We start from the raw sequence: 57,671 nt of genomic DNA on the forward strand, positions 1-57,671 counted from the left end.
AACCAGACCTCGGCCAAACTGGTTCAGGGCCTGTACCAGTCCGCGTACAGCGCGGCCAGCAATGCGGTGTTCGTCACCGCTGCCGTCGGTCGCCCGCCGGTCACCCAGTCGCAGCTGCTCAAGCTGGACCCGAAGACGCTGAAGGTCACGGCCAAGATCACCCCGGCTGAAGTGCCCGGCGGCAAGGGCGGCGCGGTATTCGCGGTCTATGGCGTGGGCGTGGATGATGCCAACGGCAACGTGTGGGTCACCAATACCCGCCAGGACACCGTGGCCGTGTATCGCCAGAAGGATCTGTCGCTGGTGCGCCAGTTCGATGTCGGTGCCGTACCGCATGCCCGCGACATCGTGGTCGATGGTCGTCATGGCAAGGTGTTCGCTTCGGCCGCCGGTGAGGATCATCTCTCGGTGTTCGATGCCCGCACCTTGCAGCCGCTGGAGCCGATCACCCTGGCCTCGGGCGTGGACGACAAGAAGTTCGTCCCGATGAGCCTGGTGCTGGATGAAGCGTCCGGCAAGCTGTTCACCGTCAGCATCGGCACACCGGAAGCGGCGGTGATCGACACCACCACCGGCAAGGTGGAGAAGGTGATCGATCTGGGCAACGCGATCAGCGCCTCCGGCGTCGCCTACGATGCCGCGGCGGGCCGGCTGTACGTGGCTTCGCAGGGCACCGACAACCTGCTGATCGTCGATGTCGCCAGCGGCAAGGTGCTGCATGACGTGCCGGTGGGCGCGGGTGCGCTGAACGTCGCCTTCGAGCCGGTGTCCAAGCTGGCCTATGTCACCAATCGCGGCGCTGGCACGGTGACCGTGGTCGACGGCAACGGCAAGGTGGTCGGCAACCTGGATGGCGGTACCTTCCCCAACCACGTGCGTGAAGATGGCAAGGGCAACGTGTTTGCCGTCAACAAGTCGCGTGATGCCCAGGATCCCAAGGGCGACCGCATCACCCGCATCAGCACCCGCGCGAACTGAGGTTCGCGCAGTGCGTTGCACTGGCGGCGGGGCGAACAGCCCCGCCGTTCTGATGGAAGAGGAACTGCCATGAAGTCGATTGTTGTCCGCCGCAGCCTGCTGGCGCTGTCCCTGGTCGCGGTGATTGCCGGCTGCTCGAAAGAGCCTGCTGCACCTTCCACCGATACCGCCGCCGCATCGGCCGCGCAGACCGCCGGAGCGTTGCCGGAGGGCTGGCAGCGTGTGGTGGGCGTGGACGTGCCCGACATCGAAGGCGCCACGCAGCAGTTGCCGGCACAGGTCACCTCCGATGACGGTGTGGCCACGACGGTGACTGATACCTCCAAGATCATTGCCGGTGGCGATGACATCATCGCGGTGCTCGAAGCGCTCGGCCTGGACGATCAGGTGTACGCCGCGCCGCTGCGCTCGGCTACCGCGTCCGGCCGCAAGGCCCCCCAACAATTTCTGTTCAACCGCACCACCGGTGTGGAAGGCGTGTTGAGCCTGCAGGGCACCCTGTTCCTGGGCAACAGCCTGCGCCGCCATTCCGATCTGGCCGCCAAGCTGCGCGGTGCAGGCGAAGCGGCGGTGATCGTCGACGATCTGCAGCCGGCCGCGGACAAGGTGCGCAAGGTCGCCGCCGCGGTCGGCATGGCCGAGCAGGGTGACGCGCTGGCCACGAAAGTGCAGTCGCAGTTGGATGCGGCCAAGGCCAGTGGTGCCGCATTGGCATGGCACCCGCGCGTGATCCACGTGTCCGCGACCGGTGCCGGCGGCGCGCCGACGGTGGCCGGCTCGGACAGCGCCTCGGGCAAGCTGATCACGCTGGCCGGTGGCATCAACATCGGCGACGAAGCCGGGGTCGCCAATTATTCCGCGCTGAGCAACGAGGGCGTGGTGGCTGCGGCGCCCGATGTCATCCTGGTGACCGAGAACGATCTGGCCCTGTTTGGTGGGCAGGCCGGGCTGTGGCGCGCCTATCCGACGCTCCGGCAGACGCCGGCCGGTGCGGCCAACCGCGTGTGGGTGATGCCGGATGTGGAGTTGAAGTCCGCCAGCGTCGCCTCGGGCAGTGGTGCGGTGGCGCTGGCCGCGGCATTTGCAACCGTTCCGCGCCCGTGAGTGCCTGAGGCATGGCGGTATTGAGTCCTGCGCGCCGGCGCGGCGCGACCGTATTGATCTGGGCGGCGGTGGGGTTGCTGATCGCCGTCATTGCCTCGTTCGCCGTGGGCCCGTTGCGGCTGCCGCCGATGGAGGTGCTGCAGGCGATCGGCGTGAAGCTGGGGCTGGCCGATCCAGCCAGCGTCAGTACCCGCGATCTGGCGGTGGTCTGGCAGCTGCGCATTCCGCGTGCCTTGCTGGGTGCGATGGTGGGCGCCGCACTGGCGATGGCCGGTGCGAGCCTGCAGGGGTTGTTCGGTAATCCGCTGGCCGACCCCGGCATTGTCGGCGTGACCCAGGGCGCTGCCTTGGGCGCGGTCTCGGCGATCGTGCTGGGTGCCGGCGCCTTCGGTGTGTGGACGCTGCCGCTGGCGGCGTTCGCCGGTGCCGGTGGCGCGATCACCTTGACGTATCTGCTGGCGCGGCCGGGGCAGGGCACCGGCACGGCGACATTGCTGCTGGTCGGCATTGCGATCGCGGCATTCTGCTCGGCGATGATCGGGTTCCTGACCTACATCGCCAGCGAGAGCGAGCTGCAATCGCTGGTGTTCTGGCAGATGGGCTCGTTGGCCCAGGCCGACTGGATGGATGTGGTCGCGGTGGCACCGGTGTTCGTGCTCGGCACGATCGCGCTGCTGCGGCTGGCCACCCCCTTGGACATGCTCGCGCTCGGTGAGCGCCAGGCCCAGCACCTGGGGCTGGATGTGAAGCGCACGCGGCTCAAGTTGATTGCCTTCAGCGCGCTGCTGGTCGGTGCCGCCGTCGCCTTTGCCGGCTCGATCGGCTTCGTGGGTCTGGTGGTGCCGCACGTTGTGCGTCTGCTGGTCGGCCCCGGCCATCGCTGGCTGCTGCCGGTCTCGGCCGTCGCCGGTGCGTTGCTGATCGTGGTGGCCGATACCGCCGCACGCACGCTGGATCCACCGTCGGAGATTCCGCTGGGCCTGTTCTCGGCCGCGCTGGGTGCGCCGTTCTTCCTATGGCTGGTGATGCGTCAGCGCCACCGGAGTGGCGCATGAGCGCGCTGCTGCAACTCCAGTCGGTGCAGTTGAGCCGCGGCGCGCGGCGCATTCTGGATGACATCACGCTGGATTTCGTCCCGGGCACGGTGACGGCGCTGGTCGGGCCGAACGGTGCGGGCAAGTCGACGTTGTTGGCGGTGGCCGCAGGCGATCTGGAGGCGGAGCAGGGCAAGGTGCTGCTGCGTGGGCAGGCGCTGACGGACTGGAAAGCCAAGCCGCTGGCACGCGAGCGCGCGGTCATGCCGCAGGAGCACGCCGTGCGGTTCGCCTTCCGTGTGCATGAAGTGGTGGCGATGGGGCGGCTGCCGCATCCGCCGGATCCGGTCAAAGATGCCGCCTGCATCGCCGACGCGCTGGCGCGGGCGGACCTGCATGCGTTGATCGAGCGGGAAGTGGAACACCTCTCCGGTGGCGAGGCGGCGCGCACGACCTTCGCTCGTGTGCTGACCCAGGACACCCCGTTGCTGCTGCTGGATGAGCCGACGGCTGCCCTGGATCTACGTCATCAGGAGCGCACGCTGCGCGCGGTCCGCGACCTGGCCGATGCCGGCGCCTGCGTGATCGTGGTGTTGCATGATCTGAATCTGGCCGCCGCGTATGCGGACCGGATCGTGTTGCTGGAACAGGGTCGCGTGGCGGCCGATGGCACGCCGACCGAGGTGCTGACGCGCGAGCACATCGAGCGTGTCTACCAGCAGCCGGTGCTGGTGCTGCGGCATCCGCAGCGCGATGTTCCGTTGGTGGTGGTGACCGACGCGTAGCGCCGGGAGTTACCCCGGCGCCATCGCGATGTCGCCGGTGCCCGCGAGCGGCCGACACGACCAACGACGCTGATGCTCAGCGCGTCATTGCCGGTAGTCATCGCGGCTGCGAATGACGCGTGCCTCTTCTCCCACGCGGGGGCGTTCGGACACACGGGGGCGTTCGGACACATTGGCGCGTTCGGGCGCACGGGCGCGTTCGGACGCCTGGCTGCCGTGGTGCCTGCCATCATCAAAATGCGAGCAGCCGGCAAGGCTCACCAGCGCCGCTGACATGGCAAGCGTGACAACAATCGATTTCATCGCAGGTTCCTTCGGTGGGTGGGGTGTAGCCCCCGGTTGCTCGAAGGTCTGTGTTTGGCAATGAACTCCCCATTAATACCCGCTGCTGCGTGGCACGCCGATATTTAGCGTCATGGCATTGAGAAATACCGATGTAGGCGCAGAATCGAAACAGGTATTACGGACGCCCAGAAAAATGAAAGTGCCGATACCGATCTTGCTGATATATGAGCAAGAGATGTCGTAAGCAGCCCGAAACCGCGAGGCGAACTCGCACTTTACTGGCCTCATGCCAGCTTGGTTCCGTTGGGGGTGGTGACCGGCGCGCTGACGGTGTGACGGGGCCGGCCAGTGGCCGGCCCCGTCGATGAAGGATTACCAGCCGAAGCGCGCGGTCGCCATCACGGTGCGGCCGCTGCCGTAGTAGCACGACGACACGCCGGTGCAGGTCGATACGAAACGCTTGTCAGCCAGGTTGCTGGCGTTGAGTGCCAGCTGCACCTGGGTGCTGCCGATCTGGCCCACGTCATAGCGGATCGCCGCATCGAACAGCGTGTAGGACGGGATCCGGTACAGGTTGGCGCTGTCGCCGTAGCTGACGCCGTTGTAGCGCGCGCCCGCGGCCAGGCTCAGGCCCTGCAGCGCACCGGCCTGGAAGGTGTAGTCCGCCCAGAACGAGGCGCTGTAGTCGGGCACCATCGCCAGTTCCTTGCCCTGGTAAGGCGCCGAACGGGTCATCTCCGAGTCCATTCGGGACGCGGCGCCGATCAGGCTGAAGCCCTCGATCGGCGTGATCCGGCCTTCCAGTTCAATGCCGCGCACGCGGCCCTCGTCGCCCTGGATCGAGCAGGTGGCGGTGCCGGTCGCGCCGCAGTTGCGATGCGACGCCACTGGATCATCCACGATCATGTTCTGCTGGCGCAGGTCGTACACCGACAGTGTCACCAGGCCATCCACCGAGGCGGGCTGATACTTCAGGCCGGCTTCCCACTGCGAGCCGGTCACTGGCTCGAATGCGGTCTGGGTGAAGCTGTCCAACGGCGATTTGGTCGACGGCTGGAACGATTCGGCGTAGCTCACATACGGGGTCAGACCGTTCTCGAATACATACAGCACGCCCGCGCGACCGGTGAAGGCCTCGCTCTTGATCACATTGCGCCCGCCCGGCGTGGAGATGCCGGTGGCGATATTGCGGTTGGCGCTGCTGCTGTCGTCCTTGGTCCAGTCGTAGCGGCCGCCGAACGTCATCCGCCAGTTGCCGAGCGCCAGCTGGTCCTGCAGATACACGCCGCTCTGCCGGTTGATGCCGGCGGTCGGGGTTTCCGTGCTCACCGTCGGGCGGTAGGTCGAATACACCGGGTTGAAGATGTCGATCGGGCGCGGGCTGCTCATGGCACTGCGCACGCCCTCCCAGTCCGCACGCTGCCAGTCCCAGCCGAGCAGCACGGTGTGATCCACCGCGCCGGTGCTGAAACGCGCCTGCAGGCGGGTATCGAAGGTATCGCCATCGGAGTCGCCGGTGCCCATGACGCCGCGACGGTTCTGGGTACGGCCATCGGCATTGAGTGCGCCGAAGGTGACCACGCTGCGGAACAGCGAATCGACATGCGTGCGGCGCGCGCTCTGGGTCAGCGTGAGGTGGTCGTTGAACTGGTGCTCGAACATCCAGCCGGCCGTCCACAGCGTGCGGTTGAAGGTGTTCCAGTCCGGCTCACCGATGAAGGTGCTGTTCTTCATGTAGCCCGACGCCGTCGGATGGAGCGTGCCGGCGGCCGGCAGGAACTGGTAGGTCGAGCCGCCATCGTCCTTCTGGTACAGGCCCAGCAGGGTCAGGCGGGTGCGCTCGGCGAGCTGCCAGGTGTAGCTGGGCGCGAGGAACCAGTGTTCCTGCTCAGTGCGCTTGATCTGAGTCTGGCCGTCGCGATAGAGGCCGACCAGGCGGAACAGGTGATCATCACCGGCCGTGCCGGCGCCCACGTCAAAGGCAGTGCTGTACTGGCCATTCGCATCCACGCCCAGGCGCAGTTGCTGCACCTGATCCGGCGTCGGCGTCTTGCTGACCTGGTTGACCATGCCCCCCGGGGCCACCTGGCCGTACATCACGGCAGATGGGCCCTTGAGCACTTCCACGCGCTCCAGGTTCCAGCTGTCGAACATGCTGCGGTTCCACTGACTGCCCTGCGGCGCGCGCATGCCATCCAGGGTCACATTGTTGGACCAGCTGCCGGCATCGAACCCGCGGATGCGGAAGTCGTCCACGCGGTTGTCGATGCCCGAGCTTTCCAGGCTGACGCCGGCGACATAGCGCATCGCATCGTTGAGCGACTGCACGCCACGGGCATCCAGTTCGGCGCGCTCGATCACCGAGACCGACTGCGAGGTTTCAGCCAGCGCGGTGCTGGTCTTGGTCGCGCCGCTGGTGCTGTTGGCCGCCCGGTAGGCATTGACGCGTACGGCGTCCAGATCGGTGGCGGTCTGGGCGTGGGCGGTGGGAACGATCGCAGCGGCCAGACAGGCCAGGGCCAGCAGGTTGGGGCGCAACCGGCGCGGATACAGGGTCAGGGAGCAGGGCATGGGCAACAACTCGACAACGCGGAGGAAGGGGGCGCGGGTGCTGGCTCGGCTTCCGGGGTCGGGTGGCGCCAGCCTCGCGGGCGTCGTCAAGGCGACGCATATGGCCTCATTTTAAGGATTGTCGCCGCATTCGCAATTGCGACACATTCGCACATGCGGGGTGGGCCGACCCAGCATCGCCGCCATGAATGGTGTAAATGTGTGTAAATGACGATCAGTGTTGCAATGGTGGTGCTAATTGGGGCTTGTGGCCGGCCATCAGAGGTCTACAATGCCGGCTACACCCCAGGTGACCCTCATGACTTCGATGCCGCTTCTGACGTTTTTTACCCTGACCCGCGATGTCGCGGCACGGGCGCGTCTGCCAATCGGAGTGCGAGGCTGCTGACCGGAACACCGGTCACCCTGGACCCCACGCAGAGCGCCCACCGGGCGCTCTTTTCGTTTCCACGCAGCAGAACTGTTTGAAGGAGAACGTGCCATGCACCAGATCGCCGAGCCCCAAACCTGGCCGCACGCCCGTTAGCCAACGGCGGCGTGCGGCTCCCCGATGTTGGCAGCGAGACCTATCCCATGAACACCCATACCCAGACCCTTACCCTCCGGCGCAACCTCGGCATCATTGCCCACATCGACGCCGGCAAGACCACGCTCACCGAGCGACTGCTGTGGAAAACCGGCGAGATCCATCGCGTCGGTGAGGTGCACGACGGCGCGGCGACCACCGATTTCTCGGCGATCGAGCGCGAGCGTGGCATCACCATCGGCGCGGCCGCCGTGCAGGCCCATTGGGCCCCGCGCGACCAGCCCATCCATCACCTGACCCTGATCGACACCCCCGGCCACATCGATTTCGCGATCGAAGTGGAGCGGTCCCTGCGCGTGCTGGATGGTGCGGTCGCCGTGTTCTCCGCGGTGGACGGCGTGCAGCCCCAGTCCGAATCGGTCTGGCGCCAGGCCCGTCGCCACGGGGTGCCGTTGATCGCATTCGCCAACAAGATGGACCGCACCGGGGCGTCCTTCGAACGTGTGCTCACTCAACTGCGCGAGAAACTGCGTGCGACGCCGTGGGCGCTCGGCGTGCCGATCGGGACCGAAAGCCAGTTCAATGGCTGGGTGGACCTGGTCGACCGCAGCACCGTGCATTGGGATGACAAGGGCACTGCCTTGCGGCATGCCTGGACGACCGATGAGGCGGCGCAGTGGCTGCCGCAGCGTGAGGCGCTGATCGAGGCCGTGGCCGATGCCGACGACGTGCTGGCACAGGCGTGGCTGGAAGGCACGGTGATCGACAACGCACAGCTGCGCGCGGCGATCCGTCGCGGCACCCTGGCCGGTGCGGGCGTCCCGGTGCTGGCCGGCTCCGCGTTCAAGAGCAAGGGCGTGGAGACGCTGCTGGATGCGGTGGTCGACTATCTGCCCTCGCCACTGGATCGGCCGGCGGTGGTCGCCGCCGAGAACGGCAGCGAGGTGCTGCTGCCACCGGACCCGGAGGGCCCGCTTGCGGCGTTGCTGTTCAAGATCACGCACCAGAACCACGGTGCGCTGAGCTTCGTGCGGGTGTATTCGGGCACGCTGAAGGTGGGCGACGCGCTGGCCAGTTCGCAGCATCCGCAGGGGCGACGGGTCAGTCGCCTGGTGCGGGTGCAGGCCGACCAGACCCACGACATCAAGCAGGCCGTGGCCGGTGACATCGTCGCGGTGCTGGGCTGGAAGGATGCGGTCAGCGGTGAAACGCTGAGTGCACCCTCGCGCCCGCTGCTGCTCGATACGATCCAGGCGCAGCGTGCGGTGCTGGCATGGCGGTTGACGGCGGAGAAGGCCTCGGACCTGATCCGCATCAGCCAAGGATTGGCCAGCTTGGCGCAGGAGGATCCGTCGTTCCGTGTCGAGACCGATGCGGACAGCGGTGAAACCCTGATCTGGGGCATGGGCGAGCTGCATCTGGAGGTGATGGTCGAGCGCCTGCGCACGGAGTGGGGCGTCACCATCCGCACCGGCGAGCCGCGTGTGGCCTATCAGGAAACGCCGAAGCGTGCGGTGCAGCGGGTGGAAGGCAAGGTCGCCAAGCAGACCGGCGGCCAGGGCCAGTTCGCCCAGGTGCTGATCGATGTGACGCCGCGCGAGGATGGTGAGGTGACCTTCGTCGACCGCACCGTCGGCGGTGCGATCCCGCGCGGGTTCGTCAACGCGGTGGAGAAGGGCGTTCGCGCTGCACTCGGCGAAGGCCCGCTGGGCCATCCGGTGGTCGGTATCGAGGTGACGCTGGTCGACGGTCAGACCCACGTCAAGGATTCCTCGGACATGGCCTTCCATCGCGCCGGCAGCGAGGCGGTGAAAGCGGCGCTGGCCCAGGCGGGCACGCAGCTGCTGGAGCCGGTGATGGAGATCGCCATCCACGCGCCGTCGGGCAATGTCGGCGATGTGGTGGGTGACCTCAACCGTCGCAGCGGACGGGTGGCCTCGATCGAGGACCAGGATGGGCAGGCGGACGTGCTCGGCTATGCACCGCTGGCGCGACTGGGTGGCTACACCACCTCGCTGCGTTCGCTGACCCAGGGGCGCGCGTCCAGTGACATGCGCTTGAACGGGTATGAGGCGGCGCAGACGGCCTGACCGTCGATGTGGAACGAGAAGAGGGCCGGGCAACCGGTCCTCTTTCTCCGTGTCAGCGTTGGTAGTCCGCACAGCGCCGGATGCCCGCCCGCAGCTAGAATGTCTGCCGCAATGTCGCACGCAGCCAACGGCCGCAGCGACCGGATTTCTCCTTGGAGTACGGCCATGAGCAACACGCATTTTTATCCGATCGGCACCCCCGGCCAGCCGTGGGGCGATGCCGAACGGGCCCAGTGGCGCGCCAATCAGCAGCGCCAGCGCAGCTACCACGACGATGTGGTGGCCGCGCTCGAGCGCCTGGGCGAGCGTTTCGATGTGGTGCAGTACGGCCAGCTGGACTACGCGCCGGATCATTACCCGCTGTTTGCGGTGGTCAGCCATGCGTGGGATCCGGCACTGCCGACCGCGCTGGTGACCGGCGGCGTGCATGGCTATGAAACCAGCGGCGTGCATGGCGCGCTGCAGTTCCTGGATCAGCATGCCGAGGCGTATGCGGGCCGTATCAATCTGATCGTCGCGCCCTGCGTCAGCCCGTGGGGCTATGAGCGCATCCAGCGCTGGAATCCCGATGCGATCGATCCCAACCGCAGCTTCCGCGGTGAGGGCCAGATCGAAGAAGCGGCCTCGTTGATGCGCTGGATGGCCGCGCGTGGCGATGATCTGCTGGTGCACCTGGACCTGCATGAAACGACCGACAGCGATCTGCATGAGTTCGATCCGGCGCGCTGCGCCCGCGATGGCATCGCCCTGGTGCCGGACATCATTCCCGATGGCTTCTACGTGATCGGCAACAGCGAAGATCCGCAGCCGGCGTTCCAGCAGGCGTTGATCGCCGCGGTGGAGAAGATCACGCACATCGCCCCCGCCGACGCCAATGGCGAGCTGATCGGCATGCCGCTGCAGTCACCGGGCGTGGTCTGGGGCGAATCGCGTTCGATCGGCGCCTGCGCCGGGTTCACCGACGCGCTGTACGCCACCACCACCGAGGTGTACCCGGACAGCCCGCGGACCTCGCCGCAGGAATGCAACGATGCACAGGTCGCGGCGGTATGCGCTGGCCTGGACTTCGCCCTGGCCCATCCGCGCGCCTGATCGCCCCCCGTTCCCGCCCCCCGCCGGCGCGCTGGTGCCAAGGCGCCCGTGCGCTATCATCGGCCATCAGGGACGGGGGCGTCTGGCCGGAGAGGCTGGCGTCTTGGGAGCGGGGATGATGAGTGGCGATGTCACGCAGTGGCTGCACCGGTGGCGGCGCGGGGATCCGCAGGCGCAGGCGCATCTGTTTGATCTGATCTATCCCGCGCTGCGCGAGATGGCAGCAGCCCGTATCGGCCAGCGCCATGCCGACGTGACCCTGCGGCCGACCGCGTTGATGCATGAAGCGCTGTTGCGGGTGATGGGCTCGGACGTGGAGTTCGTGGATCGCGCGCACTTCCTCGCGCTGGCGGCCTTGAAGATGCGCGCGGTGCTGGTGGATTTTGCGCGCAGTGGCGCGGCAGCCAAGCGCGGGGCCGGGGCGTGGAACCTGACCTTGTCGCATGCTGATCAGGACGTGCCCTATGCGCCGACCTGCGACTACGAGGTCCTGGCGCTGCACCAGGCGTTGATCCAGCTCGCCGGGCACGATGAGCGCGCCGCACGTGCGGTGGAATACATGTATTTCGGCGGGATGGACCGCCAGGAAATCGCGGTCGTGCTGGAGGTGTCGGTGCCGACGGTCGACCGCGATCTGCGCTTTGCGAAGGCTTGGCTCAATCAGCGCCTGGCCTAATCGGGGGCGTTATCGTGACAGGGGGATGGGGCAATGACGGATGACCGCTGGCAGCAGCTGCGCACGATGTTCGATGCGGCGTGCGAACTGCCGCCGACCGCGTGGCGCACCGAGCTGGGGCGGATGACCAACGATCCGGCCCTGCTGGATGAGGTGATCGAGCTGCTGGAAGCGCAGACCATGGCGCTGGACAGCGCGCAGCGCCCCCTGCGCGAGTTGATTGTCCAGCTTGCCGAGCCGGATGTGCAGGTGGGTGAACGGATCGGTCCTTGGCGGCTCACCCGGCGCGTGGCCAGTGGCGGCATGGGAGCGGTGTTCCTCGCCGAGCGCGCTGACGAGACCTACCAGCAACGGGTGGCGATCAAGTTGCTTCGCGGCTTGGCGACGACCGAGATCAGCCAGCGCCTGGCCGCCGAGCGGCAGATGCTGGCCGGGCTGGAGCACCCCAACATCGCCCGGTTGTACGACGGTGGCAGCACCCCTTCCGGCCAACCCTATCTGGTGATGGAGTACGTGGACGGCGAGCCACTGGACCGCGCCTGCTGTGACCGTCCGCTCGATCTTTCCCAGCGCCTGCAGCTGTTCGTTCGGATCTGCCGTACGGTGCAGGCCGCGCACGCACGCCTGGTCGTGCACTGCGATCTCAAGCCCAGCAATATCCTGGTGCGCGCGGACAACGAGCCGGTGCTGCTGGATTTCGGCATCGCACGCTGGCTGGACAGCGCAGCCGAGTCCCGCGCCGACCGTTTCTACACGCCGGTCTACGCCAGCCCTGAACTGATTGCGGGCGAGCCGGTGGGTGTCACCACCGACGTGTACAGCCTCGGTGTGATCCTGGTCGAGATGCTGGCCGATCGCCGGCTTGGCCATGATGGGCAGCCGGCGGGTGCCGCGGTTCCGTTGCCCAGCCGCTGGGCGCGGCCATCGTGCGCGTGGCGAAAGCACCTGGAGGGAGACCTCGATGCGATCGCGGCCAAGGCCAGCGCACGTGACCCCGCCCAGCGCTATGGCTCGGTGGAGGCGCTGGCGGATGACATCGAGCGCTGGCGGACGCATCACCCGGTGCGGGCGCGAGGCGGGCGAGCGGGCTACCGCACGCACCGGTGGCTGCGTCGGCACTGGCAGGCGGCCGGCGTGGCCGTCGCGGTGACGGCCATGGCGGGCGGCTTCGTCTGGCGATTGAGCGAATCCAGTGCGCGCGCTCAGGAAGAAGCGGCGATCGCCGAGCAGGTCAGCGAGTTCCTGGTCGCCGCCTTCGATGCCGCCGATCCGCGCGAGCGCGGTGCACGCGGCACCGAAGATGTCAGTGCACGCGCAGTGCTCGATGCCAGCGCGGCGCAGGTCGATGCGGAGCTGGCCGATTCGCCGGCGTTGCGGGCGCGCCTGCAGAGCGTGCTGGGGCGCGCGTACCAGAACATCGGCCTGCCCAAGCAGGCCGAGACGCTGCTGCGCAGCGCGGCTGAAGGCCTGGCATCGCCGTCGGTCGATCGCGCGCGCCTGGCGGCGCAGACCTACAGCGATCTGTCGGTGGAGATGAGCAACGGCAAGCGGGGCGAGGAGGGCCTGAAGTACGCCGAACGTGCGCTGCAGCTGCTTGATCGCGAAGACGATGCACGCACCCGCGCACATGTGCTGAACTCGCTGGGCCTGGCCTACAGCCAGCTGGAGCGCTATCCCGAGAGCGAGGCAGCCTTCCAGCAGTCGCTGGCAATGCGCAGCACTATTCGCGAGCCGGGCACGGAAGGCGGCACCGCGACGGTGATGCAGAACATGGGGCTGATGTACCGCAACCGTGGTGAGCTGGACAAGTCCGAGCAGCTGCTGCGCGACTCGCTGGAGATCAAATGGCGCCGCAGTGAGACCAGTGCCGATTACCAGCACGGCCTGCACGCACTGGCCATGACCCTGCAGGAAGGCGGCAAGCCGAACGAAGCTGCACCGCTGCTGCTGAAATCGCGCGACCTCAGCCTGCAGCTGTATGGACATGACAGCTCCCGGACGGCGCTGGCGTACTGCGAGTTGGCGTTGCTGCACATGGATCTGGGCCGTTACACGGAGAGTGCGGAGGGCTTTGATACCTGCCTGCGCATCAGTGCGCTCACCAGTGGCGAAGACAGCATCGACCACGCGATCAACCTCAACAACTACGCCAATCTGGAAGAAGCCCGCGGCGATATGGGCAAGGCGGAGCAGCTGTATCGGCGCTCGCTGGCGATCCGCCGCCAGGTGCTGGGGCCGGACAAGCCCTCCAGCCTGCGGGCAGAGATGAACCTGGCGCGGCTGCTGATGCGCAGCGGTCGTGCCGACCAGGCCGGCCCGCTGATCCAGCGCGTGTTGCCGATCTGGCAGCGGATCAGCCCGGCCGACGCGCCGGATCTGCGCATTTCGCACCTTGGCGAGATCGAGTGGATGATCCAGCGCGGGCAATCGGCGCAGGCAGAGCAGGCGCTGCTGGCGATGGCGCCGATCGTGCCGTCGATGTCGCCGCCGTTGCAACTGCGCTACCACCAGATGCAGGCCGAAGCGGCGCTGCGTGCCGGGCAGGCCGCCTTGGCGGCGACCCGTTGGCGTGCGGTGCTGGACGGCAATGTTGCGTTGTTCGGGGCGCAAGCGCCGTCCGTGGCGCGCTTCCGGGTTCCACTGGCCGAGGCGCTGCAGGCCAACGGCGAGCGGGAGGCTGCGCGCCGGCAGATCGCGCAGGCCAAGCCACTGCTGGAGGCAGAGCTGGTGCCCGGCGCGCCCTATCTGCAGCGGCTGCATGCGCTGGAGGAGCGCCTCAAGGGCTAGGCGACGCCCCGCATCAGCTCTTCAGCCACCCCTCGCAGCCCGCGCTGCCGTCGTCGGAGGTGGCCGCCTTTGCGCACGTTGCGGTCATCCGCGCCTGCAGCCGGGTGAGGCTCTCCGCGCCGTGATGCTCGCGGCTCCACGCCTGCAATGCGGCACCGAGCCGTTCGAAGCGCTGGCGGGTGCGCTGGTGGTAGCCGGCCGGCTGCACGGCGAGATCGGCGATGACCTCGGCCGTGGCGGTCTCGATCGCCGCCGCATCATCCGGGCTCAGGCGCAGCAGACCCTCCACGAACAGCACGCCCCACTGCACGCGGGTGGCCGGCCCCTGTGCGCCCTGGTAGGCCTTGTGCAGCCAGGCGATGGCCGAGGCCTTGTCGCCGCGTTCTTCGGCAAGGTCGGCCAGTTCAGGCATGTAGTAGTACGGCGTCTCACTCCGATCAAGCTCGGCGAGCAGCAGTTTCTCTGCCGAAGCGTCGTCGTTGATCTGGCGCAGCACGTACACCGCGGTGCTGATCGTCGCTTGGCGTTCGTGCAGTGTGGTCGCGGCCGCATCGGCGGCGGCGACGCGTTGCGCCGCCTTTGCCTTCAGCGCTGCCGGAATGGCCTGGTCTGGCTGCTGCTCGCGCTGCAGGGCCAGTTCGGTGATCACCGTGCCCAGCCGCGCATCGGCCTTGTCGCCGAGTGCGTGGTCGGCGGCATCCAGCGCCTTGAGCAGCTGCACTCCCAGCTGCTGCGCCTGTTCCGGCGTGGCACTGGCCAGCGCCACCAGGGCAGGGCCTTGGTAGCCGAGCAGGTCACGATTGGCCCGGACCTCCGCGGGTGCTGCAAGAACGGCATCGAGCAGGGTGCGGGTGCGGGTGCGTTGCGCCGGTGTGGGTGTCTTGTCCGGCTTGCCGGCGCCGAGCGCCAGTAACGCGAACCGCCGCTGCAGCGCAGGCTCGGGCGCCGCCTTGGCCAGTTGCTGCAGCAATGACGCTGCATCACGTTCACCAGCAAGGCGATTGGCATCCACTTCCCAGCCGTAATCGCCGAGCACGCGCCAGTCGTCGGCGCTGACGTCCCTGGGTGCGCTCAAGGCATGCTGCAGCACCTCGCTGACCGCCGTGCGGCGGCCGGCGGCCAGGGTGAGTGCGCGGGTCAGCGCTTCACTGTCGTTGCCGCCGGCCAGGCGGGTGAGCTCGTTGCGCTGGGGGTCGAGCACGATCAGCGTCGGGTAGCCGCGCACGCCGAACCGCTCGCCCCAGGCCTGCGCGCCTTCTTCGTCGCCATCCAGATAGACGGGCACGTACTGCCGGGTCAGCGCGATGAAGGCCGGATCCTTGAACAGCGTGGCCTTGAGCTGGTTGCAGGGCGGGCACCACACCGCACCCCAGTACAGCAGCACCGGTTTGCCGCTGTCGCGGGCCTCGGCGAAGGCGTCGTCGACATCACCGTGGCGCCACGCGATTTCATCGGCCTTGGCGGTCTCGGTGGTGGCCGCTTTCGGCGCGGGGGAGGGGGCGGGGGAGCAGGCGGGCAACAGGCTGACCACGCCGAGAAGACCAAGACAAAGAACACGCCGCATCGAGAGATCCATACGTATGAGAGCGCCGCGGACGCGGCATGTGACGAGTCTAGTCAGCGGCTGCAGTGCCGGGCGGGTCACGGTCATGCCGATTGCTCATGAGGCGTAGGGCGGCCGGGCATGTGGGGCAACGTTCCGCGGCAGCGTGAGGACGCCCGCCAGGCGGCAAGTGGCAGGCAATAGCCGCCGCGTTAACGAGGCAGTGGGCACGCTGGACACCCCTGTTCCCGGAGCCGCACATGGCCCTGAATCCACTTCCTGCACCGCCGGTTCTACTCGCGGCGCTTCTGCTGGCTTTGACGGGCTGCAGCAAACCACCGGCGGATGCGCAGCGCGCCCCCACTGCGCCGGACGCCGCCTCACCAGCGGCCGCTGCAGCCGCGCCTGCCTATGCTGAAGGGGCGGGCGGCATCGCCGTTCGCCCGGTGCGCGGCGTGCAGGTGGTGCAGGATTTCCAGCGTGACTACCTCGCCTCGCCCACGTGGAAGCTGTTCGCGCCGCCTGGGAGCGTCGGTACGCCGCTGGTCGCCCTGGTGTTGGATGGCTCGGACAGTGTGACCGCCGGCGAGCTGCGGATCGGCCGCAGCGACGACGCAACGGCGGTCAAGGCCTGTCTGGAGACGCCGGCCGAAGCGACCGCGCCCGCGGCACCGGCCACGGTCGATATCGGCGGCGTGCCGTTCACCCACGCCACGGTGGGCGATGCGGCCATGAGCCATTACGTCAACGCCGAGAGCTACCGCGCAGTGCACAACGGCGCCTGTTATGCGATCGATCTGGTCGTCGCCGGCACGCGCCCGGAGGTGTATGACCCGCCGCGCACGCCGCCATTCACCCACCAAGAGGCCGCATCGCGCTTGGCGGAGGCCCTCAAGGCGGTGTACTGGCTGCCGTGATGTGTTTCAGCCCGCCCGCGATGGAAATGCAAGCATGACCTGGGCGCCGCCCAGCGGTGAACCGCCGATGGTGAGCGTGGCACGGTGCCGTCCGGCGATCTCGGCCACGATGGCCAGGCCCAGCCCGCAGCCATCCCCATGGGCATCCCCGCGCCAGAACCGCTCGGTGACACGGCTGCGCAGTGACGGATCGATCCCGGCGCCGTTGTCGTTGACGCTGAGCCGCGTCTCGCCGCGGGTGGCCTCCACGCTGACCGTGATCACGCCGTCCAGTGCGCCGTAACGCAGGGCGTTGTCGACCAGGTTGCTGATCGCCTCGCGCAGCAATTGGGGCTCGCCCATCACCATGACACCGGCATCGGGACCTTCGTAGCCGAGGTCGACGTTGGCAATCACCGCGCGGTCCATCAGCCGCTCCAGTTCATCGCGTGCGAGCTCGGCCAGATCCACCGGACGCATGGTCAGCATCGCGCCGGCGCTGTCTTCAGAGCGGCTGAGGATCAGCAGTTGGTGGGTCAGATGGCGCAGACGTGTCAATCCGCGCAGCAATCCGGCCAGCGCGTCACGCTGCGCAGCAGGATCCTGCTCGCGCAGCGCACTCTCCAGTTCGATCTGCAGCCCGGCCAGCGGCGTGCGCAGTTGGTGTGCGGCGTTGCTGATGAAGCGCTGCTGGGCGTCCTGCATCGCTGACAGGCGGCTCACCAGCTGGTTGAAGGCATCCACCGCCGGCCACAGCTCGCGTGGCGCGGCGTCGCGCGGCTCCAGCGGGGTCAGGGCATCCAGCGGTGCGCTGGCCAGCCGTCGCGCCGCGCCGTTGGTATGCCGCGCCGCCGCGCCTGTGCCGGACCACGCCAGCCACGCCGCGAGCAGCAGGATCGTGCCCTGCAGCGGAATGCTTGCCAGCAGCAGTCGATGCTCCAGCCGAAGGCGCTTGGTGCGGGTCTCGGCCACGCGGATCACAATCGGGGTGGCCGAACCCGGCGGGGTCATCGCGACCTGCACCACGCGCACGTCGCGGGCATCGATCACCGCGTCATAGTAGCTGCGCGCAGGGCTGTCATCGGCGTCCTCGGCCAGCGCGGCGGTGGCGGTCGGCAGCGCCCCGGTACCGTAGAGCCGCGTGCCATCGGCGCGGGTCACGTCGCCATATATCCGATCCACCGTGTCCCAGGTGAACATGCGCGAGACGGCGGGGGAGATCTCCATGTGGGCGGTGTCGCCGCGCACCTCGATCAACTGTGCCAGCGACATCGCCGAATCCAGCAGCCAGCGGTCGTACACCTGTTCGGCGTAATGCCGCGCCAATACGAACGCGCCCACCGCACTGGCCAGCAGCAGCACCAGCAGCGGCAGCCACAAGCGCCGCAGCAGGACGCCGCGCAGGCTGTACGGCGCATCAGCCATCACTGGCTTCCAGGCGGTAGCCAAGACCACGGAGCATGCGGATGCCGATCTTGGCATCGGCCGATTGCAGCTTGCGGCGCAGGCGGCTGATGTGGACTTCGATCACCGACAGGCTGGCCTCGTGGTCCCAGCTGTAGACCGCATCGAACAGGCGCTGCTTGGCCACGATGCGCCCCGGCTGCTGCAGCAGGATCTCCATCAGGGCCAGCTCGCGTGCGGTGAGTTCCAGCGGTTGATCACCAACACGAAGTTCGCGGGTGCCGGTATCCAGGCGCAGTGCGCCCAGCTGGCGCAGGGCAGGGGCGGTGGACTGGCGACGGGCGAGCGCACGCAGGCGCGCTTCGAGTTCGCCGAGGGCGAAGGGTTTGGCAAGGTAGTCATCGCCGCCACCATCCAAGCCGCGGATGCGGTCCTCCACGCCGTCGCGGGCGGTGAGAATCAGCACCGGCACGGTAAAGCCGTCCTGCCGCAGCCGCGCCAGCAGATCCAATCCATCGATGTCGGGCAAGGAAAGATCCAGCACCACCAGGTCATAGCTGACGCTGGCCAGCGCCGACGGCGCGGCCAGGCCACGGGCGAGATGATCGCAGGCATGACCGGCGCGGGTGAGTGCGCGCACCAGGCCATCGGCCAGCGCGGCATCGTCTTCAATCAGCAGAATGCGCATTGCAAGGTTGACGCAAGGTTCGGGAAAGTTTGACGAAAGCGCTGCACCTTACCGTGTCGGCAATGAATATCACCACCCGCTGTGCCGCCCTGATGGCCGCACTTCTGATAGCGCCGGGCACCGCTTCGGCACTGACGCTGGCCCAGGCGGAACAGGCCATGGCAGCGCACAACCCGGATCTGCTCGCGGCAGCGATCGAGCTGCGCGGCACGCAGGGCGATGCCTTGAGTGCGTCGCGACGCCCCAGCCCGGAGCTGAGCGTGGGCACCTCCAAGATCAGCCGGCAGGAGGGCATCGGCCCGGGCCGATGGAAAGACAAGCGCGTGGATTCCACACTCGGCCTGGGCTGGACCTGGGAGCGCGGTGGCAAGCGCGGTTGGCGCATGCGTCAGGCCGACGCCTTGGTCGAGGCGGCCAACCTCAGCCTGCTCGACGGACGACGCCAACAGCAGGTCGCGCTCACCGAGGCGTACTTCGGGTTGAAGGCTGCGCAGGAACTGCAACGCATCGCGGAGGAGGACCGGCGCGCGTCGGCGGAGAGCCTGGCCGCAGCGGACAAGCAGGTGGCGACCGGCGCCATGGCCCCGATCGAGCGCTCGCGATTGGCGGTGGATGACCTCAAGGTGGCCGATGCCGCCCGTGAGGCCGAGCGTGGCCTTCGCGAGGCACGGCATGCGCTTGCGCTGCTGCTGGGCAATGACATCGATGCTGCGCTCAGCGCCGACGATGCGTGGCCGCGCGCGCGCTCGAGCGCGACACCCGCGACACCCGCACCGACCGCATTGGAGGATCGCGTTGATCTGCGAGCTGCCCAAGCGCGGGTGATCGCGGCGGACGCGGCACGTGCACTGGCACGCAGTGAACGCCGGCGCGACGTGCAGTTCGGCATCGAAGCCGAGCGCGAGCCCGCCGATATCGGCGGGGTGACCTGGGGCGTTTCGATGAGCGTACCGCTGGGCGGTGCCAAGCGCTGGCGGGGCGAGCAGCAACGAGCGGAGGCGGACTACGAGGCCGCCGTCCTGGAACGGCAGCAGTTGCGGCGTGCAGCCACCGCCGAACTGGATCAGCTGCAGCACGCACTGGCCGCCGCCGCACAACGCCGCACCGAGTACGAACAGCTGCAGGGACCGGCGGCCAGGCAAAGCCTGGACGGCCTGGAACTGGCCTATCGCCGCGGCGCTGCCACCTTGACCGATCTGCTGGACGCACGGCGCAGCTGGCGCGAGTTCGAATCCGATCTGATCGATGCGCGGTTGGCGCATGCCTCCGCCCTGGCGCGCTGGAACGCCGCCGTTACTGCTTCCGAAGGACTCCCCCGATGATGTACTCCCGCACCGCCGGCTCGGCCCGGCTGCTTTCGCTGCTCGTGGCCGCCGTGCTGGCCGGTGGCTGCGCGCGCGACGCCGGACCTGTGGCCGTGCCGGCCCCGACGGTCGAGGGCGCCACCATCCGCTTCGCTGCCGACAGCCCGCAACTGAAGGTGCTGCGAAGCGAAGAAGTGACCGATGGCTCGGCCTCGGTCCTGCAGCTGCCGGCGCGCATTACCTGGGATGACACGCGTTCCAGCATGCTGCGCTCGCCGCTGCCGGGCCAGGTGGCGCGTATCGAGGCGGCGCCCGGCCAGAAGATCAAGGCCGGCCAGGTGCTGGCGTGGGTGACCTCGCCTGAGTTCGGGCAGGTGCAGGCCGAGGGCGCACGTGGCGCCGCCGAGCTGCGTCAGGCACGCAACGAACTGGCCCGCGTCCGCGAACTGCACGAGGCCGGCGTCGCCTCGGGGCGCGAACTGGACGAAGCCGAATCCGCGCTGGCGGCCAACGAGGCCGAGCATGCCCGCCTGCAGGCGCTGACGCGTGGTTTTGGCAGCAGCCGCAGCATCGACCAGCGCATGCCGCTACGCTCGCCGATCGACGGCATCCTGGTCGAGCGTCGGATGAGCCCGGGCATGAGCGTGTCGCCGGAGGCCGAGCTGCCGCTGGCGGTGGTGAGCGATCCAGACCGGCTGTGGCTGATCGTCGATGTTCCCGAGGCGCTTGCGGGGCGCCTCAAGCCAGGGATGGCCGTGAGCCTCACGCCGGGCCAAGGCGAAGCAGCGCACGCCGTACTCGGCCATGTCGATGACTACATCGACACCGAGCGCCACGTGGTGCAGGCGCGTGCAGAGCTGGACAACCGTGAGCGCCGCTTCAAGGCGGGTCAGTACGTACGGGCTGCGATCACGGTGCCGATGGACGGTGGCGTATCGCTGCCGGAGGGGGCAGTGCTGCTGCTCGGGCGTGAGCAGGTGGTGTTCGTCGACGAGGGCAAGGGCCGGTTCGCGCGGCGCTCCGTGCAGGCCGAGGAGTTGGGCCAAGGGCGCTTGTGGGTGGGGCAGGGGCTGGCCGCCGGCGCGCGCGTGGTTGTGGACGGCGGTCTGCTGCTGCAGCAGGTGCTCGATCAAAACGTTGGCAGCGCTGAGTCACCCGCCGGTGGTGCGGCGGCAGCCAAGGCTGCCCCATGATCGATCGTCTGATTGCGTACTGCCTGCGTCAGCCGTTGATGGTGATGCTGGCGCTGCTGATCTTCATCGGCGCCTCGTTCGCCGCGTTCCGCGAGCTGCCGGTGGAAGCCTTCCCGGACGTCTCCGATACCCAGGTCACCGTGGTGACGCTGCACCCTGGGCGCGCGGCCGAAGAAGTTGAGCGCGAAGTCACGATGCCGCTGGAGGTGGCGCTGTCCGGTATCCCGCACTCGGTGCGCGTGTTCTCGCACACCCAGTTCGGGCTGTCGATGATCATCCTGACCTTCGATGACGGCGCCGACGACTATTTCGCGCGCGCCCAGGTAATGGAGCGCCTGCAGGGGGTGGACCTGCCCGACGGTGTGCAGCCGGAGATGGAGGCGATGAGTTCGGCGGTGGGCGAGATCTACCGCTATGTCCTGCACGCGCCACACATGAGCTCCACTGAGCTGCGCACCGTGCAGGAATGGGTCATGGAGCGGCGCCTGCGTACGGTGCCGGGCGTGGCCGACGTGGTCAGTTTTGGCGGCTATGCACGGACCTTCCAGGTGGAGCCGGACCTGGGCAAGCTGCGTGACCGCGGGATCAGCCTGGAGGAATTTGCCGAGGCGCTGGAGCGGGGTAGTGCGAACGCCGGCGGCGGCTATGTAGAACGTGGGCAGCAGCAGTATCTGATCCGTGGTGTTGGGCTGATGCGTTCGCCGGCCGATATCGGCACCGTTGTGGTGGGGGAGCGGCAAGGCACACCGGTGCTGGTGCGCGACCTCGCCCGCATCGTCGATACCGGCCTGCCGCGGCAGGGCCTGGTTGGCCAGGATGACAACGACGACGCCGTGTTCGGCATGGTGCTGATGCGCAAGGGCGAGAACCCGTCCCTGGTGCTGGATGCGTTGCATGCGCGCGTGGCCGAGATCGAGGCCACTCACCTGCCGGACGGGGTCACGCTTGAACCGTTCTACGACCGTTCCTGGCTGGTCTCGACCACCCTGAAGACGGTGTTCCGCAACCTGGTGGAGGGTGCGGTGCTGGTGTTCCTGGTGCTGTGGCTGTTCCTCTACAACGCCCGTGCGGCGTTGATCGTGGCAGCGATGATGCCGCTGGCCTTGCTGTCGACCTTCCTCGGCCTGCACCTGTGGGGCGTGCCGGCCAATCTGCTCTCACTGGGCGCGATGGACTTCGGCATCATCATCGATGGTGCGGTGATCGTGACCGAGCACATCGTCTCGCGCATGTCGAAGATGCCGCCCGGCAGCACCCGGCGCGAGCGCATGGCGACGGTGTTGTCAGCCGCGTCGGAGGTGGGGCGGCCGACCTTCTTCTCGATGCTGATCATCATCGCCGCGCACATCCCGATCTTCACCCTGCAGCGCCAGGAAGGCCGGATGTTCGCCCCCATGGCCTATTCGGTGACGTCGGCGCTGATCGGCGCACTGATCCTTGCCCTGACCGTGGTGCCGCTGCTGTGCTTCTGGTGGCTGCGGCGCGAGCGGTTGAAAGGCGAGAACCCGGTGATGAACCGGCTGGTCGGCTGGTACCGCCCGTGGCTGGAGGGGGCGATGGCGCGGCCCCGTGCGGTGGTGCTTGCGGCAGTGGCCATGTTGGTGGTGACGCTGGCGTTGGGCACGCGGTTGGGGTCGGAATTCCTGCCCGAACTGGACGAAGGCTCGATCTGGCTGACCGCCACACTCGACCCCAGCACCAGCCTGGCCGAGGCGCAGGCCCAATCCCGGCGCATCCGTGACCTGGTGCGGACCCTGCCCGAGGTTTCGACGGTGGTGGCCAAGCTGGGTCGCCCCGAGGATGGCTCCGATGCCAAGGGCGCCAACCAGATCGAAGCGCTGGTTGCGCTCAGGCCCGAGTCCGAGTGGACCCGAAAGATCGACAAGCGCGAGCTGGTGGCGCAGATGCAGCGCATTCTGGAAGCGCGTATTCCCGGCCCCGAGTTCTCGATCTCCCAGCCGGTGCGCGACAACATCCTGGAGAGTATTTCCCAAATCAAGGGCCAGGTGGTGATCAAGGTCAGTGGCGAGGATCTGGACGTGCTGACCGGCCAGGCCCAGGCGATCCTGGCGCAGGTGAAGGGCGTGGACGGCGTGGAGAGCGCTTTCATCGACCGCGACGGCAGCCTGCCGCAGCTGCGCATCGATATCGATCGCGACCGCGCGGCGCGCTACGGCCTCAACGTGCAGGATATCGATGCCGTGATCGAGACCGCCATCGGCGGCCGCGAGGTCGGCCAACTGTGGGAGGGCGAGCGCCAGTTCCCGATCAGCCTGCGCCTGTCCGATGCCGACCGCGATCTGCAGCGCCTGCGCACCGTGCCGGTGGGGACGGCCTCAGGCCAGACAGTGACGCTGGGCGATGTAGCGGACTTCAACATGGCCAGCGGCGCGATCAACATCTCGCGTGAGAACGCCCAGCGCGTCAAAGCCGTGAGCATCTTCATCGCCGGCCGCGACATGGGCAGCGTCGTTGCCGATATGCGCAAGCAGGTGGATGCCACCATTCAATTGCCAGAAGGCTACCGCATCGACTGGTCCGGCGAGTTCGAGAACCAGCAGCGCGCCATGGCTCGCCTGGGCTGGGTGGTGCCCCTGTCGGTGCTGATCATCTTCGTGCTGCTGTTTGATGCCTTCAAGGACGTCACCAGCGCCGCGCTGATCCTGGCCAACGTTCCGCTGGCGATGATCGGCGGCATCCTGGCGCTGCTGCTGACCGGGATTCCGTTGTCGGTGTCGGCGGCGATCGGCTTCATTGCGTTGTTCGGGCAAGCGGTGCTCAACGGCGTGATCATGCTGACGCGCTTCGGGCAATTGCGCGAGCAGGGCATGGTGCTCTACGACGCCGTGGTGCAGGGCGCACTGCAGCGCCTGCGCACGGTGCTGATGACGGCGCTGTTGGCGATGTTCGGGTTGCTGCCGATGGCGACGTCGCATGCGATTGGCGCTGAGACCCAGAAGCCGCTGGCGGTGGTGGTGATTGGCGGGCTGCTCTCGGCGATGTTGCTAACCCTGCTGGTACTGCCGACGCTGTACTACTGGGTGCATCGCCGGCGGGAGCAGCGGCGGGGCGGGGTGGGGGCGGAGGCCGAAGCGGTGTAAAAGGCGCTGGCCGGCTGGCTGGGTAGGGCGCGGAGGCGTCGTTGCCCGGCCGGCGGTATGATCTGCGATCGCACGGAGAGCGGAGCTGATCAGGAATGGAGATGACCACGAACGCCGCAGCGCCTGGCGCACCTGAACCACGCGAAGCTTCTGCCCCTGGAATGGAGCTCAGTTTCTCCTGGTTACACGACAACGTTGCGGCCTACGTTGCCCGTCGCCGGGAGGCGAAGCCGTCGCGCGTGGAGCGCGCCTCCCTCTGGATCGGCTTGGGTGCGGCAGGCGTGGGGCTGCTCGCCGCTGCGTTGAGCCCACGCTTCATCGCTCCGCAGCCAGCGGCAATCACGTCATCCATCTGTCTGGTGGTGGAGCTGGCGGGGTTTGCCGTCCATCTGATCCTCACGGCAAAGCGTGAACTACCCCAGCTTCTCAGACTGCGGCGCTCGCACGCAGTAGAAATGGATGTCGATTTCGCCTACTGGCGCCGCCTTGTGGGTCAACTTCGGGCGTTCCCGAGCGAGCACTGCGAGGAAATGCTGCGATTCTCGAGTGGACTGCGCCAGCGCATGGATGAGCGCATGGGGTTTGCGTTTGGAGGTATTCAACGTCTCGGCATCTTCCCGGTCCTGGTTGCGCTCTATCTACAGTTCCGCAACTGGACCTGGGGAGACTGGGCTACAGCGTTCGATGTGAATCCAGTTGCGGGCCTGATCATCTGGATGATGGTGCTGCTTTACGCGGCTGGCTGGATGTTGATCGGGCTTCGAACCCGGCTGGATACGTACGTCAGCCTGCTTGAAGCTGCACTGCAGAAGCGGTGACGAAGCCATCACTCTCCTGGCTCGCCCGGCGGCACGCTTTCATCGCGTTCGTGCCATGGCGGCAACTCCAGCCCATGGCCCTTGAGCATGGCCTGTATACACGCACGCGCATGGTCCCTCTCCGCATTCGCGCATTGGTCGAGAATCTCGCCAGTCAGCTGTTCAAACTGCGGCCAGAACTGCGCCGGGTGGCGCACGCGCGCCACCCAGTGGTCCAGCTTGTCGGCCAGGGCATCGAGCTGCACCTGTATGTCGGGACGAACGTTCATCCCGGAGGTGCACCCAGATCAAGCGCGACACGGTAGTAATGACCGTCGTCGCGGAGCAGGACGTTGAGGTCCGGCTGCAGGACGTCATCCACATGCAGCGTCGGCTGGCCCTGCGCCGTGCGGGTCACCACGAACTCATACAGGCTGCGCCCGAAGCGGTAGCTCAGTTCGAAGGACGGCCAGTGATCGGGCAGGCACGGTTCAAGCGACAGACGATCGCCGTCGCGACGGATGCCGAGCAGGGATTCCACCAGCAGGCGATACATCCAGCCGGCCGAGCCGGTGTACCACGTCCAGCCGCCACGCCCGACATGCGGCGACACGGCGTAGACATCGGCGGCCAACACATAGGGTTCGACGCGGTAGGTCTGGACCGCCGCCGGGTCCAGTGCGTGGTTGAGGGGGTTGATCATGCCGGCCAGCTCCCAGGCACGTACCGCATCGCCCTGCTGTGCGAATGCCATCGCCGCCCACACCGCCGCGTGGGTGTACTGGCCGCCATTCTCGCGCACGCCGGGTACGTAACCCCGAATGTAACCGGGGTCCTCCGTGGTCTGGTCGAAGGGCGGGTCGAGGAGCTGGATCAGCTTGGCGTCCTTTCGCACCAGATGCGTGTACAGCGAATCCAGTGCTTGGCTGGCACGCTCAGGCGCGGCAACGCCCGACAGCACCGACCAGCTCTGGGAGATCGAGTCGATGCGGCATTCCTGGTTTTGTGACGAGCCCAACATGGCGCCGTTGTCGAACCAGGCACGGCGATACCATGCCCCGTCCCAGGCATGCTGCTCCAGGTTCTGACGCAGGCGTTCGGCCTGTTCTTCGCACCATTGCGCACGGGCGGCATCGCCGCGCGCGTTGGCCAGCCCGACGAAGCGGCGAAGCGTGTCATGCAGGAAGAACCCGAGCCAGACACTTTCACCGCGCTGTTGGTCGCCGACGCGGTTCATGCCGTCGTTCCAATCGCCGCTGCCCATCAACGGAAGCCCGCGTTCGCCGAGCAGCCGGCACCCGCGTTCCAGCGCGACGACGCAGTGCGCATAGAGTGTGCCGCGCTGTGCCGAAAGGGTGGGCATGTCGTAGTAGCCTTCCTCTTCCGGGGTCACCGCGCGCCCCTCGATGTAGCCGACCACTTCGTTCAGCACGCTGGCGTCGCCGGTGACCTCCAGGTAGCGGCATGCGCCCTGGGGCAACCACAGATAATCGTCCGAGCAGCGGGTGCGCACGCCGCGACCTTGCGGCGGGTGCCACCAGTGCATCACATCGCCTTCGGTGAACTGGTGTGCCGCGCAGAGCAGCAGGTGTTCGCGGGTCAGGTCCGGGCGCGCGTGTACGAGGGCGAGCGCGTCCTGCAGCTGGTCACGGAAGCCGAACGCGCCGCCGGATTGATAGTAGCCACTGCGTGCCAGGTAGCGGCAGCCCAAGGTCTGGTAGACCAGCCAGCCATTGGCCAGTGCGTCGAACGCCGGGTCCGGCGTGCGGACCTGCACCGTGGCCAGGACGTTGCGCCAGTGGATGCGCACGGCGTCCAGCGCATCGATGGCTTCCTGGTTGCCCTGGCGGCTTCGTGCCAACGCCAGCGTTTCCTCGCGGTCGCGCCCCGCGCCAAGGCGGAACGTGGTTTCACTGCGGTCGCCCGGCGCCAGCTCCAGCGGCACCTGGATCGCCGCGCAGGGATCCATGCCCGCACCGGCCCGTGCATCCAGACGCTCGCGACGCAGCGCCGCAGGTGCGTGCAGGCCACCGTTGCGGCCGATGAACTCCAGGCGATCACAGGTCCAGCCGCAGCCCTCGGCATCGGTGTCGAAGAAGGCCATCCGGCCGCCGAACTCGGTGCTGTAACTGTTGCGCGCCATCAGCGCCCCGGTCTGCGGGTCGCGTTCGGTGACCACATGCATGCGCGACTTCGGGCGCAGGTCACCCATGACCCATTCCACGTAGCCGATGGCCGACAGCCGCCGTGGCCTGCCCGAGAGGTTGTGCAACCGCAGGACCGAGAACTTCAGCGGGGCGGTGACGTCGACGAACACCCACAACTCACTGACGATGCCGTCATCGATGTGCTCGTAGACGGTGTAGCCGAATCCATGGCGCGTCCGGTACGCCCCGGTGCCCCGGCACGGCAGCGGCATCGGCGACCAGACACGGCCAGTGTCCTCGTCGCGCACGTAGAAGGCTTCGCCGCCGGTGTCGGACACCGGATCGTTGAGCCAGGGCGTCAAGCGGAATTCATGTGCATTTTCGAACCACGTATAGCCCGGTGCGCTCTCGCTGACGACCGTGCCCAGACGGGCGTTCGCGATCACGTTCGCCCACGGCGCCGGGGTCGGGGCACCCTCGCGCACCACCACCACGTATTCGCGGCCGTCCTCGCTGAAACTGCCGGTGCCGTTGTCGAACAGGCCGGCGCCGCGGTACGGAAGGAACGGCCACGGGTCGTCCACCTCTTCGTCGTGCTCAACGCCCGGGGGCAGTCCGGGTTCGGGCCCGGGGTCGGCGACGATGGCCAGCCCGGGCGTCTCTTCCATAGCCAGGGCCAGCTCCTGCTGCTCCGCCTGCGGCACCAGGGCCGGAATCCGTCGCACAGGCAGCGGCTGGCGCCCCACCTGCGCCGCCAGCGTGCCGTCCTCGTCGCTGAGCACCACCCGTGCCACGGCCTGCAGCAGAACGCGGTCCTCGTGGCTCATGTTCTGCACCGGCCGCACGAAAATGCCGCCGGGGCGATCGAGCAGGCCGGTCTCCGAACTGGCCGCCACCATGCCCAGGATCTGGTCCTGCAGTTCCTGCCGATAGCCGGCCTTGCTGTCGTTCCAGATGACCAGGTCGGTGTTGAGTCCCTTCTGGCGCCAATACGCATGCGCCTGCACCAGCTGCCTGACCAGTTCTATGTTCTCCGCGTCGGTGACTTTGAGCAGGACGATGGGGAGGTCGCCCGAGATGGCATGGCCCCACAGCCCGGATTGTCCGCGCTGGTTCTGCTGCAGGACGGCGTCGCCCGCGCGCAGCAGCGGATTGGCATACAGCACGTGGCTGGCCAGGCGCTCGTACAGCGAGGCCTCGGCCTGGCTGGCGTTGATCTGCCGGCGCACCACCTGGCTGTGTGTCCAGGACAGGTCGAAGACACGGTCCGCCAGGCGACGATCACGGTATTTGTCGACCATCGCCTCGCACCCGGAGCGGTCCGCGCCAATGCCATACACCATGTCCAGCTGCACGGTCTGCTCGGGCTCCAGCACCACCCGCACGCGGATGGCCACGATCGGGTCGAGCACCGAACCGTCCGTGCCGGAGAGGTCGACATCGGTGGTCAACGCCTGCGGCGTGCGCGGCGTATTGCCACGCCCCAGGAAGCGCGCACGGTCGGTTTCGTAGGAGATCGACACCACCTCCGCGTCATGCACGGCGACCAGATGGAACATCCACGGTGGTATCTCGTCGTGCGAGCGCGGTCGGCGCGTGCACAACACGGCCTGCTTGGCGGCCAGGATCTCGCTCTGCACGAAGAGGTTGCTGAAGGCCGGATGCGCATCGTCGGAGGCTGCGGGCGCCAGCACCACTTCGGCATAGGTGGTGATCTCCACCGTGCGCTGGCGGCGGCCGCGGTTGGTCAGGCGCAGGCGCCTGAGCTCGATGTCATCCTCGGCCGAAATGGCGACCTGCAGATGGCTCTCGCAGCCGCGGCGGGCACCGCGGAACTCGGCCTTGGCGTCGGAGAAGATCGCCTCGTAGTGGTCCAGCGCCACGCAGGTGGGCTGGTAGGCGGCAGACCAGAACTCGCCGCTGTCCACGTCGCGCAGGTAGCAGAACGTGCCCCAGGCATCGGTGGTGCCGTCTTCGCGCCAACGGGTGAGGGACAGGTCGCCGTGGCGGCTGTAGCCGCCGCCGGCATGGGTCAACATGCCGTGGTAGCGCCCGTTGGAGAGCAGCTGCACCTCAGGGCGCGGGCCAGCCGGGTCGCGCAGGACGCGCAGGGAGGTCTCGTGCTCGGCCATGGCGGAGTGCTCGCCCAGGGATTCGACCTCATGCGGATGGAACACGCCGATGCGCGGAATACGTTCCTGCAGCAGCAGCAAGGTGGCTTGGAACTCGGTATCGGCAACGAAACGGCGCTGCATCGGCTGGTCGCGCAACAGGTAGTCCAGCGACAGCAGGCCCATGCCCTGGTGGTGTGCCATGAACGAACGCAGCAGCACGTGATCCTGCCCCGGCGGCACCCGGGCGGGGGTGTAGTCGATCGCTTCGTACATGCCAAAGCGCCCGGAGAACCCGAGACCTTCGAGTGCCTGGAGGTTCTGGCACGCAGCCTCCGGTGCCACCATCAGCGCCATCATGCTTGCATAGGGCGCGATGACCCGGTCCTGGCCCAGGCCGCGTTTGAGCCCCAACCCGGGCACGCCGAACGCGCGGTACTGGTAGTTCAGGCGGGCATCCACAGCGTTATAGCCGGACTCGGACACGCCCCACGGCAGGTTCAAGGTGCGGCCGTAGACGATCTGCGCCTCCACCGCATGCCGCGCGGTCTGGTCGAGCAGCGTGTCCGGATAGCTGGGCATCACCAGCTGCGGCATGAGGTACTCGAACATCGAGCCACTCCACGACAAAAGCGTCGGTGTGCCGTTGACCTCGGTGAGCATCCGCCCGAGCGCGAACCAGCTTTCCTGCGACAACTGGCCCTGGGCGATGGCGACGAAGGCGCACAGCCGCGCTTCGGAAGCCAGCAGGTCGTAGAAGCTGTTGTCGAGGCGATGGTCGTCGACGTTGTAGCCGATCGAGAGCAGGTTCCGGGTGCGGTAGAACAGGAACCCGTACTCCATCAGCGAGAACTGCCCGGCACGATGCGCCAGCGCCTGCAGCTGCTCGATGCGCGCGCGCGCGTCCGCACCGACGGAGCCGGGCAGGGCGGCCAACTCGCGCAGGCTCGGTACTTGCGTCTCGTCGTCGGCGCCGGCATCGGCAGGGAGGTCGGCGAGTGTTGCATGGGCGGCATGGCATTCGGCAGCGAACAGGGCCGGCCAGTGCAGCGCACCTTCCTCGGGCGACTCCGGTGCCGGCCATTGCGCCAGTACGGCGTCGGCCAGACCGGCCAGCTCCTGCAACCGGGCGAGCAGCTGCGCCGTGCCACGGGGTGGGTCGGTACGCGTTGAGGCCAGGCGCTGGCGAAGGTGGTTGAGTGCCTCGCCCAGTGGCGCGTCAGCAGGGCGATGGCGCTGCCGTTCTTCTTCCAGCACGCCGAGCGTATCGGCCAGGCCGTCGAAGGTATGTGGCGCCAGCACTGGCGCATCCACCAGCGCGAGGAGGCCTTGGCGCAGCGTCAGCAGGTGGCCGGCCAGGTTGCCGCTGTCCACGGTGGAGACGTAGCGCGGCTGCAGCGGCGCCAGGGTTTCGGTGTCGTACCAGTTCAGGAAGTGGCCGCGGTGTCGCGGCAGCTGGTCCAGCGTATCGAACGTGAGCGCGGTACGTTCCGCGACCGCGCCCAGCTGCAGCCATCCGAAATCCCATGCCGACAGATTGGCCAGCAGCGACAGGCCGATGTTGGTCGGCGATGTGCGCCGCGCCACCACCAGGGTTGGATGCTCCTGGATGTTATCTGGCGGCAGCCAATGATCCTGCTCGCGCACCCACGCCTGGAAGAACGACCAGGTGCGCCGCGCCAGCCGGCCCAGGAATGCCCGCTGTGTCACGGACAGTTCGGCCACGCTTGCGGCCGGCGGCCGGCCCAGCCACGCCATCAAGGCGGGGGCGAAGACCCACGCCAACAGCAGGGGCAGGGCGACAGGCAACGCCTGCGGAGCCACGCTGGCCACAACGGCCGCCAGCGTAACTGCCAGCAACGATGCCGGCGCCATCACCCGCCATTCCGCGCCGCGGTCGCTGCCGAGGCGGCGTTCGACTTCGCTGGAGGGGTTCCATTGCAGCAGGTGGCGGCGGGTGACGGTCATGCGCCAGAGCGTGCGCAGCACCGCGCCACCGGCCAGCAACGCTTCGTAGGGCAGACACGCGACCTGGGTGGCCGCGCGCAGCAACGACTGCAGCGTGCCGCGCCCGACCATGATGTAGTGCGCTTCCAGCGGGGTGTCGTCCGGAACGCTCAGCGCATCGCGCAGCATGCCGATCAACGGCGGCGCGAACCACAGTGCCAGCACCCATGCCGTCCACGCAGCCGGGCTTTCGGCATACAGCCAACCCGCCACCAGCAAGGCCAAGGCAGCGATCGGCACCAGGCTCCGGCGCAGGTTGTCCAGCAACTTGCCGCGCGACAGCAGGCTGAGCCGGTTGCGTTCCCAGCCCGATCCCGGGCGCGGTGTCCACGGCATCAACCAGGGCAGCAGCTGCCAGTCGCCGCGGATCCAACGCGCACGGCGCTTGGCATCGGCGGCGTAGCGCTCCGGATAGTCCTCGTACAGGCGCACATCGCTGACCAGGCCGGCGCGTGCATAGCAGCCTTCCAGCAGATCGTGGCTGAGGATGCGGTTCTCGGGCAGGCGGCCCTCGAGCGCATGCTCGAACGCTTCGACGTCATAGATGCCCTTGCCGACGAACGAGCCTTCGTCGAACAGGTCCTGGTAGACATCCGAGACCATGCGCGAGTACGGATCGATGCCGGGCTCGCTGCCGAACATCCTGGCAAACCGCGAGGTGCGGCGCGTGCCGAGACTGGTGCCGACGCTGGGCTGCAGGATGCCGTAGCCCTCCACTACGCGTTGCAGCGCAGGATCGAAGCGCGGGCGGTTGAGCGGGTGCGCCAGGGTGGCGACGAAGGCGCGTGCGGCATCCCGCGGAAGCTGCGTGTCCGAATCCAGGGTGATGACGTAGCGGACACCGATCAGGGCCGCCGTGTCACCGACGGTGCGCATGAACGCGGCCGCATTGCCCTGGCGGAGCAGTGCATTGAGGGCTGCCAGCTTGCCGCGCTTGCGCTCGTGGCCCATCCACACCCCTTCGCCCGGGTTCCATTGCCTGGGGCGGTGCAGCAGGTAGAAGCGATCGCCGCGCTCGGCCGCGTAACGACTGTTCAATTCCTCGATGCGCTCCACGGCATGCGCGAGCAGGGTGTCGTCCGTCGGCGTCTCGGCGGCCGCGGCGTCGAGAAAGTCCGTCAGCAGCACAAAGCGCAGCTGAGGATCGCGGTTGGCCAGGAAGCGGACCTCCAGCGCTTCGGTCAGGACATCGATGCCGTCGATGCTGGAGAGCATGGACGGCACCGCAACCACGGTGGAGCAGGCGGCAGGAATACCCTCGCTGAAATCGAGCTTGGGCAGCGGCCTGGGCGTGACCAGTACCGTCGCCGTCCAGTTCACCAGGACGATGCCCAGCTCGCTGAATACCAGCACCCCGAACAGCGCGGCCAGCCACACGGGCACCGCGCCACTGCCCGAGGCCAGCAGGCCAGCGGTCGCCACCACCGCCAGCAGGGCGATCGGCAGCAGGTACAGGGCAAGCGGCACGCGATGCGCCAGTCGCCTGGCCTTGCGGTGGCGGGGTGCCGCCTCGGCCACGGCATCAACGGTGGCCGTGGCGCCTTCGCCCACGAGCCAATAGCCCACATGCGTACGTGGCCCATCGTGCGGCGCAGCCGCGCGTGCCAGATCCAGCGCGATGGTCGCAACGCGTTCTTCCGCAACGCGGCTGCCGCGCGCGATCTTCTCCACGACATGGCGATAGGCATCGCGGGTGCCGAAATCCATCTGCGGATAGACGGCCATCGGGTCTTCCCGCAGCCGCTGCTCGACCACACTCATGTCTTCGACAAAGGTGCGCCAATCCATGGTGGACAGAAAGCGCAGGCTGCCGATGCTGTTGCCGATGGAGACCTGATCGGCCGCCTGCTGCTGCCCCTCGGCGGCGACGAGTTCGTCGATGCGCTGCCCAGCCGCCGCGGCCCACTGTTCCAGCCAGGCGACGGGCATGGCCCACGCGCCGCCGCGCCCCTGCAGCGACCGGGTCAGCTCGGCGATGAAGGCGCCAGTCAAGGGTGGCTCGGACCGTGCCATGTCCGCCACCACGAGCACGACATCGGTCGGGGTGTCGGACGCCGCGCGATTGAGACTGTCCGCCCATTGGGCAGCCAGGCCACGGTCCGTCCCGTCGCGCATCACCCGCGCCGCCATGCGCCGCAGATTCTCCAGCAGGGCCAGGCGCAGCATGATCGGAACGGCCCACAGTTCGCCCAGGCTCAGCGGCGCGAGCGACTGGTACGAGGCGATGAAGCGGCCCAGCGTATCCCCATCAATGCGGCCATCGCCGTGCGCGATCGCCTGCATCGACAGCTCATACACGCGCGGCAACCCGGCCGAGGGGCCGGCGACCAGCGAAGGCAACTGCCGGCTGTAGCCGCGCGGCAGGTGGCGTCGCGCGGTCTGGATCTGTTCTTCGATCAGGTAGTAGTTGTCGAGCAGCCATTCCCCGGCCGGGGTCACCGGCCGCTGTTCGCGCACTACGTTGCTGAGCAACGTGTTGGCATCTTCCAGGACACGTTCGTTGGCCTGCAGGCGATCGAGCAGGCGCTCTGCGCCAGGTCGCATCCGCACCCGATGCTGGCGCGCCAGTGCGCGGCCGTACACCTCCATCTGTTCAACGCTGTACAGCGCGGCACGCAGGGGGACCTCGGTGGCTTCAATGGCCGGAACCGAGGCCTGGCGCTCACGCCAGCGCCAACGGACAAGACGACGCAGGCGGAGCCAACGACCAAAAAGACGACGAAAGTGGGGCATGGTTTACCGAGGGGGGCAGGTCGCGGCCTTCATAGTTGCATTCGGGGTGGCGTGGTAGTTGTGAAGGTCGGGTGGGGTTGGCGGGGTTGGTCGGAGCCATGACACGCCGACGCCGCGCACGCATGGGCTTATTCGTAGTGCGGAATAACCGGCGCAAGGCGCCCATTATCCTCACGTGGAAGTGATGCCCATCTGCTCAGCGCAAGGAGCGTGGCCTGCTATTGATGCGATGGCTGTCGGACGCCCAAAACCAGCATTGGTTCGGACTACCAATATCGCTACTGGCAAGACAGTATTGCCAACGCGAGTTTCAATGATGTATACAAGCTGAACCTCGGTAATTCTGCCGGGGCAAACAAAGGAATGACGAATGGACGCACTGACTATTGGCTTGCAGGCTCTTGAAGCAGCAATGCATGCAGGGACCGTTGTTGTCGGCAGCATTGACCAGCTGGCGCAGGCCGTGACGCCTATGGCGGGGCCGGAGCTTCCGGAGGCGACGTGCGATATCAGTGAGTGCACCTGGTAATCAGCACCTTGGCTCCCGGCCCATGGCTGGGAGCCTCTGCGCGTTAAAGGCGTAGTACCAGTAGTACCAAATGCGAAGGAGCGCACTTTATGGAGTTGATTCGGTCGCTGACCATGTCCGGCGCAAGCGGCGAGCCGGTGTTGATAGTGCTTCCGAGCACTGAGATTGCGATCAATGAAGCAGTGCAGTACGCCCAAATCCATGAGATGGCTATCATTGGCGAGGCGCGGCTGGTGCCCTCAGCCATGCGCCCTGCAACGTATTTTGCTAGCTGCAGTGAGGCACGCAACGCTGGGCGGCGGCCGGCCAGCGCATTCCTCTTCACCGATCAGTTCGTCGATGCGCCTGAGAGCAGCCTTCTGGTAGGTGCCGGTGACCGCACTGAGTATCTAGGCACCACCGAGCTGATCGCTCTTGGCAGCTACGGTCTCCAGCTGCAGATCTGGACCGAGCAGGGCTTTCGCCTGATCGCTGGAGATGCTGCCACTTCGTTTGACGGCGTGGTACTCGCGCTGCAAGCGTATTACATCGCTTGCGACAGACTCGGTACCGCATGGCTTGTGCGCACACGACAGGAGCGGCGACGGCCAGAGGTGCGTCGGGCTAATGCTGTGCGTCGTATCCGCGGATACGAATCTTCGCTGATGCAGGAACTCGGTGGCGCGCCCATGTCCAACGCTGCTCATGGCCTTCTGCAGCGCTTGGGAGTATTGCGAACTGAGCTGTTGCGCTCGAGCAAGGAGATGGGCCCATGACCCCCACTCTCGCACGCATCCTGGCGCGCGCAACGCGCTGTCTTCGTTGGACAGACCGCAGATTGATCTGGGTCGAGTCCCTCTTGGAAAGCCGACTGGGCGATATTGAGATTGATAGACTCCGACAGGCGTGCAAAGAGTCCGGCGAGAACCTGGGGCGCTTCTATCACTGGAAAGTCGAGCAACTCGCATTGATCAGCTGTATGCGCGGCCTGAGTCGAGATGAATTCCTCAGACTGGTGTCCGCTGCAGACTGCAGCGATTACAGGCCACTTGACGATTCGCTGGCAGATGACGGACGCGGATTGGTGCTCGCAATCCCACATCATGGTCACTTCGTGCTCTCCATCATTGCCGCTGCGGAACGGCTTCGACAGAACCGCAGGGTCAGCATCTTCTACGAATCCCCTGCGGCTCAGAGCAGCAACGCCATTTTTGATGCCGCACACGGCTGTTTGTTTGGAGAGGGGGGGGCGGTATCCATCATTCACAACACACGCGCAGGATTAATCCAGGCAATTCGAGAGCTGCGGGCCGGACAGGTGGTGATCATCATGCCTGACGTCTACAGAAACCAGGAAGAGACGTGGCAGATTCCGTTTTGCGGGGGACACCGCAATGCAATGTTGGGCACTGCTGTCCTGTCCCGCCGTACCGGAGCAAAGGTCGTTCCGATGGTGTCGAGAGTCGGGGCGTCACTGTTTGACTTCGCGACCCAATTTGGCACGCTTCCGATGCCAGTGGATCCTCCGTCGGATCCCGTCACCGAGGTTTATTCGGACTACACCGTAACGGCAGCGATCTTTGCGTCAATGGAAATGGCGATGCTAGACCAGCTCTACGCATGGCAGTACACGCGGGGCCATCGTCGTGGGGTACATCAGCAGCATGGATCCAGCCCGAACCTGACCGAGCTTCTGGCACTTGGCGAACTGATGCTTCACGACCCCAGGCTCCAGCCGAGTCCCACTGCTGCCTTTTCACTCACCACTTGACGGCGAACACGGGCGATCAGGAAAGTGTCCGCAATTCGGCCGGAGGGGCCTTGCACGCGCTCACGGTTTCGAAGATAGGGATCGATATCAGCCTTTCAGAGCATGGGTCAGTTTTCGTGATGCTCACGGTGGACAGATCAGAGGGTAGAAATTGGCTTCCTGCCGCTATGTGCTTTACCGGCTTCATGGAGTAGGGCGGCTGATGACGCGCGACGTGGCGCTGCAGTGGACGGTGATTGAGCGGGGCACATCAGCCGCCGTCGCCGTTCTGGCTACATTCCTTCTGCTGTTGCTGATTTATAAGCTCTCTCCATTTCCCGCTCTGGCAGAGTCGCCGAGTCGAATGTCAGTTCGCCTGATGCCGCGGCCGCTCCAGGTGCCGGAGGCTATACCGGCACCCAGCCCCCGTGGAGTCGCCCATCCACGGTCGACGCGCCCGGCGACAGCGCAGCCCTCTGCCAAGGCAAAGCCCAAGGGAGCGGCCCCCGACACGCTCAGAGGCCGCCCTGAAGCGCATTCTTCGCCAGAGGTGACCTTGGCGAGTCCCTCGGCCAACTCAGGTGTCGTCGGCAGCAGCATCAGCCCAGCTGGGCCGGACACATGGAGTAGTCTCCCGTCGAAAGGAGCGCACGTTTCATTTCAACGCGATTTTTTGCGGAGAGACGCTCCAACATTGAAGGAGCTGCCTGCGGGGCGTTTCCGGATGAAACGAGAGATTACGCCTCAAGACATCGTAAAAGGTGCATCCCAAGTGCTGGGATTCTGGCCGCCAGGCTATACCGATGACCCGTGCGGGGGCATACGTCGATCAGTACAGCAGTTGTATATGGCGACCACACCCAGAGAAAAGACGCAGCTCGCAGACGCGGTGCGTTTGCGACAGATGTACTGCCAGTAGCTTTTTGCTCTATAGCGCTGGCACATGGCACACGCATCCCGCAGCGGTTGCTCGATGGCGTTAGTTTTCCCAATTTTTTTCACCAGATTAGGCCAATAAAATCAGTTGGTTGGCGGAACTATGCATCGCGCGTACGACATCAGTGGCTGTCGTATCAGGCCGCGTCGGGGACTGGCGTCAGAGGCGTAGTCTTCAGCCAATACAGGGAGCCTGACCGGTGCCAAGCTGCCAAGGATTACCGGGATGCCGTGTATCGTGCCGGTGGCCGCAGACGTTCGTTTGAGCTTAGTCGGCAGCTGGACGATAAGGGCTATGCCGCCTGCAAGTGACGGGGTGTAGGGGCGATGCCCCTACGGAGGTCAACAACTACGACCTTGACCATCTGGCGCAAGGCCCCAGCCTCGGCCTTGCGCCGGGACGCAAACCCGGCAACACGTTCCGGCGTCATCCGGTCGCCGTCAGGACTGAGTAGGTAGTTGCCTCTGACGCTCCAGCCCGCGAAGGGGCCGGTCAGGTCCTGGCACATGCATCAATGCTCGCAGGAGCCTCAGCAGGCCTAACTGGTACCTCACCGCTGCTGCCATCTGCGTTACATAATATACATTCCGGCCTTAGCCGAACCCGTCGAAGCCGTTGCGGCAGTAGGGGCTGCGGCCATTCCAGCAGAGATCGTTACGACCATCGCCGTTGCAGCCAGCTTTCGCCATAGAGCCTTGACTCGCGGGGTGGGGGCCGTCTCAATCTCATGGTCTGCGACTGCCTTTCGCACGTCCCATCCCAAAGCCTGAGCGCAGCCAATCACCGCGTCCACGTCCATCGTCCTGATGCCGGTGCAGTAATTGTTGAACCTCTGAACGCTCAGCCCTGCACGCCGGGCCAGCGCTGCCTGTGACTCAGCCGGGAAGGCCTGCCGCAGCCCTTCGATCAATTTTTCTTGGGTCGTCATATCCACGCCTGTTGACATTTGCATCCACGCCCGTTTATACAGTGCTCCGTATCCACGCGTGTGGATGCACCCCGTCCCGGCTCCCCTAGGCCGTGGCGGGGGTTCTAGGGGTTAGGGGAGGGGGTAGGGCGCATGAGTCCTTTCGTGTTCTTGGTACCGGTCCTGATCCTTGCTGCGATCAAGGGCCTTCTCGCATACGTGCGCTATCGCCGCGACCGGGGGAGATTCTTCCAGTGACCGCCGTTCTGATGATCGTCTCTCTGATCGGCGCGAGCCTGTCCATCGCCTTCGGCGTTGTCCGCATCGGCACCTGGCTGATCGACCGCCGCGAGCACGACGGCACCCGCGTTATCCGCGAAGCCGCCATCGCAGCCCAGGCATCGGCCGAGGTGCGCCGTGGTTAAGCCACTTCGCGTTCTCATCGCCTGCGAATATTCCGGCCGCGTCCGCGATGCCATGCGACTGCGCGGTCACGACGCAATGTCCTGTGATCTTCTCCCCAGTGAGGTGCCCGGTCCGCACTACCAGGGTGATGTGCGTGATGTGCTGTATGACGGCTGGGACATGCTGATTGCCCATCCACCGTGCACGCATCTAGCTGTCTCGGGCGCTCGGTGGTTCAAGGAAAAACAGAGGGAGCAGGCAGAAGCGCTCGATTTCGTGCGCCTGCTCCTCAATGCGCCGGTTTCGCGTATCGCCCTGGAGCAGCCCATTTCCATCGTGGCAAGCCGAATCGCTCCCACCTCCCAAGTGATTCATCCTTGGCAGTTCGGCCATGGCGAGCGAAAGACGACCTGCCTTTGGCTGGTCAACCTGCCTCACTTGGTCCCGACCAATGTTGTCTCTGGTCGAGAAGAGCGTGTCCATCGCATGGCGCCAGGTCCGGATCGCTGGAAGGAGCGCTCCAGGACGTTCGAGGGCATTGCCGAGGCAATGGCAGATCAGTGGGGTGATGTCGCACAGCTTCCTTTGATGCTTCCCCTGGTGGTGGCCAATGGCTGACTCCGCACGTCTCATGCTCGCGTGCATGCCATCGAACGAGGGCTTTTCCCCGGTATCGACCGGTCAAAAGGGGCAGGGAGGGGCGGAGGTTGGCCCGGGGAGTAACACGGGCCAAAAGGGTCAGCAAACCGCGATTATCGACTACCTGACCCTTGTGATGCCCCAATCCGTTGTTGACGATTTTCGCTGTAGCAACATCGAGCTTCTGTTGTACAAGCTGTTCGGTTTTCGTGGCGAAGTCGTTGCAGGCGCTCTCCGGGACAAGAACTGGAACTTCTACGCCCTGTCAGCGTTTCTCATTGACCGCGACGGAGAGCTTGTTGGTCGCATCGGGGTCAGCGGCAACAAGGAAACCATCTGCGTCAGCCTGACTGGCGCAGGCTGCAAGTGGGTTAAGAACTGGGGCCACGTCCACAAGCAAGCCACTATGCTTCGCGCGCGAATCAGCCGCGTGGACTGTGCCCATGACGATTACGAAGGCACTCGGTTGGACGTGCATGCTCTGCGAGAGCGCGCCGCTGCTGGTGACTTCTGCGAGGGCGGTTGCCCGCCTAGGCACCGCTTCATGTCCGATGAGGGCCACGGCACCGGCTCAACGCTCTATGTCGGCGGCAAAGGCCACAAAGAGCTATGTGTCTACGAGAAAGGCAAACAGCTTGGCCTTGCATCGTCGCCGTGGGTGCGCGCTGAAGTTCGCCTGTATGGCAAACATGTTGAAGTTCCCCTGGACACCTTGCTTGACCCCGGCGCGTATCTGCGCGGTGCATACAGCGTGATGAGTGAACTGATCGAAGGCGTGTGCACCCGCCTCAAAACGATTCGCAAGCAAGTCGAAGTATCTGCCGAGGCGATGGTGCTCTGGATGGAGCGTCAGGTCGGTCCGGCACTCAATGTCCTGCGCGGTGCGTTCGGCCATTCGTGGTCTGACGTATGCGAGGCCCGCATCCTCCGAGACGGTCACCCCGGAAGGTTTCGCGGTATTGCCAAGGGTGACGCCCTACACAAATTAGTGAGAGAAGAACTATGCCCATCTGCCGCGTAAAGTCCGCTGCCGTCGAAGAGCAGCACAACCAGAAAACCCAGACCATCATGCGTTCGCAGATGGCTGGCCTCGACCTGGGCAACGGTTATGAACTGCCGTTCCGTGTGGGCCTCGGCCAGCGCCCGGCGTACCCGGTGGGTGAGTACGACATCGATCCCAAGTCCTTCGCGCTGGGCCAGTACGGCGACCTGACGCTCAAGCGCTACGTCGACCTCGTGCCGCTCGGTGCGAAGGCCGCTCCGCCTCCGGTCAAGGCCTAAGCCATGGCGCGGTACGTCTACGAGTGCTTGCAGATGGATCAGCAGACCGGCACCTGCACGCAAGCCGCATTCGTGCCGCGCACCGATATTCCTGACCTGACACCTGCCCAGGTCACCGGAATGTTGTCCCTTGTCCTCACTGCTTTCGCACTGGCATGGGCCTACAGACAACTTGGCAGGACCATTCGTTCGTAACAGGAGAGAGAACCATGTTGGATGCAACCGAAGCCCTCGTCATCCTCGCCAGTCTGGTCGGCGTCGTGGGCGCCATCGGTGCGGCAAAGCTCGCACCGGCCGCTATCTCGGTCGGCTTCAAGTGGCTGAAGGCTGCCATCTTCGGCTAACCGAAGTAGCAACACGGGGTCGGGCAATCCGACCCCTTTTTTATGGGGAAATCGTGATGCTTGGCATGTTCCTTTTGTGGGTCGGCACGCTGGCCTTCTACATCATGTTCGGGGACTGATGATGGCTATCCGCTTCGTCATGGCAGCGCTTCTTGTGGCGCTCTATTGGGGCGCTCCACAGGCTGCACACGCGGCATACGGCCAGTGCGGAACCAACGCTACATGGAGCGAGGCACAAATCCCTGCATCCTGTGATGCGGGCATTGCTTACAGTGAGTGCAATGCTGCGGAGACGGACGCTGCCGCCGCGATTCAGTTGCGCTACCCGACGCGAACGGTTGAAAAATACGGGTGCCCTCAGATTGGCAATCCGGGTTACAGGCGTTGCTACGTGAGAATCGCGGGTCTGACTGACAACGAGTGCGGCAAGTTCTATGGTCGAGGTCAGTGCTCAGCACGCCCTGAGGAGATGGGTTGGAAGGGGAGCGGTGCGACCGGCACTGGATCCGTCTGTCACAACGGCTGTGCATACGAGGGTTCTGTTTACGCGGGCTCACCCACTGGCCGCCTATTCGCAGCTAACGGTCAACTCTGCAAGAACAGCGATCTTCCCGCTCCTGAAACGCCCGATCCCGGTGATGGAGATGGTGGGGGCAGCGGTGAAATTCCGGGCGATGGCGGCGGTGGTGGCGACGGTGGGGGTGATGGCTCCGGTCCTGGTAATGGCGGCGGGGATGGCGGTGGTGGAAACGGCGACGGGGATGGTGGCGAGGGTGGTGGCGACGGCGACGGCGACGGTGATGGCGACGGAGACGGCAACGGAGAACCGGGCGGCGAACAGCCCAACGTGCCTTCTCCAGAGTACGAAGGAGACATTCCGTTTCCGTGGCTGGATGGCCAGATGCCAAGCACGCCTGAAGGCCAATGGAGCAGCGGGCTCGGAAACGGATCGTGTCCGGCATCGAAGATTGTGGACGTCTCGCTTGGCGGGTTCGGCCAGTCGGTCGAGTTCTCTTTCAAGCCCTTATGTGATTTCGCTACGTTGATTCGCGGCCTCGTGCTGGCGTGCTCTTCCATCGTGGCCGCCTACATCATTGCTGGAGTGCGCAAGTAATGCCTTGGCTCGCATCATTCCTCGTGTCGCTGGTGGGCAACTCACTGGCCCGTGTTCTGACTGGTGCAGGCCTAGGCTTGGCAACAGGTGCTGCACTGCTGCCACTTGTCCGCATCGCACTGAACAAAATCCCTCAGTACTTTGGCGGCATCTCGGCCGATCTGGCAAACGTCATGCTCATGTCGGGCGTAGGCGAGGGGATCACTATCATTGGCTCTGCCATCGTCACCAAAGTTGTGATCGACGCTGGCAAGGTTGCCGTTCAGAGGGCAGCTTCGAAATGATGTACCTAATTTCCGGTCAGCCGGGCAACGGTAAGACCCTTCGCGCCATGGCGATGCTGCTGGAATTCCATGAGCAAAACATGCAGCAGGCGAAGGAGGGAAAGGCTGAGATTCGCCGCTTCTTTACCAACGTCGCAGGCGCTACCACTGAAGAGAATCCGGACGCATTTCCGTGGCTGGAGAAGCTCCCCGAGCACAACGATTGGACCAAGCTCCCTGACGGCGCGTTCGTCCTGTATGACGAAGCGCATTCGGATGGGAACACGCAAGGCCTAGAGCGCTATGGCCGACTGTTCCCGTCCACCGGCAAGCCCGGCGAGTCTGATGATCCGCGTATCCGGTCGATGTCTACGCATCGCCATCGCGGTGTGGACCTTGTTTTCGTGACTCAGTGGCCGAGCAAGATTCACCACCAGGTGCGGACACTGATCGGCGCGCACGTGCACATGAACCGTGCGTTTGGCATGGAACGTGCGGGTGTTCTGACGTGGGGGCGCGTCCAGCCCGATCCGTACGATGAGCGTGTACGGGAGAAAGCTGAGGAAGAAATCTGGTCATATCCAAAGGACCTGTATAAGCGCTATCGCAGCGCGACGCTGCACACTGCCAGCCACAAGTTCAAGGTCCCGGCCCGCGTCTGGAAAGGTCTGTCCATGGTGATCGCGTTCATTCTGGCGCTGTGGCTGGTCTGGATATTCGCCGTCAAGCCAGGCGTCGATAAGCGCTCGAAGGTCTCTGAACCGGCCACCGCCGCGACGGCGGCTGGGGGGCTGGCGCCCTTCGGCGCGGCCCCGCCGGCGGCGCAACCCCTCACCCCTGATGAGTATGCTCAACAGCTGAGGCCACGGATTCCCGCACAGCCGTGGTCAGCCCCGATCTTTGATGGCCGCAGTGTGGTGGCAAAACCCGAGCTTTACTGCATGTCATCTGGCACCACCGCCCAGGATACGACTTGTACCTGCGTGACAGAGCAGGGCACCAAGCACCATATCCGTCTAGACCTGTGCGTCCTGATCGCCCGTGAGGGGCCTCAATACAACCCCTATCGCGAGCCCGCACAGCAAGGCTCGCAAGGGGGCGAGGGTGGTTCACTCGCTGTCGTCACGCCCCCGGGCGCTGGACCCGCTGCCGGTGCATCAGTTGGGACTGTCATCCGGGTAGCGGAGCGCCCTGTGTCAAGCTTCCCTGAGTCGGTGCAGAATCGATACTCGGGCAACTAGCATGGCTCGTTGATCTGCTTCCAACCGTTCTCCACACGTTCAAATCTGCGTCCCTGCATGCACCTTTCATTCGGTCGCAGGGGCGTTGGCCGGTGTTCCTGTTGAACTGGCATGGGTCTATTCACCACGCCCGGTAGCTTCTTAAGTTCGGCATCCAGCTGTCGTGATACCTGCTGCATCTGGTATCGCGTGTAAGCCGCTTCGATCAGGCTGTGGGCAGAGAGGGCCAAGAAAACCCCTAAGCCCACCTGCCACCAGATCGTGTGAATGGCGTCCGCTGTCCTCTGGTCAGTCAATTCCGTTCCCCCGTTGAATGGTCCGCGCATTCTAGCCGGGGTGTAGGGGCTGAGCCCCTACGGTTACGCCTTCAACCTGCTGACCGCCCGAAGTGGCGTTCGCGGAACTCGCCCAGGTCGACAACGACGACCTTTACCATCTGGCGCTGACCGGCTTTTCGTTGACCGGCCTCGGCCTTGCGCCGGGAGGCAAACCCGGCGACTCTCAGTTCCATCTGGTCCCGCCACGCCAGACCTGCAATACGTTCCGGGGTCATCCGGTCACCGTCAGGGCTGACTAGGTAGTTGCCGCGGATGCTCCAGCCCGAGAACGGGCCGCTTAGGTACTGGCACATGCATCAATGCTCGCTTTGTCCTTGGAACCACGGAGAGGCAAGAGCGATGCCAGCAGCAGGCGGATCAGGCCTGCGTAGTACCGACTTACGTTTAACATAATATACATTATGCGAAATAGGATAACGAGGCGTCTGGTGTGGATCTGGATGTGGATCAAGTCTTGCCTCCCTGCCCGGGAGCCCAACAAGGACGAGATCGCAGCATGACCACGATGGACCCGCACGACCGTATCGACATGACCGGCCCTTGGGCCGGTTTCGGTTTTCAGGGGGGCCATATGTTCACCCCTGAGGGCCACAGCCTTGAACCCTGCGACATGACCTGGTGGTCACTGACCTGCAACATCGCACGGGAATGGCGGCTGATGATGGAGGAAGCCCGGCCGCGGCCCACGCGATCGGCAGCATCTGGAAAGCGCTGCACCACAACGGATTCCAGCGTCGTATACCTGCGCGAGTACGTCAGAACTCGCAGAGAACGGCGGTTGGGCATGGGTGATCCCGGTACCGGCGCCGAACCTTCCAACGTGGTCCATATGTCACGTGGGCCACGAGGACCCAAGCGCGGATAAAGCGTTGCCCGTAGGGGCGCTGCCCCTACACCCCGGACCGACGATCCCGGGGCCGCCGTGCTGCAGTTCGTGGTCGACCATGTGGTCCGGCGCAACGCCGACGGCGAGCTGGCGTGGGAACTGCCGCCGGCGGTTGACCAGGCCTTGGTGGACGCTGGCCTGAAGGCCAAGCTGGGTTCTTGGACTTTGTCCACCGTCCGGCATCGGGTGGCAGTGCTGTCCACGGCGCACCGACTCAAGCAGCAGCCGAATCCCTGCGAGCAGCCGGCGATCCGCACCGTGCTCAGTCGTGCGGCCCGCGCTTCGGTCAAACGCGGCGAGCGACCGCGCAAGAAGACCGCAATCACCCTGACCGAGCTCGAGGCGATGCTGGCCACCTGCGACTACAGCCTAGAAGGAATCCGGGACCGCGCCCTCCTCTGCTTTGGGTTCGCCAGCGGCGGGCGCCGGCGCAGCGAGATTGCCGCCGCCGACTTGCGCGACCTACGGCGGATCGGCGAGGCGGGTTATATCTACCGTCTGGAGCACAGCAAGACCCAGCAGGCCGGCGTCACCGCCGCCTCGACCCCGGACAAGCCGGTGCTCGATCGGGCCGCGTTGGCGCTGGAGGACTGGCTCGAAGCGTCCGGGATCACCGAAGGGGCGATCTTCCGGCGGCTATGGAAACAGCGCGTTGGCCCTGCCCTGTCCCCCGCCGCGGTAGGCGAGATCGTGCAGCGGCGGGCTCGCCTGGCCGGGCTGGAGGGGGATTTTGGCGGGCACAGTCTCAGGTCGGGATTTGTGACCGAGGCCAGCCGCCAAGGGGTGGCGCTGCCGGCGATCATGCAACTGACGGAGCACCGGGCGGTCTCGAGTGTAATTGGATACTTCCAGACCGGCGGAGCTTCAGCGAATCCAGCTGCTCGACTGCTGGAGGATTAGAAACAATAGGAATTTTCATGCCGAGTGGCCCGGTCCCTGACTGGGGCCGAGAAGGCTTATGGCAGGCCGATCGAGACCTCTTCGGGCTTGAGCCAGCCCGTGGTTAGGAGCTGATCCCCAATCCGTGCCGGATTGGCGGCGTAAGCGACCAATGCAAGTGAGCGTTCCGCGCGGCTGCAGGTAACGTAGAGCAACCGACGGGTCGATGCGGTTTGACCGTCGTCAGCGCCGCCGCCGAAAAGCTTTTCGTACTTGAACAGGAAGCCGCGCGCCTCGTGATCATCCATGACGACCATGACGCGGGGGAACTCGAGTCCTTTCACGCCCTGATGCGTATCAAAACGCGCCTTGCCACTTACGTATTTGGCATAGGCCCGTACCTGCAAAAAGGGAATCGCTAAAAACTCGGCGATGGCTTTGTCTCGATCGCTGCGCTCCTGCTCGTCCTCAGCATCGCCCGCTTCGGCGGCAGCGGCAGCCAAGGCCACATTGAGCGTGTCGGGAATTGGGAAAAGACCGGTCTTGGCCACGTTATGAAGGATCTCACCAAACGTCACGGACGGATTGCCATCGAGCAGTGCAATCAGCGCATCCACGGCCGCCTGCGCACGGGCCAGCTGCTCAAACTGATCAGGAGCATGCTTCAGCGCAGATGGGCTCAACAGGGGTGAAGCTGCCCGCATGATCCGTGCGGTGCCAAACTTGTCGTCCTTGGCGTCCCATAGGGGAAGGATCAGGTTCGAGAAGAAGTTGACTGCAGGCAGTGCCCCATCCAGCAACGACGTCCGAAACTGTGTTACCGGATAGAGCGCTGCCAGCAAATCATCAAACCCCATCCGAAGGGCCGCCATACGATGCTCTAGGATGAGCACTTTGACCGCATCCTCATCCAGCCACTCCTGATCGGCAGTAATAGCGGCCATGTGTGCGCAGATGGCCTTCTCCGCGGCGACCTTATCGATCCCTTCGGAGGGAAGCACGAACATCCGCACATGCCCATCGATCGCGGCGCTACGGGGGATCTGGGTCTGCTGATCGGTGGACTCGCGAATCTTGTTAATGAGCTCGATGACTCGCCGCGGGCACCGGAAGTTCAGCCGCTTGGTCGGTGTGGCCCAGTCATCGGGCAGGTTCTCGCCCAAGCCCGGCTGACCATCGCCGTAGATGCGCTGCATCATGTCGCCGAAGAGGCCGACCACAACTTCGTCCTTGTGCGCGGCCTGGAAGGTGAACAAGGCTTCCACGATATGACGGTTTGTATCTTGGCTTTCGTCAACCAGTATGTAGGGGTAGCCATCGCGCAGGATGTGCCGGAGCACGGGCTTGGACTTCAAGAAATCCCCCGCCAGATGTAGCACTTCGGCGTGATTGAGCGAGTCCCTACCCCGGTTGTCACCGTCAGGGCTGTAGACGAAGGTCTTGGTCGTGTCGAGTCGGGCTAGTCGTCGTGTCTTGGACGCGATGTCGGCGATCCGCTCCGCGGATGCTTTCGTGCCTGCGCGCCCCTTGGCTTCCTTGGCTTGCAGGTCCTCAATGTCGGCCTTGAGTGAAACCCGGAGCCACTCCCGGATGTCGTGGTTGAATCCTTCAATCAAGGTCCAGGCAAAACTGTGGATCGTGGACACGGCGATGATGGGATCAAATTGCGTGCGCCGGATAATTTCATCACGCGCTGCCTTGGTGTAGGTGACGACCGCGACCTTCTGCCCACGGACTCTCAGGCGTGCGCCGGCCGTGTCGCGGAGGTAGTCCAGGGCTCCCACCAGCGAGCGAGTCTTACCCGAGCCAGCTCCGGCGAACAGGAAGAAGCTTCTGGGAGCCTGGGGATCGAGGCAGTGTTTGATCTCCTCGTCCACATGACGATCGAGTTCATCGTTGGGGACTGCGGCGGCCTCAATGGTCATGCTGCACCGGCCTTGGGAGCAAGATCGGCCTCCTTGCGCTTCAGCTGCTCGGCCAGCCACAGCAATCCATGCTCGATATAGGCCGGCACATGGAGTTGCTCAATGTCGTCGCTGAACAAGAGCTCGAGGGCGAACTCAGCCTTATCCCCTTCCTTGATCGCCTTGGCGACATCGGCTTTCAGCTGATTGCCGTCTTGAGCGGCATCGGCGATGGCCTGGAACTTGCCCGCTAGGCCAGTGGCCCTGCGGGCCTTGAAAAAATCAAAATTCCTGTAGAGCAAGGCGTCTTCGAACGTGTTGGCGTGGATCTCCACATCGACTGCCCCGAGCTTCAGTTTCTCTCCCGTCTGATATGCGGAGCGCACGGCATAGCCATTGGGATGAACGATGGCTTTCTCCTTCTCCTCCAGCTTCATGAGGATATCGACATCGGTCTGCTTGGGTGCCCAAGAGCGCAGCGTTTCATTGCGCGCTTCAAGTCCCTTGCCTAGCGCCGGCGTCCTGGCTTCGTTGGAAGCCGGATCCTTCGCGTCGAGGTCGGTGATGATCAATGTCGTCAGGCCCAAGGTGTCCACCAGACCCTTGAACCGGTGCGCATGGCTGCCGCCCACCTCCAACCAGGTGATATAGCGCGTCCGCAGATACTCGAATACATCGGCCTGTTCGACGAAATTGGGAACAAGGATGCGCTCGGCGCTGCCTTCGATGAAAATAGCGGCGTCGGCGAAGAACAGGTCGCAATGCGTCGCCTTGAGGTAGCGCGCCACAAACTTTTCCGTCTGGTCCGGTTTGCCGAAGACTGATGAGAGATTGACCACGCAGGCGGTGGGGGTCTTGCGCCCCTCGGAAGGGGGAAGCCGCCGGAAGTAGCGAAGCGCCGCAAAATCGCAGGCATGGGCGATGTGGCTGGAATGGGTGCTCACGACAAGTTGCGTGCTGAAATCAAGCGACTTTCCAAGGGCAGGATCATTGCGTAGCACGTTATAGGCGTGCCTGATGAACACCTGTTGCACCTGGGCATGGAGATACGCCTCGGGCTCTTCGACCAACATCAGGTGCAGCGGCGGGGTGGGCTTTACATCGTGTCCTGTTCCGGCTTTGCCCACCCGCATCCATGCATCGCGATAGCTCATCAGGTTGAAGACCATTGAGACCAAGTTCTGGTAACCCAGTCCGTTGGAGTCTTCCGGCAGGCGGTGCATATGCTCACCCGCCGCCGCGGGGATTTCGTACTGAATGGCGGACTCATGGCTCAAGCCGTCCTGCAGCTTGAGCTTGGTAGCAATCTTCAGCTTCGGGTCGGATATGCCCGGATAGCCAAGCTTCTGCAGTTCGATCAGCGCTTTGTCGAAAGCTTCCGATAGCCTGTCATCGAAGGCCTTGCGCGCCTTCTCCAGTGCCTCCATGGCCTTGATATCGGTCAGTTCCGGGGTATCACGCCAGTCCAAGTGCCTGTCATAGTAAGAGCGAAGCTGGGTGGAGAGCCGACCTGCACTGCGTGCATCTGCGCCTGCATCCTCGCGCTGCGTACGGTTACTGGTGGCCCCGAAACCTCGCTGCGCGCTGATTTCATCGATCTGGATGAGGCCGTCGAGTGGATTGCCCTCAATGGGCTCGGCGTCATCGGACAGGGCCTGCATGCGGGCAACGCCATCAGTGGGTTCCTCGACTTTCGCCGGGTCCAACAAATATGCCTTCACTTTAAAGAAGGTCCGCAGGCGACGCTCCAGAAAGTCGATCAGATTGAGCGGCCAGAGCTCCAATTGGGGCGGATCTTCCTTCCCTTCGACAGCTTGGGCTGCAGCGAGCGTGATGTCGGCCGCCTTCCTTCTCGCCGCGATGTACTCCTGCTGGAACTTGACGGCATCTTCGGGCTCAAAGCGAAACCGAACGCCAAGAGGGGCGGTCTTCCAATCCAGCGTCGGAAGCAGCTTCTGCACGTAATGCATCTCGCCCTTCTTGACTTGGAGCCACACATCCAGCTGCGGCAGGAACTCCAGAATGCCGGGCGCAGGCAACTCTGTGTCCGCGGCTATAGCCGCCTCCCAAGTCTCCCCTTGCGCATTCAGGGCTTGCCAATGCGCAAGCGACAGATCGTTGATGGAAAACCCACGCGTATCGACAAGGAAACGACGCAGCGCGGTCATGGCGGAGGTCTTGCCACTATTGTTGGCGCCCACCAGGACCGTCTTATCGGGGGCGAAAGCAATGCGCGCGGCCAACAGCTTCCGGTAGTTCCCAATCTCGACCATCGTTATCAGCACGTCCCTACTCCTTCAGGATTATCACTTGTCTCAGCGCCCCCGCCATTTGACGTGCAACGCAGGTGGCGGCAGCGACCGGGGTCTGGATGTCCAGCATCAATCGGACGCGAGGAATCAGGATGCCTGTTTCTAGAAGTCGGGAAACTCTTCATCCACTACGGCCACTTTGTCAGCGCGCTCAATGAGTAGCTTGTCCACCTCGAAAGCGAACGCGTCGATGGCGACGAATAGCGCATCAAGCTCCTCACGCGAAATCTGCACGGAATTTCCCGCCTTGTCGTGTCCGCCCCGGTGAACGATGTCGTGGCGCTTCTGAAGCGGTGCATCGAATGCCTTCAGGCTTGGTAGCTTGATCTCCAGTCCAAGCTTAAAGAACGGCACCACTTTGTCCCAACGATGCCAGACCATGTTCTGCAGGTGGCCTTTGACATGGGTCACTAACCCTTTTTGACGCTCAAACATCTCGCCCAAAGTGATTTTTTCGTCTCGAAAGACCGGAAGCCTCCTGACGATGCTCTCCAGAGCCGCTTCATCGTTGTCGACCCAGTAGTAGACCGTCTCGTAAAGGAACGCCTCCAAAACACCGATAGAATTACTGAAGACCAGTTTCATAGCTAGGTCTTTAGCTTCTGCATCGCCCTGCAAGCCAAGTATCTTCTTAGCTTGTGCGAGCCGCTCTCTGAGCTTCGCAAGTGGTGCGGAGCGGGCACTTACGTCGAAATCGAAACGCTCGTCCCATTCGTCATCTGGAGCGTGATTAATGGGGGCCCAGGCGTCGCCGTGCTCGCCCACCAACTCATCAACTACCTCTTGAATCAGGTCTTCGTCCACTATTCCGGAGAAACGGTCAGGTATCTCGTCCCCTGGATCATAGGGGCCGCCATGGATGAACAAGTAGCCCCCTTCCCGGCCGTTGTAGGGAGTCTCATCGGCAGGGTCGCAATAGCGAGCCAGAAACCACTCCCGCATCGCAGTGAGTTGGTCATCGCGCTCTGCGGTTCTGAGCCAGTTGTCGTCAGGATCGAATGGGCCGTCTGTATCGAAGACATTGCCATAGGCCTCCGGCGGGAGATTCGCTAGTTCACTGTCTTCAAAAGGGTCGTATCCCATAGTTCCTACTCCGAGTGCGGCTACCATTCTAGCTACATTCGTAGCTCAGCCGGCGACCTGTGGAAGCCGGGAAAGCTGCTACTCACTGTGTTGCCGTAGGGAGGGCGGCATTGGCCGCATCAAAGCAAGCGACCTCTTACAAACATGTCGGTGCGGGCAAGAATTGGCCGAAAAGCCGATCCTCAGTGAAGCGTGGTCTCGACTCGACCTGTCAGCGTTGGATTGATAGCGGACCTGCCCTACCCTCGATAAATCTTCCTAATCCCCTGCCCGGCCGAGGCTTCCCCGCCGGGCTAGAGCCTATCGTCTTAAAGGAGCGTAATGAAGAGATGGTGCGGAGCAATGGCTAGGTGCCCGTGCCTTTCGCCATCAGCGAGCGTAGTGAGTCACGTAGTCTTGCTTTTTATCGTTCCACTCAAAGCTGATACCGGTGACCGCAGAGGATTCATCTGCAACTACGCTGAAGATGCGTATTAGGTCTTCGATCAAGAATTCGTAGGCCCACTTATGCCGCATGTAGTCAGAGAAGACGAGCATGCCCTTGAACGCAGTGCCCTCTGACCATGTCTGCATCCAGTAGTAGTGAATGAGCTGATTGCAAACATCGAGAATGCTCAGATCAACAGTCTCAGGATTCGCAATGTCAAATCGATCTTCCGGGAATCCTGCGCCTAAAGATGTGAATGGCTTGATGCCGATCTTCTTGTAGCGAATTGCAGGTAGCCGAACGCTTCGAGCACGATCGTTGACCTTGGAGCGCTCAAGCAAGGAGCGGACCTGGAAGGCCACTAGCATTAGACGGCGCTCATACAGAACCAGCTGCTTCTCGGACCATCTTCGATACTTGCGATGCCGCTTGAGCCACAGCACTTCTGCGCGCAGCTCTTGCCGCCAATAAGTTGACTCGATCATCCATTTGAGGCCCGAGGTAGCTGCAGCGTAGATTGTCACCCATTGCAGAATTCATCAACGGGCAATGCCATCAGTCAGCGGGGTCGTCGGCCCAGTGCGATCTAAAGCCTTGGTTCCTGCTTATTGCCCGTGCCAGCGCAGCCGGCTTGAAACAAAGGAAGGGTGTCTTCCACACCCCCGATAGACATCCCTAATCCTAATGTTGGATAGCAGTTCCCCTACCCTACCCGTTGGGCCAGGGTCCGCTTCCGGCCAATAGCAGCCGCTCCCTCTACGTAAAATGCTCACGTCCAAGTAGATGATTCCTTAGGCGCCCAAGCATGGACCCCATTGGTACTGGACCTTGCTGCTGGATTTCAAGCTCTACCAATGCCAGCGCATGCCTACCTTTGCGTTCCATGAGGTCTCTTCGCCGTCAAAGCTCCACGTGTAGTCGGCGTCTGCAAAAAAATAGCCGGTAGCGCTGACCTGCCAGGTACCGCCCACCCCTGCTTCGCCCCAACTGTCGCCAAGGTCGGCGGTAAAGGGGACGTAGCCGCGTGCACTGGAAAACTCGGTGGTCGGTGTGCCGCTGAACTGGTGCCAAGCGTTGGCGCGTATCCACCAACTTGTGGCGCGCATACCTGAGCTGACCGCTCTCTCGCCGGTACGATTAAGCCGCAGGCCCAGTCGGCCCACGGTGGAATCGCCATCGGTGTAACGGACCCGTGCAACGGCATCGACCAAGTCGTCCAGCGTGATCTTCTGCCAGATCAATTGAGCCTGGGGCTCGATGCGCCAGCCTGTCCGGCTGGGCTCGCCACTGCCGGCTTGCCCGATAAGCCACGGCCAGCCGGCTTCCACGGAAGCAAGCACGCCATCGCCATTGGTGAAGATGTCCGGCAGGCGGGTGGACCGCGCACGGAAGTCATACCAGGTGTATTGAGCAACGACATCCACGTACGCGCCACGGGGGGAGAACGCTGTCCAGTATGTGCCGATAGTGCGCGCGTCGAACTCGTCGGTGCCGGCATGGAACTCGTAGTCAGGGAAGGTATGACGCACTCGACCACGAGCCTTCCCATAGGCCAGGTAGCTGCCGGCGTGCTGGTGGCTGCCGTCCTCGCTGAGAGAGCGGTACAGGTCCACGCCAACCTGCAGCACATCGAACGCATAGTCGAAGCCCGGTCCCCGGTCTCCGTAGATGCCCTGGCTCCCTCCGTCACGTTCGCCGTCATGATGCAGCACGCGTAACCACGCGCCAGCAAGGCCAGTCCCTCCTGACGAGAGGTCGTCCCGTTGCTGCAGCATATGCTCTTCGCCTACGCGCTCATGCAACGTATCAACCACGGCTCGGCCGTAGATTGCTGCCATGGTTGGCAATGCCGCGGCCAGCGACACCTCCTGCCGGTAGGCCGGCGTGGGCATGGGGGGCGTCGGCGGCACCGGCGGCGGAAGTGGCGGGTCCGGCGGCGGCACCGGCGGTTGCGGCGGCGGATCCGGTGGAGGAAGCGGCGGAGGATCAGGGTCTGGATCTGGCGGCGGCGGTGGCGGTGGCGGTGGCGGCGGGGGTGGGGGTGGTGGTGGTGCTGGTGCTGGGCACGGTGGAGAGGGCGCACCTGGGGCGGCGCAATCGATTACCGACCGTAGGAACCAGCTGTTGTCCGTGTCGCTGCTGCTCGCATCGGCAACTCCGCCTTGATAGAGGAAATACTCGTATGGGCCGGCGACGACCGGGCTGGAAAGGCTGAAGGCGCCGGCCGATGTGGTTGCGTTGACGGACTGTACGAGCAGGATGCCGTTGGATTCGGTCACCGCGCCACTGCCCCCGGTGTTGCGCACCTGGATGCGACTCTGGCCGGCGCCCGCACCGTCCACGATGACCAACCGGTCAGATGCTGAGCCGTCCGTGGCCAGCCAGGTGTTCATGGCGAGCAGCCCGTCGTAGCCGACGTAGTCGGTGACGGTCAGCGCCATGTAGCTCTCCGGCAGCGCCGGATCGCCGAGCGGTGCCCCGAAATCAATCAAACCCGCCTGATGCGAGAGCGACGTCAGCAGCGATGAGTCGCTCATCAGCCACGTGCTGTCATTCAACACCACGGTTGAAACGCTGTCGGGGCCGGTCTGGGCGAAGCCAGACAACGAAGAGCGCTCTGCATGGATGTAGGCATCGGCCGGATCACCGCCCAGGTTCGCGCCCACGTACAGCCATTGCCCGCTTCCGCCGACGGTGGTGTTCGTGAGCTGGACGTTCACCCCGTCACTGCCATTCACGTAGATCGTGGGTCCATCTACATTGCTGAGCCGGCTGTCGGCAAAGTCCGCTCGCGGAAAGAAGCCGCTGAGCCACAACGCGGGCGCACCCTGCCCGTAGCTGGAGACATCCGTGTTGGATGCACTGACCCGGCCACCGTATGCCGCGAGAACGCCCGCCGTCTGCGCGCCGTCGACAATGACATCGACGTCGTCCAAGGACACCATTCCGGCCTGCGCGACGACACCATGACTTCCAGTCCCCACTGTCTTGACGGTACTGGAGGCCAACCGGACTTCCCCGCCATTGCGCGCCACCGCCCCCCAGGAGCTGTCGGCGCCCGTGCCGCTGATCACCAATCCGGTTCCCTCGAAAAGGCCTGTAGCCTCGGCGGCAATCACACCTTCAGCATCCTCGTTCGTGCTGATGAGTGTCCCGCCGCCAGACAGTGACACGTGGCCAAGCGAGTCCCTTACAGATACAGCAGACCATCCCGCGCTCACGTTGACGGTGCCTGCCAGCAGCGCCTGCGAGCCCAGAGCGAAGATGCCACCGCCGGTTGCGGAGGACACGTTCAAGGCGCTACTCGCTTCACTCGTGAACTGCGAGCCCGTATCGAGATAGATGGCGCCTTCCCCGCTCTGGTTCTGAACGCCAAGTGTGCTGCCACCGCGCAGGAGGAAGCTGGCCGAATTGCTACCGACGATGCCTTGCTTGCCGCCCAGCACGTTCAGGCTGCCGGCATTGAAGAACACGCGGCTGGCGTTGTTGTCAATGCCGATCGAACCCGTTCCCGCAGCGGTAATGGCCGCCTGACCCGCCAGCGTCAGTTCGGCGCCCTGGACCAGCGCCGCACCGTAGCTGTTGCTTCCCGTCTGGATCTGCGTGTCCGTCAACGAGGCAACGCTGCCTGCGGTCATGTACAGGCCCCAGCTCTGCTCCCCTACCAGGAACCTTCCGCGGGTGTCGTTCAACCGCGCGGGCGCAAGTGCACCCGTACCCCACCACCCGACGCTGCGATTTCCCAAGGTGAGCGAGGTGTCGGTCAGGTTCGTTCGCGACCCCAGCACGGGCGAGGCGTAGGTAGCGCTGAAGATGTTGTAGATGCCCGTCGAATAGTCGCCCAGCTCGAAGGTTCCATTGGTGACGTTGAGCTCGGATTCGCCCGCTACGAAGCCGCCGAACGTGCGCCCGGCACCTGTGATGCCGCTGCCGATCCGCACGATCGTATTGGTTGCGTTTATCTGCGCGAAGCTGCCGTTCTGCCCAGGCAGCCCACCGCCCGGATCCGTGTTCATGACCTGCAGGCCATAGCCGAGCGTGGTGGGAATATCGATGATGGAGCTCTCGACATTGGCCACGCCGCCGCCGAACGCTGCCACCACCGCCAGGGTCTGCGTCGGAACGTAGCTGGTGCCCGGGTGCAGCGTGAGCGTGGCATTGCGCAGGGTCAACGTACCCTGCGTGGTGGCCACGGCGTTGGCGAGCCGTTCCGGCGCCATGTACACGGTGGAATCGACGAAGGTCGCGTTTGCAGGGGCATAGGCGGCGCCTGGCCCGCTGAACACGGTGATGGGGCTGAAGTAACTGCCTGCGGGACGTTCGGCAACCGCCTGGTAGCCGGTGAATGTGGCGGTGGTGCCATAGGCCACGCGCACCACATCCCAGACGGTCTGGGTGATGGCCCCATCGGGCAGGTTGTAGGTGCCGCCATCGCACAGGGAGAGCCCGCGCGGATTGGTGGTCACGCCAAAGCAGCCCTGCGGTGCACCTGGCGTGGTGCCGAGCAGAGTGCCGCTCCCGGCTACCTCGGGGACGTCTGGCGGAGGCGCGTCAGGCGGTGGGGCTGCTTGGGCCTGTTGACTGAGAAGATGTGCCATTGCGATTGCAATCGATACCGCAAGGGACGCCGGACCACGCGACTGAGAGGGTTTTCGGGTCAAGATAGGCTGCAACATGGCGCCACTCCTTGTCACGGCACTTCCACAATCGGACGGTCCTCTGAACAGCGTCAGCTGACCGATCAGCGTTGCGTCGGCTGTTTGAGCAACTCTGGCGGGTAGTAGGTTCCGTCCTTCACCCCCAGCTTTGGTCCATAGAATCGGAAGGTGAGGCGGTAGTCCTTGCCTTTGGGTGTGGGCAGCCAGTTCTGGTCCGGCGCATCACTGGGCTTCTCGGGTGCAAAATACAGCGTCAGCGAGCCGTCGGCATTGTGCTTGAGTCCGGATTCGCGGTTGAGCAGGAACCGGTTCTTGGGGTTCGGCAGCACGCGGGCGAATACCGGATCCACTGCGATCACGGACCAGAAGTAGTCGGCATAACTCGGTGGCAACGCATCCTTCGGGAAGGTCATGGTGTAGGCATTGTCCCCGTTGAGCTGGGTGCCGGTGCTATCCAGGTTCCCCTTGTAGTACACGACCTCGTCCATTCGATTGGCCCAGATGCCGCCCAGGTTCACCAGCGTCCGGCCAAGCCAGTCATCTCCGTAGGTGCCGGCCACTGCGGGCCTGGCCCAGCCGTTGCGCAGGGTGCCGTGACCGACGGTCGGCGAAGCCTTCAGCAGATCGGCGTGTGCCTTTTCGCGTACTACCTTCTCAACCCGTTCCCGCTCTGCTGGATCCTGGATGCCGGCGCCGATGGCGCGTGCCTTGGCGGCCACCGGCTCCATGCCGGGGTTGATGTCACGTTCGCTATCCAGCACCTGAACCACGTTGTCGAACGCATCCGCACCCGGCAGGTGCTGTTGGTCGAAGGCAACCACGGGTGGCAGAGAGGGGGTTCCCGGGGCGCCGAGCGCGCGCAGTGCGAACTTGTGCTGCAGCGAGACTGCCTGGTTCCAGTCATCACCCAGCTCCACCCGCGCCAGCATGCGCATGTACTTCACCGGCACATCGATGCGGGTCACGCCCTTCGGCAGCGCCACGGCTGCACCGGTGAGGCATATGGCGAACTCCCCGGAGGGCTGTGCCGGCTGGGTGCGTTCATTGATGTTTGCCACCGTCTCACCCCAGCCGTTGAGGAACTGCACGGTGTAGTAGCGACCACTGATCTTCGGCACGGTCACAACCGTGCAGCTGTTTTCGTCAACGGCAACCCAGGCTTCCGAGTACGCAACGTCCAGGTTGGGGTTGGGCCAGTCCACGGCACCCGGTTTGCGGTGGGCAATCTCGTTCCACTTCATGCCCTCGGCCAGGTCCGCCTTCTGCTGCCGCAGCACCAGCAGCCGGCCGAGCAGGTAAATCCAGGCATCGCTGATGTCCTGGTCCGAGTAGGCGCGGGCTCCCGCCGGTTTCTCCGGTGCGGTGGTGGCGACGGGCGCCGGCTGGGGCGTGCTGCTCTGTTGTGGACTGCGGTTGCAGCCGGTCAAGGCTACGGACAGCATCACGATCAAGGAGGCGCAGGCGGTTCCGTTCATGCGGTTTTCTCTCCAGCGGGGACCACAGCGGGCGGCGACCACGCGCCATCCAGGATGGCCGCATCCGGCCAGTAGGTGCGCACATACAGCGAGAACGGAGCCCCCCTCGGCGATGGCAACCAGTTGCCTTGCAGTGCCGGGTCGCTTGGCGGGTCCGGCTGCACATACAAGGTCAGACTGCCATCGGCCCCGCGGACCAGGTCCTGGTTCTTCGTGCCCAGTGAGAAACGGTCAACCGGGTTGGGAAAGAAGAAGTGCTGGGCGTCGTACAGCGTCAGCGACCAGAATCCTTTCACCGGGGGCTCGCCCTTGGCGAAAGTCACGGTGTAACGCTGGCTTCCGTCCAGTCGCGCGCCGTTGGCATCGAGGTCCTGGTAAAAGTAGGTCGCTTCGTTCGGCTTGTTTACATAGATGTTCGACTTGGCTACTGCAGTGCGGCTGAAGTAGTCGGTGCCGAATCGGGCGCCG

Annotated in this window: 42 protein-coding genes and 1 pseudogene (2 of these 43 cut by a window edge); 27 read left to right on the forward strand and 16 right to left on the reverse strand. The window is 64.9% G+C overall.

Going from position 1 to position 57,671, the window contains the following annotated elements:
* From BCL79_RS01220 to BCL79_RS01235, 4 genes are all read left to right on the forward strand, one after another.
* A protein-coding gene (locus tag BCL79_RS01220; protein ID WP_121036795.1) for a YncE family protein crosses the window boundary here: on the forward strand, positions 1-978 show its 3' portion. The gene continues 405 nt to the left of window position 1, outside the view; the window shows 978 of its 1,383 coding nt (coding positions 406-1,383); its start codon lies off the left edge, out of view; it ends in the stop codon at positions 976-978.
* A gap of 69 nt (positions 979-1,047) precedes the next feature.
* Positions 1,048-2,082: a heme/hemin ABC transporter substrate-binding protein gene (locus tag BCL79_RS01225; RefSeq protein ID WP_121036796.1), complete on the forward strand. Its 1,035-nt coding sequence runs from the start codon at positions 1,048-1,050 to the stop codon at positions 2,080-2,082.
* 20 nt (positions 2,083-2,102) lie between these two features.
* On the forward strand, positions 2,103-3,137 hold the full coding sequence (locus BCL79_RS01230; RefSeq protein WP_121041050.1) for a FecCD family ABC transporter permease: 1,035 nt from the start codon (positions 2,103-2,105) through the stop codon (positions 3,135-3,137).
* The gene (locus BCL79_RS01235) at positions 3,134-3,901 is read left to right on the forward strand and encodes a heme ABC transporter ATP-binding protein (RefSeq protein ID WP_121036797.1); all 768 of its coding nucleotides are present in this window, start codon (positions 3,134-3,136) and stop codon (positions 3,899-3,901) included. Before BCL79_RS01230 ends, BCL79_RS01235 begins: the two co-directional genes overlap by 4 nt.
* A gap of 84 nt (positions 3,902-3,985) precedes the next feature.
* Here BCL79_RS01235 and BCL79_RS01240 read toward each other — a convergent pair whose 3' ends face one another.
* Both BCL79_RS01240 and BCL79_RS01245 read right to left on the reverse strand, forming a co-directional pair.
* Complete coding sequence (locus tag BCL79_RS01240) at positions 3,986-4,204, reverse strand: hypothetical protein (protein WP_121036798.1); 219 nt, start codon at positions 4,202-4,204, stop codon at positions 3,986-3,988.
* Positions 4,205-4,558: 354 nt separating this feature from the next.
* Positions 4,559-6,757, reverse strand: coding sequence for a TonB-dependent siderophore receptor (locus BCL79_RS01245; protein WP_259462069.1), 2,199 nt, complete (start codon positions 6,755-6,757; stop codon positions 4,559-4,561).
* A 573-nt stretch (positions 6,758-7,330) separates the two neighbouring features.
* Between BCL79_RS01245 and fusA the strand changes: the two genes are divergently transcribed.
* The 4 genes from fusA to BCL79_RS01265 all read left to right on the forward strand — a co-directional run bounded on the left by fusA (position 7,331) and on the right by BCL79_RS01265 (position 13,928).
* Positions 7,331-9,373: an elongation factor G gene (gene fusA, locus BCL79_RS01250; protein ID WP_121036799.1), complete on the forward strand. Its 2,043-nt coding sequence runs from the start codon at positions 7,331-7,333 to the stop codon at positions 9,371-9,373.
* Positions 9,374-9,538: 165 nt separating this feature from the next.
* Complete coding sequence (locus BCL79_RS01255) at positions 9,539-10,465, forward strand: M14 family metallopeptidase (protein ID WP_121036800.1); 927 nt, start codon at positions 9,539-9,541, stop codon at positions 10,463-10,465.
* Positions 10,466-10,583: 118 nt separating this feature from the next.
* On the forward strand, positions 10,584-11,141 hold the full coding sequence (locus tag BCL79_RS01260; RefSeq protein ID WP_183073619.1) for an ECF-type sigma factor: 558 nt from the start codon (positions 10,584-10,586) through the stop codon (positions 11,139-11,141).
* Positions 11,142-11,174: 33 nt separating this feature from the next.
* Positions 11,175-13,928: a serine/threonine-protein kinase gene (locus BCL79_RS01265; RefSeq protein WP_121036802.1), complete on the forward strand. Its 2,754-nt coding sequence runs from the start codon at positions 11,175-11,177 to the stop codon at positions 13,926-13,928.
* Between the two features lie 13 nt (positions 13,929-13,941).
* On the opposite strand, the gene BCL79_RS01270 is transcribed toward BCL79_RS01265, so the two are convergent.
* Positions 13,942-15,492, reverse strand: coding sequence for a thioredoxin family protein (locus BCL79_RS01270; RefSeq protein ID WP_121036803.1), 1,551 nt, complete (start codon positions 15,490-15,492; stop codon positions 13,942-13,944).
* Between the two features lie 239 nt (positions 15,493-15,731).
* Between BCL79_RS01270 and BCL79_RS01275 the strand changes: the two genes are divergently transcribed.
* Positions 15,732-16,388 (forward strand): hypothetical protein, encoded by a 657-nt coding sequence (locus BCL79_RS01275; RefSeq protein ID WP_121036804.1) that lies wholly within the window; start codon positions 15,732-15,734, stop codon positions 16,386-16,388.
* Positions 16,389-16,394: 6 nt separating this feature from the next.
* Here BCL79_RS01275 and BCL79_RS01280 read toward each other — a convergent pair whose 3' ends face one another.
* The gene (locus BCL79_RS01280) at positions 16,395-17,792 is read right to left on the reverse strand and encodes a sensor histidine kinase (RefSeq protein ID WP_121036805.1); all 1,398 of its coding nucleotides are present in this window, start codon (positions 17,790-17,792) and stop codon (positions 16,395-16,397) included.
* Entirely contained in the window at positions 17,785-18,459 is a 675-nt protein-coding gene (locus BCL79_RS01285; protein ID WP_121036806.1) for a response regulator, read from the reverse strand. The genes BCL79_RS01280 and BCL79_RS01285 overlap by 8 nt, the downstream gene beginning before the upstream one ends.
* Positions 18,460-18,521: 62 nt before the next feature.
* On the opposite strand from BCL79_RS01285, the gene BCL79_RS01290 reads away from it, so the two are divergent.
* The 4 genes from BCL79_RS01290 to BCL79_RS20420 all read left to right on the forward strand — a co-directional run bounded on the left by BCL79_RS01290 (position 18,522) and on the right by BCL79_RS20420 (position 24,875).
* Positions 18,522-19,781 carry a TolC family protein gene (locus BCL79_RS01290; protein WP_121036807.1) on the forward strand — a complete coding sequence of 420 codons (1,260 nt, stop codon included), beginning with the start codon at positions 18,522-18,524 and terminating at the stop codon, positions 19,779-19,781.
* Positions 19,778-20,956 carry an efflux RND transporter periplasmic adaptor subunit gene (locus BCL79_RS01295; RefSeq protein WP_121036808.1) on the forward strand — a complete coding sequence of 393 codons (1,179 nt, stop codon included), beginning with the start codon at positions 19,778-19,780 and terminating at the stop codon, positions 20,954-20,956. The genes BCL79_RS01290 and BCL79_RS01295 overlap by 4 nt, the downstream gene beginning before the upstream one ends.
* On the forward strand, positions 20,953-24,057 hold the full coding sequence (locus BCL79_RS01300) for an efflux RND transporter permease subunit (RefSeq protein ID WP_121036809.1): 3,105 nt from the start codon (positions 20,953-20,955) through the stop codon (positions 24,055-24,057). The genes BCL79_RS01295 and BCL79_RS01300 overlap by 4 nt, the downstream gene beginning before the upstream one ends.
* Positions 24,058-24,158: 101 nt before the next feature.
* Positions 24,159-24,875 carry a hypothetical protein gene (locus BCL79_RS20420; RefSeq protein WP_259462070.1) on the forward strand — a complete coding sequence of 239 codons (717 nt, stop codon included), beginning with the start codon at positions 24,159-24,161 and terminating at the stop codon, positions 24,873-24,875.
* An 8-nt stretch (positions 24,876-24,883) separates the two neighbouring features.
* Here BCL79_RS20420 and BCL79_RS01310 read toward each other — a convergent pair whose 3' ends face one another.
* Positions 24,884-25,144 carry a hypothetical protein gene (locus tag BCL79_RS01310; protein WP_121036810.1) on the reverse strand — a complete coding sequence of 87 codons (261 nt, stop codon included), beginning with the start codon at positions 25,142-25,144 and terminating at the stop codon, positions 24,884-24,886.
* Positions 25,141-33,852 carry a glycoside hydrolase family 94 protein gene (locus BCL79_RS01315; protein WP_121036811.1) on the reverse strand — a complete coding sequence of 2,904 codons (8,712 nt, stop codon included), beginning with the start codon at positions 33,850-33,852 and terminating at the stop codon, positions 25,141-25,143. The genes BCL79_RS01310 and BCL79_RS01315 overlap by 4 nt, the downstream gene beginning before the upstream one ends.
* Before the next feature lie 370 nt (positions 33,853-34,222).
* On the opposite strand from BCL79_RS01315, the gene BCL79_RS20195 reads away from it, so the two are divergent.
* The 3 genes from BCL79_RS20195 to BCL79_RS01325 all read left to right on the forward strand — a co-directional run bounded on the left by BCL79_RS20195 (position 34,223) and on the right by BCL79_RS01325 (position 36,131).
* Complete coding sequence (locus tag BCL79_RS20195) at positions 34,223-34,381, forward strand: hypothetical protein (protein WP_183073620.1); 159 nt, start codon at positions 34,223-34,225, stop codon at positions 34,379-34,381.
* An 89-nt stretch (positions 34,382-34,470) separates the two neighbouring features.
* On the forward strand, positions 34,471-35,136 hold the full coding sequence (locus tag BCL79_RS01320; RefSeq protein WP_121036812.1) for a hypothetical protein: 666 nt from the start codon (positions 34,471-34,473) through the stop codon (positions 35,134-35,136).
* The gene (locus BCL79_RS01325; RefSeq protein ID WP_121036813.1) at positions 35,133-36,131 is read left to right on the forward strand and encodes a hypothetical protein; all 999 of its coding nucleotides are present in this window, start codon (positions 35,133-35,135) and stop codon (positions 36,129-36,131) included. The genes BCL79_RS01320 and BCL79_RS01325 overlap by 4 nt, the downstream gene beginning before the upstream one ends.
* Before the next feature lie 1,487 nt (positions 36,132-37,618).
* Here BCL79_RS01325 and BCL79_RS20570 read toward each other — a convergent pair.
* A complete protein-coding gene (locus BCL79_RS20570; RefSeq protein ID WP_121036815.1) occupies positions 37,619-37,999 on the reverse strand; it encodes a DUF3693 domain-containing protein in 381 nt (126 codons plus the stop codon).
* A gap of 209 nt (positions 38,000-38,208) precedes the next feature.
* Between BCL79_RS20570 and BCL79_RS20200 the strand changes: the two genes are divergently transcribed.
* The 9 genes from BCL79_RS20200 to BCL79_RS01375 all read left to right on the forward strand — a co-directional run bounded on the left by BCL79_RS20200 (position 38,209) and on the right by BCL79_RS01375 (position 43,241).
* Complete coding sequence (locus BCL79_RS20200) at positions 38,209-38,379, forward strand: hypothetical protein (RefSeq protein ID WP_183073622.1); 171 nt, start codon at positions 38,209-38,211, stop codon at positions 38,377-38,379.
* Positions 38,372-38,977 carry a hypothetical protein gene (locus BCL79_RS01340; RefSeq protein WP_220668886.1) on the forward strand — a complete coding sequence of 202 codons (606 nt, stop codon included), beginning with the start codon at positions 38,372-38,374 and terminating at the stop codon, positions 38,975-38,977. Before BCL79_RS20200 ends, BCL79_RS01340 begins: the two co-directional genes overlap by 8 nt.
* A complete protein-coding gene (locus tag BCL79_RS01345) occupies positions 38,970-40,019 on the forward strand; it encodes a replication initiation factor domain-containing protein (RefSeq protein WP_121036817.1) in 1,050 nt (349 codons plus the stop codon). Before BCL79_RS01340 ends, BCL79_RS01345 begins: the two co-directional genes overlap by 8 nt.
* Positions 40,001-40,279, forward strand: coding sequence for a single-stranded DNA-binding protein (locus BCL79_RS01350; RefSeq protein WP_121036818.1), 279 nt, complete (start codon positions 40,001-40,003; stop codon positions 40,277-40,279). The genes BCL79_RS01345 and BCL79_RS01350 overlap by 19 nt, the downstream gene beginning before the upstream one ends.
* 33 nt (positions 40,280-40,312) lie before the next feature.
* Positions 40,313-40,474 carry a hypothetical protein gene (locus BCL79_RS01355; RefSeq protein WP_259462071.1) on the forward strand — a complete coding sequence of 54 codons (162 nt, stop codon included), beginning with the start codon at positions 40,313-40,315 and terminating at the stop codon, positions 40,472-40,474.
* A gap of 14 nt (positions 40,475-40,488) precedes the next feature.
* Positions 40,489-40,623, forward strand: coding sequence for a hypothetical protein (locus tag BCL79_RS20425; RefSeq protein ID WP_259462072.1), 135 nt, complete (start codon positions 40,489-40,491; stop codon positions 40,621-40,623).
* Between the two features lie 121 nt (positions 40,624-40,744).
* The gene (locus BCL79_RS20205) at positions 40,745-41,737 is read left to right on the forward strand and encodes a virulence factor TspB C-terminal domain-related protein (protein WP_183073623.1); all 993 of its coding nucleotides are present in this window, start codon (positions 40,745-40,747) and stop codon (positions 41,735-41,737) included.
* On the forward strand, positions 41,737-42,021 hold the full coding sequence (locus BCL79_RS01370; protein WP_121036821.1) for a DUF2523 domain-containing protein: 285 nt from the start codon (positions 41,737-41,739) through the stop codon (positions 42,019-42,021). Before BCL79_RS20205 ends, BCL79_RS01370 begins: the two co-directional genes overlap by 1 nt.
* Positions 42,021-43,241, forward strand: a complete 1,221-nt coding sequence (locus tag BCL79_RS01375) for a zonular occludens toxin domain-containing protein (protein WP_220668887.1) — start codon at positions 42,021-42,023, stop codon at positions 43,239-43,241. Before BCL79_RS01370 ends, BCL79_RS01375 begins: the two co-directional genes overlap by 1 nt.
* 367 nt (positions 43,242-43,608) lie before the next feature.
* On the opposite strand, the gene BCL79_RS01380 is transcribed toward BCL79_RS01375, so the two are convergent.
* Entirely contained in the window at positions 43,609-43,872 is a 264-nt protein-coding gene (locus BCL79_RS01380; protein WP_121036823.1) for a DUF3653 domain-containing protein, read from the reverse strand.
* Positions 43,873-44,108: 236 nt separating this feature from the next.
* Between BCL79_RS01380 and BCL79_RS01385 the strand changes: the two genes are divergently transcribed.
* Together BCL79_RS01385 and BCL79_RS01390 are read left to right on the forward strand one after the other, a co-directional pair.
* A complete protein-coding gene (locus tag BCL79_RS01385) occupies positions 44,109-44,444 on the forward strand; it encodes a DUF3653 domain-containing protein (protein WP_310793641.1) in 336 nt (111 codons plus the stop codon).
* 45 nt (positions 44,445-44,489) lie between these two features.
* Positions 44,490-45,365: pseudogene (locus BCL79_RS01390) on the forward strand (site-specific integrase); the annotation flags it as partial.
* 56 nt (positions 45,366-45,421) lie between these two features.
* Here the strand turns inward: BCL79_RS01390 and BCL79_RS01395 are convergent.
* The 7 genes from BCL79_RS01395 to BCL79_RS01425 all read right to left on the reverse strand — a co-directional run.
* Positions 45,422-47,269, reverse strand: coding sequence for a UvrD-helicase domain-containing protein (locus BCL79_RS01395; protein ID WP_121036825.1), 1,848 nt, complete (start codon positions 47,267-47,269; stop codon positions 45,422-45,424).
* Positions 47,266-49,533: an AAA family ATPase gene (locus BCL79_RS01400; protein ID WP_121036826.1), complete on the reverse strand. Its 2,268-nt coding sequence runs from the start codon at positions 49,531-49,533 to the stop codon at positions 47,266-47,268. Before BCL79_RS01400 ends, BCL79_RS01395 begins: the two co-directional genes overlap by 4 nt.
* Positions 49,534-49,662: 129 nt before the next feature.
* A complete protein-coding gene (locus BCL79_RS01405) occupies positions 49,663-50,643 on the reverse strand; it encodes a hypothetical protein (RefSeq protein WP_121036827.1) in 981 nt (326 codons plus the stop codon).
* Positions 50,644-51,012: 369 nt separating this feature from the next.
* A complete protein-coding gene (locus BCL79_RS20355; RefSeq protein WP_220668888.1) occupies positions 51,013-51,594 on the reverse strand; it encodes a hypothetical protein in 582 nt (193 codons plus the stop codon).
* Between the two features lie 324 nt (positions 51,595-51,918).
* Positions 51,919-55,536 carry an autotransporter outer membrane beta-barrel domain-containing protein gene (locus BCL79_RS01415; protein WP_183073624.1) on the reverse strand — a complete coding sequence of 1,206 codons (3,618 nt, stop codon included), beginning with the start codon at positions 55,534-55,536 and terminating at the stop codon, positions 51,919-51,921.
* 275 nt (positions 55,537-55,811) lie between these two features.
* Positions 55,812-57,245, reverse strand: coding sequence for a DUF1214 domain-containing protein (locus tag BCL79_RS01420; protein ID WP_220668889.1), 1,434 nt, complete (start codon positions 57,243-57,245; stop codon positions 55,812-55,814).
* Positions 57,200-57,671, reverse strand: partial view of a DUF1254 domain-containing protein gene (locus tag BCL79_RS01425; protein WP_121036829.1) — the 3' portion only. It continues 950 nt past the right edge of the window; the window shows 472 of its 1,422 coding nt (coding positions 951-1,422); its start codon lies off the right edge, out of view — the gene reads right to left on this strand; it ends in the stop codon at positions 57,200-57,202. The genes BCL79_RS01420 and BCL79_RS01425 overlap by 46 nt, the downstream gene beginning before the upstream one ends.

It is taken from the genome of Stenotrophomonas rhizophila (assembly GCF_003651185.1).
GTDB lineage: Bacteria > Pseudomonadota > Gammaproteobacteria > Xanthomonadales > Xanthomonadaceae > Stenotrophomonas > Stenotrophomonas maltophilia_Z.

Excerpts from the sequence above, each read along its gene's own strand:
- BCL79_RS01385 (WP_310793641.1), top strand. The coding sequence starts at position 44,109 with ATGACCGGCCCTTGGGCCGGTTTCGGTTTTCAGGGGGGCCATATGTTC.
- BCL79_RS01270 (WP_121036803.1), bottom strand. The coding sequence starts at position 15,492 with ATGCGGCGTGTTCTTTGTCTTGGTCTTCTCGGCGTGGTCAGCCTGTTG.
- BCL79_RS20420 (WP_259462070.1), top strand. The coding sequence starts at position 24,159 with ATGACCACGAACGCCGCAGCGCCTGGCGCACCTGAACCACGCGAAGCT.
- BCL79_RS01355 (WP_259462071.1), top strand. The coding sequence starts at position 40,313 with ATGGATCAGCAGACCGGCACCTGCACGCAAGCCGCATTCGTGCCGCGC.
- BCL79_RS01395 (WP_121036825.1), bottom strand. The coding sequence starts at position 47,269 with ATGACCATTGAGGCCGCCGCAGTCCCCAACGATGAACTCGATCGTCAT.
- BCL79_RS01315 (WP_121036811.1), bottom strand. The coding sequence starts at position 33,852 with ATGCCCCACTTTCGTCGTCTTTTTGGTCGTTGGCTCCGCCTGCGTCGT.
- BCL79_RS01290 (WP_121036807.1), top strand. The coding sequence starts at position 18,522 with ATGAATATCACCACCCGCTGTGCCGCCCTGATGGCCGCACTTCTGATA.
- BCL79_RS01265 (WP_121036802.1), top strand. The coding sequence starts at position 11,175 with ATGACGGATGACCGCTGGCAGCAGCTGCGCACGATGTTCGATGCGGCG.
- BCL79_RS20195 (WP_183073620.1), top strand. The coding sequence starts at position 34,223 with ATGGACGCACTGACTATTGGCTTGCAGGCTCTTGAAGCAGCAATGCAT.
- BCL79_RS20425 (WP_259462072.1), top strand. The coding sequence starts at position 40,489 with ATGTTGGATGCAACCGAAGCCCTCGTCATCCTCGCCAGTCTGGTCGGC.
- BCL79_RS01295 (WP_121036808.1), top strand. The coding sequence starts at position 19,778 with ATGATGTACTCCCGCACCGCCGGCTCGGCCCGGCTGCTTTCGCTGCTC.
- BCL79_RS01375 (WP_220668887.1), top strand. The coding sequence starts at position 42,021 with ATGTACCTAATTTCCGGTCAGCCGGGCAACGGTAAGACCCTTCGCGCC.
- BCL79_RS01380 (WP_121036823.1), bottom strand. The coding sequence starts at position 43,872 with ATGTGCCAGTACCTAAGCGGCCCGTTCTCGGGCTGGAGCATCCGCGGC.
- BCL79_RS01405 (WP_121036827.1), bottom strand. The coding sequence starts at position 50,643 with ATGGGATACGACCCTTTTGAAGACAGTGAACTAGCGAATCTCCCGCCG.
- BCL79_RS01225 (WP_121036796.1), top strand. The coding sequence starts at position 1,048 with ATGAAGTCGATTGTTGTCCGCCGCAGCCTGCTGGCGCTGTCCCTGGTC.
- BCL79_RS01310 (WP_121036810.1), bottom strand. The coding sequence starts at position 25,144 with ATGAACGTTCGTCCCGACATACAGGTGCAGCTCGATGCCCTGGCCGAC.
- BCL79_RS01235 (WP_121036797.1), top strand. The coding sequence starts at position 3,134 with ATGAGCGCGCTGCTGCAACTCCAGTCGGTGCAGTTGAGCCGCGGCGCG.
- BCL79_RS01370 (WP_121036821.1), top strand. The coding sequence starts at position 41,737 with ATGCCTTGGCTCGCATCATTCCTCGTGTCGCTGGTGGGCAACTCACTG.
- BCL79_RS01260 (WP_183073619.1), top strand. The coding sequence starts at position 10,584 with ATGAGTGGCGATGTCACGCAGTGGCTGCACCGGTGGCGGCGCGGGGAT.
- BCL79_RS01320 (WP_121036812.1), top strand. The coding sequence starts at position 34,471 with ATGGAGTTGATTCGGTCGCTGACCATGTCCGGCGCAAGCGGCGAGCCG.
- BCL79_RS01325 (WP_121036813.1), top strand. The coding sequence starts at position 35,133 with ATGACCCCCACTCTCGCACGCATCCTGGCGCGCGCAACGCGCTGTCTT.
- BCL79_RS01275 (WP_121036804.1), top strand. The coding sequence starts at position 15,732 with ATGGCCCTGAATCCACTTCCTGCACCGCCGGTTCTACTCGCGGCGCTT.
- BCL79_RS01280 (WP_121036805.1), bottom strand. The coding sequence starts at position 17,792 with ATGGCTGATGCGCCGTACAGCCTGCGCGGCGTCCTGCTGCGGCGCTTG.
- BCL79_RS01285 (WP_121036806.1), bottom strand. The coding sequence starts at position 18,459 with ATGCGCATTCTGCTGATTGAAGACGATGCCGCGCTGGCCGATGGCCTG.
- BCL79_RS01300 (WP_121036809.1), top strand. The coding sequence starts at position 20,953 with ATGATCGATCGTCTGATTGCGTACTGCCTGCGTCAGCCGTTGATGGTG.
- BCL79_RS20570 (WP_121036815.1), bottom strand. The coding sequence starts at position 37,999 with ATGCAAATGTCAACAGGCGTGGATATGACGACCCAAGAAAAATTGATC.
- BCL79_RS01350 (WP_121036818.1), top strand. The coding sequence starts at position 40,001 with ATGCCCATCTGCCGCGTAAAGTCCGCTGCCGTCGAAGAGCAGCACAAC.
- fusA (WP_121036799.1), top strand. The coding sequence starts at position 7,331 with ATGAACACCCATACCCAGACCCTTACCCTCCGGCGCAACCTCGGCATC.
- BCL79_RS01240 (WP_121036798.1), bottom strand. The coding sequence starts at position 4,204 with ATGAAATCGATTGTTGTCACGCTTGCCATGTCAGCGGCGCTGGTGAGC.
- BCL79_RS01345 (WP_121036817.1), top strand. The coding sequence starts at position 38,970 with ATGGCTGACTCCGCACGTCTCATGCTCGCGTGCATGCCATCGAACGAG.
- BCL79_RS20205 (WP_183073623.1), top strand. The coding sequence starts at position 40,745 with ATGGCTATCCGCTTCGTCATGGCAGCGCTTCTTGTGGCGCTCTATTGG.
- BCL79_RS01245 (WP_259462069.1), bottom strand. The coding sequence starts at position 6,757 with ATGCCCTGCTCCCTGACCCTGTATCCGCGCCGGTTGCGCCCCAACCTG.
- BCL79_RS01255 (WP_121036800.1), top strand. The coding sequence starts at position 9,539 with ATGAGCAACACGCATTTTTATCCGATCGGCACCCCCGGCCAGCCGTGG.